Annotated in this window: 55 protein-coding genes and 1 pseudogene (1 of these 56 cut by a window edge); 26 read left to right on the top strand and 30 right to left on the bottom strand. The window is 63.4% G+C overall.

Annotated features, from left to right (window positions below; all coding sequences use genetic code 11):
• Together K288_RS54915 and K288_RS54910 are read left to right on the top strand one after the other, a co-directional pair.
• Nucleotides 1-153: pseudogene (locus K288_RS54915) on the top strand (SDR family NAD(P)-dependent oxidoreductase); its annotated part reaches 249 nt to the left of the window's first position; the annotation flags it as partial.
• The gene (locus K288_RS54910; RefSeq protein WP_343208742.1) at nt 62-490 is read left to right on the top strand and encodes an SDR family oxidoreductase; all 429 of its coding nucleotides are present in this window, start codon (nt 62-64) and stop codon (nt 488-490) included. The pseudogene K288_RS54915 and the gene K288_RS54910, both read left to right, overlap by 92 nt.
• 36 nt (nt 491-526) lie before the next feature.
• Here K288_RS54910 and K288_RS0129260 read toward each other — a convergent pair whose 3' ends face one another.
• On the bottom strand, nt 527-1,609 hold the full coding sequence (locus K288_RS0129260; protein ID WP_027582759.1) for a dienelactone hydrolase family protein: 1,083 nt from the start codon (nt 1,607-1,609) through the stop codon (nt 527-529).
• A gap of 96 nt (nt 1,610-1,705) precedes the next feature.
• On the bottom strand, nt 1,706-2,677 hold the full coding sequence (locus tag K288_RS0129255) for a S1C family serine protease (RefSeq protein WP_027582758.1): 972 nt from the start codon (nt 2,675-2,677) through the stop codon (nt 1,706-1,708).
• A gap of 330 nt (nt 2,678-3,007) precedes the next feature.
• Here K288_RS0129255 and K288_RS0129250 point away from each other — a divergent pair, with 330 nt between their 5' ends.
• Together K288_RS0129250 and K288_RS0129245 are read left to right on the top strand one after the other, a co-directional pair.
• Nucleotides 3,008-3,481 (top strand): NUDIX domain-containing protein, encoded by a 474-nt coding sequence (locus tag K288_RS0129250; protein WP_027582757.1) that lies wholly within the window; start codon nt 3,008-3,010, stop codon nt 3,479-3,481.
• Complete coding sequence (locus tag K288_RS0129245; protein ID WP_027582756.1) at nt 3,478-3,900, top strand: DUF1810 domain-containing protein; 423 nt, start codon at nt 3,478-3,480, stop codon at nt 3,898-3,900. The genes K288_RS0129250 and K288_RS0129245 overlap by 4 nt, the downstream gene beginning before the upstream one ends.
• 10 nt (nt 3,901-3,910) lie before the next feature.
• Here K288_RS0129245 and K288_RS0129240 read toward each other — a convergent pair whose 3' ends face one another.
• The 3 genes from K288_RS0129240 to K288_RS0129230 all read right to left on the bottom strand — a co-directional run bounded on the left by K288_RS0129240 (nt 3,911) and on the right by K288_RS0129230 (nt 7,901).
• Nucleotides 3,911-5,428, bottom strand: a complete 1,518-nt coding sequence (locus K288_RS0129240; protein ID WP_027582755.1) for an AMP-binding protein — start codon at nt 5,426-5,428, stop codon at nt 3,911-3,913.
• A gap of 276 nt (nt 5,429-5,704) precedes the next feature.
• Nucleotides 5,705-7,513, bottom strand: a complete 1,809-nt coding sequence (locus tag K288_RS0129235) for an AMP-dependent synthetase/ligase (protein ID WP_051334801.1) — start codon at nt 7,511-7,513, stop codon at nt 5,705-5,707.
• 163 nt (nt 7,514-7,676) lie between these two features.
• On the bottom strand, nt 7,677-7,901 hold the full coding sequence (locus K288_RS0129230; protein ID WP_027582753.1) for a dodecin: 225 nt from the start codon (nt 7,899-7,901) through the stop codon (nt 7,677-7,679).
• A gap of 379 nt (nt 7,902-8,280) precedes the next feature.
• On the opposite strand from K288_RS0129230, the gene K288_RS0129220 reads away from it, so the two are divergent.
• Nucleotides 8,281-10,128 (top strand): PQQ-binding-like beta-propeller repeat protein, encoded by a 1,848-nt coding sequence (locus tag K288_RS0129220; RefSeq protein WP_027582751.1) that lies wholly within the window; start codon nt 8,281-8,283, stop codon nt 10,126-10,128.
• A gap of 330 nt (nt 10,129-10,458) precedes the next feature.
• Entirely contained in the window at nt 10,459-11,538 is a 1,080-nt protein-coding gene (locus tag K288_RS0129215; RefSeq protein ID WP_244443294.1) for a cytochrome P450, read from the top strand.
• Nucleotides 11,539-11,663: 125 nt separating this feature from the next.
• Here the strand turns inward: K288_RS0129215 and K288_RS0129210 are convergent, their stop codons facing one another.
• The 3 genes from K288_RS0129210 to K288_RS0129205 form a co-directional block, all read right to left on the bottom strand.
• On the bottom strand, nt 11,664-11,969 hold the full coding sequence (locus tag K288_RS0129210) for a hypothetical protein (RefSeq protein ID WP_027582749.1): 306 nt from the start codon (nt 11,967-11,969) through the stop codon (nt 11,664-11,666).
• 454 nt (nt 11,970-12,423) lie between these two features.
• A complete protein-coding gene (locus K288_RS50925; protein WP_084799775.1) occupies nt 12,424-12,669 on the bottom strand; it encodes a DUF3551 domain-containing protein in 246 nt (81 codons plus the stop codon).
• Between the two features lie 267 nt (nt 12,670-12,936).
• Nucleotides 12,937-14,619: a Na/Pi symporter gene (locus tag K288_RS0129205; RefSeq protein WP_027582748.1), complete on the bottom strand. Its 1,683-nt coding sequence runs from the start codon at nt 14,617-14,619 to the stop codon at nt 12,937-12,939.
• A gap of 63 nt (nt 14,620-14,682) precedes the next feature.
• Here K288_RS0129205 and K288_RS53730 point away from each other — a divergent pair, with 63 nt between their 5' ends.
• A complete protein-coding gene (locus K288_RS53730) occupies nt 14,683-14,844 on the top strand; it encodes a hypothetical protein (protein WP_160169017.1) in 162 nt (53 codons plus the stop codon).
• On the opposite strand, the gene K288_RS0129200 is transcribed toward K288_RS53730, so the two are convergent.
• The 6 genes from K288_RS0129200 to K288_RS0129170 form a co-directional block, all read right to left on the bottom strand.
• The gene (locus tag K288_RS0129200) at nt 14,839-15,780 is read right to left on the bottom strand and encodes a PDR/VanB family oxidoreductase (protein WP_027582747.1); all 942 of its coding nucleotides are present in this window, start codon (nt 15,778-15,780) and stop codon (nt 14,839-14,841) included. The two genes, K288_RS53730 and K288_RS0129200, sit on opposite strands and share 6 nt — an antisense overlap.
• Nucleotides 15,777-16,361 (bottom strand): MOSC domain-containing protein, encoded by a 585-nt coding sequence (locus K288_RS0129195; RefSeq protein WP_084799774.1) that lies wholly within the window; start codon nt 16,359-16,361, stop codon nt 15,777-15,779. Before K288_RS0129195 ends, K288_RS0129200 begins: the two co-directional genes overlap by 4 nt.
• 3 nt (nt 16,362-16,364) lie before the next feature.
• Nucleotides 16,365-16,754 (bottom strand): RidA family protein, encoded by a 390-nt coding sequence (locus tag K288_RS0129190; protein WP_027582745.1) that lies wholly within the window; start codon nt 16,752-16,754, stop codon nt 16,365-16,367.
• Nucleotides 16,755-16,791: 37 nt separating this feature from the next.
• On the bottom strand, nt 16,792-17,412 hold the full coding sequence (locus K288_RS0129185) for a DJ-1/PfpI family protein (protein WP_027582744.1): 621 nt from the start codon (nt 17,410-17,412) through the stop codon (nt 16,792-16,794).
• A 13-nt stretch (nt 17,413-17,425) separates the two neighbouring features.
• The gene (locus K288_RS0129180) at nt 17,426-18,730 is read right to left on the bottom strand and encodes an MFS transporter (RefSeq protein ID WP_027582743.1); all 1,305 of its coding nucleotides are present in this window, start codon (nt 18,728-18,730) and stop codon (nt 17,426-17,428) included.
• 324 nt (nt 18,731-19,054) lie between these two features.
• On the bottom strand, nt 19,055-19,645 hold the full coding sequence (locus K288_RS0129170; RefSeq protein WP_027582741.1) for an XRE family transcriptional regulator: 591 nt from the start codon (nt 19,643-19,645) through the stop codon (nt 19,055-19,057).
• 246 nt (nt 19,646-19,891) lie between these two features.
• On the opposite strand from K288_RS0129170, the gene K288_RS52720 reads away from it, so the two are divergent.
• Entirely contained in the window at nt 19,892-20,185 is a 294-nt protein-coding gene (locus K288_RS52720) for a hypothetical protein (RefSeq protein WP_152535731.1), read from the top strand.
• A gap of 127 nt (nt 20,186-20,312) precedes the next feature.
• On the opposite strand, the gene K288_RS0129160 is transcribed toward K288_RS52720, so the two are convergent.
• Complete coding sequence (locus tag K288_RS0129160) at nt 20,313-22,292, bottom strand: hypothetical protein (protein ID WP_027582739.1); 1,980 nt, start codon at nt 22,290-22,292, stop codon at nt 20,313-20,315.
• Between the two features lie 580 nt (nt 22,293-22,872).
• On the opposite strand from K288_RS0129160, the gene K288_RS0129155 reads away from it, so the two are divergent.
• On the top strand, nt 22,873-24,054 hold the full coding sequence (locus K288_RS0129155) for a cytochrome P450 (RefSeq protein WP_027582738.1): 1,182 nt from the start codon (nt 22,873-22,875) through the stop codon (nt 24,052-24,054).
• 89 nt (nt 24,055-24,143) lie between these two features.
• Here the strand turns inward: K288_RS0129155 and K288_RS0129150 are convergent, their stop codons facing one another.
• Entirely contained in the window at nt 24,144-24,701 is a 558-nt protein-coding gene (locus K288_RS0129150; protein ID WP_027582737.1) for an HNH endonuclease, read from the bottom strand.
• A 193-nt stretch (nt 24,702-24,894) separates the two neighbouring features.
• Between K288_RS0129150 and K288_RS0129145 the strand changes: the two genes are divergently transcribed.
• Both K288_RS0129145 and K288_RS0129140 read left to right on the top strand, forming a co-directional pair.
• Nucleotides 24,895-26,655: a chloride channel protein gene (locus K288_RS0129145; RefSeq protein WP_027582736.1), complete on the top strand. Its 1,761-nt coding sequence runs from the start codon at nt 24,895-24,897 to the stop codon at nt 26,653-26,655.
• Between the two features lie 231 nt (nt 26,656-26,886).
• Nucleotides 26,887-27,678, top strand: a complete 792-nt coding sequence (locus tag K288_RS0129140) for a hypothetical protein (protein ID WP_027582735.1) — start codon at nt 26,887-26,889, stop codon at nt 27,676-27,678.
• Nucleotides 27,679-27,738: 60 nt separating this feature from the next.
• Here K288_RS0129140 and K288_RS0129135 read toward each other — a convergent pair whose 3' ends face one another.
• The 8 genes from K288_RS0129135 to K288_RS0129100 form a co-directional block, all read right to left on the bottom strand.
• Nucleotides 27,739-28,716: a peptidyl-alpha-hydroxyglycine alpha-amidating lyase family protein gene (locus K288_RS0129135; RefSeq protein ID WP_027582734.1), complete on the bottom strand. Its 978-nt coding sequence runs from the start codon at nt 28,714-28,716 to the stop codon at nt 27,739-27,741.
• A gap of 67 nt (nt 28,717-28,783) precedes the next feature.
• Nucleotides 28,784-30,571, bottom strand: a complete 1,788-nt coding sequence (locus K288_RS0129130) for an NAD(P)/FAD-dependent oxidoreductase (RefSeq protein WP_027582733.1) — start codon at nt 30,569-30,571, stop codon at nt 28,784-28,786.
• A gap of 217 nt (nt 30,572-30,788) precedes the next feature.
• The gene (locus K288_RS0129125) at nt 30,789-31,874 is read right to left on the bottom strand and encodes a DUF2855 family protein (protein ID WP_027582732.1); all 1,086 of its coding nucleotides are present in this window, start codon (nt 31,872-31,874) and stop codon (nt 30,789-30,791) included.
• Nucleotides 31,875-32,125: 251 nt separating this feature from the next.
• A complete protein-coding gene (locus tag K288_RS0129120) occupies nt 32,126-33,487 on the bottom strand; it encodes an FAD-binding oxidoreductase (RefSeq protein WP_027582731.1) in 1,362 nt (453 codons plus the stop codon).
• 108 nt (nt 33,488-33,595) lie between these two features.
• Entirely contained in the window at nt 33,596-34,402 is an 807-nt protein-coding gene (locus K288_RS49765) for an AraC family transcriptional regulator (protein WP_152535730.1), read from the bottom strand.
• A gap of 271 nt (nt 34,403-34,673) precedes the next feature.
• Nucleotides 34,674-36,242: an acyl-CoA synthetase gene (locus tag K288_RS0129110; RefSeq protein WP_343208725.1), complete on the bottom strand. Its 1,569-nt coding sequence runs from the start codon at nt 36,240-36,242 to the stop codon at nt 34,674-34,676.
• Nucleotides 36,232-37,413, bottom strand: coding sequence for an ABC transporter substrate-binding protein (locus K288_RS0129105; protein ID WP_027582728.1), 1,182 nt, complete (start codon nt 37,411-37,413; stop codon nt 36,232-36,234). Before K288_RS0129105 ends, K288_RS0129110 begins: the two co-directional genes overlap by 11 nt.
• Before the next feature lie 94 nt (nt 37,414-37,507).
• The gene (locus K288_RS0129100; protein WP_027582727.1) at nt 37,508-38,482 is read right to left on the bottom strand and encodes a nitronate monooxygenase family protein; all 975 of its coding nucleotides are present in this window, start codon (nt 38,480-38,482) and stop codon (nt 37,508-37,510) included.
• A 132-nt stretch (nt 38,483-38,614) separates the two neighbouring features.
• Between K288_RS0129100 and K288_RS0129095 the strand changes: the two genes are divergently transcribed.
• Both K288_RS0129095 and K288_RS0129090 read left to right on the top strand, forming a co-directional pair.
• Nucleotides 38,615-39,502, top strand: a complete 888-nt coding sequence (locus K288_RS0129095; protein WP_027582726.1) for a LysR family transcriptional regulator — start codon at nt 38,615-38,617, stop codon at nt 39,500-39,502.
• A gap of 119 nt (nt 39,503-39,621) precedes the next feature.
• Nucleotides 39,622-40,137 (top strand): hypothetical protein, encoded by a 516-nt coding sequence (locus tag K288_RS0129090; protein ID WP_027582725.1) that lies wholly within the window; start codon nt 39,622-39,624, stop codon nt 40,135-40,137.
• A 96-nt stretch (nt 40,138-40,233) separates the two neighbouring features.
• Here K288_RS0129090 and K288_RS0129085 read toward each other — a convergent pair whose 3' ends face one another.
• Entirely contained in the window at nt 40,234-40,902 is a 669-nt protein-coding gene (locus tag K288_RS0129085) for a DNA-3-methyladenine glycosylase (protein WP_027582724.1), read from the bottom strand.
• A gap of 141 nt (nt 40,903-41,043) precedes the next feature.
• Here K288_RS0129085 and gluQRS point away from each other — a divergent pair, with 141 nt between their 5' ends.
• Together gluQRS and K288_RS0129075 are read left to right on the top strand one after the other, a co-directional pair.
• A complete protein-coding gene (gene gluQRS, locus K288_RS0129080; RefSeq protein ID WP_027582723.1) occupies nt 41,044-41,916 on the top strand; it encodes a tRNA glutamyl-Q(34) synthetase GluQRS in 873 nt (290 codons plus the stop codon).
• A 91-nt stretch (nt 41,917-42,007) separates the two neighbouring features.
• Nucleotides 42,008-43,258 (top strand): ATP-binding protein, encoded by a 1,251-nt coding sequence (locus K288_RS0129075; protein ID WP_027582722.1) that lies wholly within the window; start codon nt 42,008-42,010, stop codon nt 43,256-43,258.
• Here K288_RS0129075 and K288_RS0129070 read toward each other — a convergent pair.
• Nucleotides 43,185-44,078 carry a YihY/virulence factor BrkB family protein gene (locus K288_RS0129070; RefSeq protein ID WP_027582721.1) on the bottom strand — a complete coding sequence of 298 codons (894 nt, stop codon included), beginning with the start codon at nt 44,076-44,078 and terminating at the stop codon, nt 43,185-43,187. The two genes, K288_RS0129075 and K288_RS0129070, sit on opposite strands and share 74 nt — an antisense overlap.
• Nucleotides 44,079-44,199: 121 nt before the next feature.
• Here K288_RS0129070 and K288_RS0129065 point away from each other — a divergent pair, with 121 nt between their 5' ends.
• The 6 genes from K288_RS0129065 (at nt 44,200) to K288_RS0129040 (ending at nt 48,542) form a co-directional block, all read left to right on the top strand.
• The gene (locus tag K288_RS0129065; RefSeq protein ID WP_027582720.1) at nt 44,200-44,394 is read left to right on the top strand and encodes a twin transmembrane helix small protein; all 195 of its coding nucleotides are present in this window, start codon (nt 44,200-44,202) and stop codon (nt 44,392-44,394) included.
• 164 nt (nt 44,395-44,558) lie between these two features.
• On the top strand, nt 44,559-45,131 hold the full coding sequence (locus K288_RS0129060) for a cob(I)yrinic acid a,c-diamide adenosyltransferase (protein ID WP_027582719.1): 573 nt from the start codon (nt 44,559-44,561) through the stop codon (nt 45,129-45,131).
• Between the two features lie 209 nt (nt 45,132-45,340).
• The gene (locus tag K288_RS0129055) at nt 45,341-46,090 is read left to right on the top strand and encodes an electron transfer flavoprotein subunit beta/FixA family protein (RefSeq protein ID WP_027582718.1); all 750 of its coding nucleotides are present in this window, start codon (nt 45,341-45,343) and stop codon (nt 46,088-46,090) included.
• The gene (locus K288_RS0129050; protein WP_027582717.1) at nt 46,091-47,041 is read left to right on the top strand and encodes an FAD-binding protein; all 951 of its coding nucleotides are present in this window, start codon (nt 46,091-46,093) and stop codon (nt 47,039-47,041) included. It abuts the gene before it with no gap.
• A gap of 241 nt (nt 47,042-47,282) precedes the next feature.
• Nucleotides 47,283-48,164 (top strand): 3-hydroxybutyryl-CoA dehydrogenase, encoded by an 882-nt coding sequence (locus K288_RS0129045; RefSeq protein ID WP_027582716.1) that lies wholly within the window; start codon nt 47,283-47,285, stop codon nt 48,162-48,164.
• A gap of 189 nt (nt 48,165-48,353) precedes the next feature.
• Entirely contained in the window at nt 48,354-48,542 is a 189-nt protein-coding gene (locus K288_RS0129040; RefSeq protein WP_027582715.1) for a putative motility protein, read from the top strand.
• On the opposite strand, the gene K288_RS0129035 is transcribed toward K288_RS0129040, so the two are convergent.
• Nucleotides 48,539-49,216, bottom strand: coding sequence for a TlpA disulfide reductase family protein (locus K288_RS0129035; protein ID WP_027582714.1), 678 nt, complete (start codon nt 49,214-49,216; stop codon nt 48,539-48,541). The two genes, K288_RS0129040 and K288_RS0129035, sit on opposite strands and share 4 nt — an antisense overlap.
• Nucleotides 49,217-49,336: 120 nt before the next feature.
• Between K288_RS0129035 and argH the strand changes: the two genes are divergently transcribed.
• The 3 genes from argH to lysA all read left to right on the top strand — a co-directional run bounded on the left by argH (nt 49,337) and on the right by lysA (nt 52,372).
• A complete protein-coding gene (gene argH / locus K288_RS0129030) occupies nt 49,337-50,734 on the top strand; it encodes an argininosuccinate lyase (RefSeq protein ID WP_027582713.1) in 1,398 nt (465 codons plus the stop codon).
• A 92-nt stretch (nt 50,735-50,826) separates the two neighbouring features.
• A complete protein-coding gene (locus K288_RS0129025) occupies nt 50,827-51,099 on the top strand; it encodes a lipoprotein (RefSeq protein WP_027582712.1) in 273 nt (90 codons plus the stop codon).
• A 7-nt stretch (nt 51,100-51,106) separates the two neighbouring features.
• Nucleotides 51,107-52,372: a diaminopimelate decarboxylase gene (lysA, locus tag K288_RS0129020; protein WP_027582711.1), complete on the top strand. Its 1,266-nt coding sequence runs from the start codon at nt 51,107-51,109 to the stop codon at nt 52,370-52,372.
• Between the two features lie 4 nt (nt 52,373-52,376).
• On the opposite strand, the gene K288_RS0129015 is transcribed toward lysA, so the two are convergent.
• Complete coding sequence (locus K288_RS0129015; RefSeq protein ID WP_152535727.1) at nt 52,377-52,859, bottom strand: hypothetical protein; 483 nt, start codon at nt 52,857-52,859, stop codon at nt 52,377-52,379.
• Nucleotides 52,837-53,691, bottom strand: coding sequence for a hypothetical protein (locus K288_RS0129010; protein WP_027582709.1), 855 nt, complete (start codon nt 53,689-53,691; stop codon nt 52,837-52,839). Before K288_RS0129010 ends, K288_RS0129015 begins: the two co-directional genes overlap by 23 nt.
• 373 nt (nt 53,692-54,064) lie before the next feature.
• Between K288_RS0129010 and K288_RS0129005 the strand changes: the two genes are divergently transcribed.
• Entirely contained in the window at nt 54,065-54,292 is a 228-nt protein-coding gene (locus K288_RS0129005; RefSeq protein WP_027582708.1) for a hypothetical protein, read from the top strand.
• Nucleotides 54,293-54,492: 200 nt separating this feature from the next.
• Here K288_RS0129005 and K288_RS0129000 read toward each other — a convergent pair whose 3' ends face one another.
• Entirely contained in the window at nt 54,493-55,401 is a 909-nt protein-coding gene (locus tag K288_RS0129000) for an NAD(P)-dependent oxidoreductase (RefSeq protein WP_027582707.1), read from the bottom strand.
• Nucleotides 55,402-55,584: 183 nt separating this feature from the next.
• On the opposite strand from K288_RS0129000, the gene K288_RS0128995 reads away from it, so the two are divergent.
• Nucleotides 55,585-55,858: IS5 family transposase (locus K288_RS0128995; RefSeq protein ID WP_027582706.1), on the top strand; the 274-nt coding region annotated here is incomplete at its 3' end.

Here is a 55,858-nt window from a genome sequence, read left to right as displayed (position 1 = left end):
GGCGTCGACGTGCTTGTCAACAATGCCGGCGTGATGAAGCTCGCCAAGATCGCCGACACCGATGACGCGCTGTTCGATCAGCACGTCGCCATCAACCTCAAGGGCAGCTTCAATGCGATGCGCGAGGCCGCGCGCCGGCTGCGCGACGGTGGACGCATCATCAATTTCTCGACCAGCGTCGTCGGCACCAAGTTCGAGACCTACGGCGCCTACCGCGACCAAGGCGGCGATCGAGGTCCTGACCGGGATCCTGTCCAAGGAATTGCGCGGACGCTCGATCACGGTGAACGCAGTCGCCCCCGGTCCGACGGCAACCGATCTGTTCCTGCACGGCAAGTCGCCGGAATTGATCGACCGCCTTGCCAAGGCGAATCCGCTGGAGCGGCTCGGCAAGCCCGAGGACATCGCCTCGGTCGTGTCCTTCCTCGCCGGTCCGGACGGTTCCTGGATCAACGGCCAGACGCTGCGCGCCAATGGCGGCCTGGTATGAATCAGCGCCGACGCAGGCGGCGGAATGACCCCGGACTCACGTCGCCGCCGGCGTTGCATTCAGCCAGTCGAGGATCGCCGCGTTCATCTCGCGCGGGTAGGTATGGCTGAGATCGTCGAGCTCGCGATAGGTAACGGCAGCACCGGCCGCGCTCAGAGCCTGCTGCGTCTGGCGCGCGACCTGTACCGGGAACATCCAGTCGAGCTTTCCATGCACGATATGGATCGGCAATCCGCGTAGCCGTTCTGCATCCGCCATCTCGGCCATCAGCGGATGAAAGGTCGCGGCCACCGGGGCAAGGTGGGTGAAGGGCGAGGCGCTGTTCAAGCCTGAAACGTAGCAGAACGTGCCGCCGTCGCTCATTCCCGTCATCAGCATCCGCTTCTCGTCGACATTCCAGCGCGCCCGCACGAAATCGAGGATGCGGACAAGATTCGGCGTGTCGATATCGTCGCCCATCAACGCCCAGGTGCTTCCGCGCGCGGTCGGCGAGACCAGGATGGCGCCGCGGCTGCGGGCGTCGCGCAGCCAACTCCACAAGAAGCCGCGACCATTGCCGCTGCCGCCATGCAGCGCCATCACCAGAGGCCAGGCGCGGTCGGGCGCGTAATATTCCGGCACGTATAGCGAAAAGCCGCCGCGGCTGCCGGGCTCGTCGCTGTCGTGCAGGATGCCGGTGGTTGCACCGGCGGGTTCGGCCAGCCGCGTCAGCAGTTCGGTATCCCCGCGCAAGGCGGGATCGGTGAAGAACTCGTTCACCGGCGGCAATCGCGCGGCCAGCGGGTAGAGCGCTTCCAGCGCGCGCGGCGTGTAGCGCAGCGCGCGAAACACGCTCATGAGATCACCATTACCGTCTTGCACCGTTCGCAGGCCCTGATAGGCGGCGAGCGCCGCGTCGCTTGCGGTTTCGAGCTGCGCCCTGATCGCGGCAAATTGCTCCGGCCACTCGGCGAGCCGCGGGCGAACGGCGCGCAGCGCCTCGTCCGGCTCGCCCGCGATCTGCATGACGTGGCCGAACTCCGGCGGATGCAGGTGGCGCGCGATGAAGCCGAGCGATTCCAGCGTCTGCAACAGCGGCGGCAGCACGGCCACGATGTCGTCCACCACAGCCTCGCTCATTGCACGGCTCTTCTTTTTTGTTTGAACATGATCTCCGCGCAAACGCTACGCGTTTGTCGCGAGGGAAAACCGGTCTCCACTTTTCCGGATCATGCTTTAATGCAGCCGCGGCCCCTTCAATAATTTCGTGCGATCAATCGAGGCCAGCGTGACGTCGAAAGTGACGCCTTCGTGATAGACGGTGAGCGGCACGTCAACGCCGGCGGTTCCGAGCGACCAGAGCTTGCGGTAGAAGCTCGCCTGGCTCATCACCTTTTCGCCGTCCACGGCGAGAATGACGTCGCCGGTCTTCAGCTCGGCGCGCGCCGCCGGGCCCTTGCCGGCGATGCCGACCACAACGATGCGGTTGTCGATCTCGGTGGTGTACATGCCGAGCCAGGGTCGCGACGGCCGGTTGACGCGGCCATACTTGCGCAGGTCGTCGAACACCGGCGTCAAGAGGTCAATCGGCACCATCATGTTGACATGCTCGGCGCGACCGCCGCGCTCGCGTTCGAGTTGCAGCGAGCCGATGCCGACCAGTTCGCCCCTGCCGGAGATCAGCGCGGTGCCGCCCCAATTGGGATGCGCGGGATAGGTGAAGATCGCTTCATCGAGCAGATATTCCCAATAGCCTGCGAATTCCTGCTTCGCCACGATCTGGCTCGCCAGCGAGCGCGTGCGGCCGCCGGCGCCGCCGACCACGACATTGTCGCCGACCTTCGTCGCGGCGGACGAGCCGATCGGCAGCGGCTCGATGCCCGGCCGTCCCAGCGCCTGCACCAGGCCGAATCCGGATTCGAAATCGAAGCCGAGCGGGTGGCCCTCGATCACGCGGCCGTCGCCAAGATGCAGCCACACGGATTCGGCTTCGGTGATGAGATAGCCGATCGTCAACACGAGCCCGTCATCGATCAGGACGCCATTGCCGGCGCGCTCCGTGCCCAGCGTCTCCGCGCTGAACGCATCGGGCGGGATGATGGAGTGCAGGCCCACCACGGTGGTAAGCGCGCGATCGAGATCAAACTTGTAGTTGCCGGAACTGGGCTGGTGTGCCGGCGGCACTCGCCATTCGGTCAAGGAAGGCATGAAGCATCTCCGTAAGAATCGCTTTTCCTTCGACTCACGCCGCACCCGATAGTCAATGTCCGGTCGATCGTCCCGCACCCAATATAACAACGAAATGGGCCCAACGCGAGCCGGCTTCACGGTTTGGAACGACTACAAATGCATGAGCCCCGCCATTGCTGATAATCTTGGGCGTAGTCTTGGGCATAGTCTTGGGCGCCTTCGCAGGCCGGCTTCTATGTCCGTCTTGAGCCGATACGAAACGCCGCATAGATGCCCACCAACTCGGTCCTTTCCGACGGAGCCGAAAATGCATTGCAGGAGCAAAGATCGTTGAAGGTTGTACGTCGCGTGCCTACCAGTGCGGGCATCCTGATGTACCGCCGTTCGGGGCCTCGGCTGGAAGTTTTGCTCGTGCATCCCGGCGGGCCTTACTGGAGCCGCAAGGACGAGGGCGCCTGGTCGATCCCGAAGGGAGAAATGGACGGCGAGGAGGACGCAATCGCCGTGGCGCGCCGCGAATTTGCCGAGGAGACGGGCGTCGTCCTTGATGTGCCGCTCGAACCGCTGGGCCATATCCGCCAGCGCGCCGGAAAGCGGGTGATCGCTTTCGCCGCCGAAGGCGATCTCGATGTGCACGCCATCAGGAGTAATACGTTCGAGATCGAGTGGCCGCCGAGAAGTGGCAAGACGCAGGCATTTCCGGAGATCGATCGGGCCGAATGGTTTGATCTCGCCGCCGCGCATGCGAAGATACTCGAAGCTCAGCGGCCGCTGCTCGATCGCCTCGCCGAGCTTGTCGGCCCGCCAGGGAGGAGCCTATGAGCGACCGCTTTGATCTCGCGCGCTTTGTCGATGCGCAGGCTCCCGTCTACCGGCAGGTCGTCGCGGAACTCAGCGCCGGCCGCAAGCAAAGCCACTGGATGTGGTTCATCTTTCCGCAGCTTGCCGGTCTCGGCTTCAGCGCGATGGCGCAGCGCTTTGCCATCGCCTCCCGCGACGAGGCGGTCGCCTATCTGAAGCATGAGATCCTGGGGCCGCGGCTGCTCGAGTGCACGCGTCTCGTGAGTGCCGTCGAAGGCAAGACCATCCGGGAAATTCTCGGCAGCCCCGACGATCTGAAGTTCCGCTCCTCTATGACCTTGTTCGCCGCGGCGTCGTCCGCCCGCGAATTTCCCGCCGCGCTGAAGAAATATTACGGCGGCGAAGCCGACCCACGAACGATCGAGTTGCTTGGCGACTAGCGGTTCGCCATCATTCCGCTTTCGCGTGCAACCGCGATGGCATGATCCGGAATGCACGATTCTCCTTCAGCCATGCCGCGCGCTCGTCGCGCAATAGCGTGCGGCGAACCTTGCCGGAATCGTCGCGGACCTGCGCGTCCACGATTTCAAAGCTCTCCGGATGTTTGTAGCGGCTCAGCCGGTCGGCGAGGAAATCGCCCATGCCATCGGCGATCGCCTGCGCGTTGGCCTCCGAACCGCACTCGATGATCGCGTGCACGCGCTGGCCGAATTCAGCGTCGGGCAGGCCGACCACGACGCAGGAGCGCACGTCGGGATGCGCGCACACTGCGGCCTCGACCTCCGCCGGATAGATGTTGGCGCCGCCGCGCAGGATCATGTCGGCGAGCCGGTCGCCGAGATAGAGATAGCCGTCTTCATCCAGCCGACCGATATCGCCGAGCGACTCCCAGCCGTCGGCGCGGCGTTTCGGCTCGGCGCCGAGATAGTGGTAGGTGGTGCCGGCGCCGTCATTGGGCAGGAAATAAATCTCGCCGGTCTCGCCGGGAGCGACGTCGTTGCCGTCCTCGCCGATGACGCGCAGGCGCGCGGTCTCGCCGATCTTGCCGACCGAGCCCTTGTGCGCGAGCCATTCCACTCCCGAGATGATGCAGGCGCCCTGCCGCTCGGTGCCGCCATAGAGCTCCCAGATCCGCTCCGGCCCCAGCCACTCGATCCATTTCTCCTTCAGCCATGGCGGCATCGGCGCGGCCATGTGGAATACGACCTGCAGGCTCGAGAGATCGTAGCGGTTGCGCACCTCGTCCGGCAGCGACCAGATCCGGTGCATCATGGTCGGCACGAAATTGATCCACTGCACGCGCTCGGCCTCGATCTGGCGCAGCGTCTCCTCCGCGTCGAACTTGGTCAGGCCGGTCAGGCGTCCGCCGCCGAACAGCGCGAAATGCGAAACGATGAATGGCGCGTTGTGATACAGCGGCCCCGGATTGAGTAGGGAGGCACCGAGTGGCATGCTGAGCGGTAGCGCCATGGTGGTATCGACCACGGCCGGCATATGATCGAGGATCACTTTCGGCCGCCCGGTCGAGCCGCCGCTCGTCATTGCCTTCCAATAGCGTGAGATGGGCGCCGCGAGCGGCTCGTCGGAATAGCCTTCAGGTACAAAGCCGATCGGCAGCGAGTTCGGCGCATTCCAATCGGGCTCGCCGCCGACCACCAGTGCGGGCTTGAGGATATCGAGTACCGCGGCCGCCTCGCCACGCGGCAACCGCCAGGACAGCGAGGTCGGCGTTGCGCCGCACTTCCATACCGCAAAGGTGGTCTCGAAGAATGCGTTGCTGTTGGGCAGCCCGATCGCGACGAAGTCGCCGGGCTTGACGCCCTTGGCCGCAAACGCCCGCGCGCGGGCATTGGCACCGCGTTCGAGCTGTTCCCATGTCAGCGTGTCCTGTCCATGACGGATGGCGATCGTGTCCGCCGGCTGGCGTTCAGCATACCAGCGCGGCACGTCGGCGATCGGGATCAACATGAGGCGTTTCCATTTAGTGGGCTGCTCGCAGCCGCTCTTTGTGTCTTGGATGGTGTGGCTTGGCTCACTTCATCAACAGGAGCCGAGGCGAGTCAAGCCACGGCTGAGGGTGCCGAGATGACAAGGCGCAAGCGTGGCCACGCCGCTCAATTTGCCTGACGATCGAATCGGAATCGTAGGGTGGGTAGAGCGAAGCGAAACCCACCATTTGTGCCCATTTGCTCCGACGCTGATGGGTTTCGCTTCGCTCTACCCATCCTACGGGATATCGGCCTGTCACACCGCTCGTCCTTGCGGTGGCCTACGCACGTAGATCTGTTCGATCTCGGCGGCAAAGCGATGTTCGAGCGCCGGGCGCTTGTTCTTCAGCGTCGGTGTCAGCAGGCCAGCGGCAATGGTCCATGGCTCTAGCGTCCACCATACCGCGCGCGGTGTCGCATAGGCAGGGTAGGCTTTGACGGCCTCTGCGATCCGTTTGACGAGGAATGCGGTTTCCGCCTCCGCACTGCTGCCCGCCAGCCTGGCCTTCTCCCGCTCCCAGGCCTTCGCATTCAGCACCACGAGCGCGGCGAGAAAGGGACGGTTCTCGCCGATCACCATGGCCTGCTCGAACAAGGGATCGGCGAGGATTGCGGTTTCGAGATCGACGGGCGCGATCTTCTCGCCGGTCGAAGTCACCAGGATGTCCTTGATGCGGCCAGTGATGCTGATGCGGCCATTTTCGATCCGCGCTTGATCGCCAGTGTGAAGCCATCCGTCGGCTTCCTTGACCCGATGCGTCTCTTCCGGCCGGTGCCAATAGCCGAGCATCACGCTTGGCCCCCGCACCTGCAGCTCCTGATCCTCACTGATCCTGACTTCGATACCGTCGAGTGGCCGGCCGACCGAGCGAGGGTCGTTATCATCTGCGGTATTGACGGAGACGACGGGTGACGTCTCGGTCATGCCATAGCCCTGCAGGATGTCCAGTCCGAGTGCCAGGAACAGCCGGATCACCCGCTCGCCGATCGCCGCGCCACCACTGACGGCCACGCGCAACCGCCCGCCGAACTGAGCCAGCACCTTGTCGGCGACCAGACGCTTGAGAAGCGGCCAGACCATCCGGTCGGACAGCGACGGGTTGCGGCCTTCTTGCTTCGCATCAAAGCGTCGTCCGCCGACGGCTACCGTCAGGTCGAGCAGTTCGCGTTCGAACCGACCGGCCGCCTCGCTGTGCTGCATGATCAGTGCATAGATGCGCTCATAGATCCGCGGCACGGAGATCAGTACTGTCGGCCGCACCTGCTTCAGATCGTCCGGAAGCTGCTGCACCGATCGCGCATAGGCGACACAGGCGCCGGCCGCGATCGGATAGTAGTAGCCGCCGGTGCGCTCGAAGGTATGCGACAGCGGCAGGAACGACAGGAAGATATCATTCGGACTGGCGGCGATGCGCGCGTGGATCGCCTTGACGTTCGCCACGATGTTGCCCTGCGAGAGCATGACGCCCTTGGGACGCCCGGTCGTGCCGGAGGTGAAGACGATCGCGGCAAGATCATCCTGCGCCAGCGCCACGTCGTTGATGATGGCCTCGGCCACTTGTCCGCGCTCCAGCCAGGATTTCAGCGCCACGACGCGATGGTCCGTCGCTGCCGGGTTTTCGGTGCCTTGCAGATATGCGCAGACGACACGCTTGAGCGCATCCGTCGGCGCGCCGGCGCTGGCGAGGATCCGCCAGCGGTCGATGGTGTCGACCAGCAACAGCGACGCCGCGGAATCCTTCAGAATGTAGACGATGCTTTCGGGATTATCGATCGCGTGCATCGGCACCGGCACGAGGCCGCGCGACAATGCGGCCTGGTCCATCGCGATATGCTCGATGCCATTGGGCATCAGGATGGCGACGCGCTCGCCGGCCGCAAACGCCTCGGCGGCGAGGGCGCGCCGCCAGCGGTCGAGTTCGAGATCGATCTCGTGCCAGGAATGGCTGACCCAGCGCCCGGCTGCCGCATCGAAATGCCGGTATGCTTCCGTATCAGGCGTCACCCGGACGCGCCAACGCAGCAATTCGGGCAGCGTGCGGACCTGCGCAAGCGTGTCCGGCATGCTTGTTGGCGCGATCAAAGCGGCGCCGGATCGTTCCTCGACCTGCACGTAGCCTCCCGACGAGGTTAAGCATCAACAAAAGCATAGACCTGTCGCATGGGGGCTACTTCAAGGATTTGACCTAGCGCAAGAACGGGTATGTCGCGCGCCGGCAATGCCGGGCTCACTCCTCCAATGTGAATCCAACCCGCAGCGTGACCTGGTAATGGCGGACGGTGCCATTCTCGATGTGGCCTCGCGTCTGCACGACTTCGAACCACTTCATCTCGCGAATGGTCTTCGCGGCGCGGGCGATGGCGTTCTGGATCGCATCCTCGATGCTCTTCTCGGACGATCCGACGAGGTCCAGGATCTTGTAGACGTGGTCTTTCTCGGCTGTCGTCGGCATGGCAAGCTCCCTTGCAAGTGGTTTCAGGTCATTCGCGGCGCATCCGGATTGCTGCTCCGTCCGCCCAGGATCGGTCGGCCTCGATCATGATCCGATTGGACGGAATCGGATCATGATCGCATTTTTTTGTTCGAGCATGATCTTTTCGGAAAACCGGTTTCCACTTTTCCCGATCATGCTCTAGGCGTGGCGTCCAGTCTGAACGAGCTGACGGCTATTGAAGTTCCTCCCGTATCACTGCTTGCCCCGCAACATGAGCTGGTGGTCATGGTCGCGACGTCCGTTGTAACTGTTCGAGGTTTCCCGATCACGCTATCATCCCAGGTTGCGGACCTTCCGAGACGACAGGTTCGGATCGTCGCGCCCAGGGGGGAGCCTCATGAGATTGAGCGCTGCGGCCGTCGGCCTGCTGATCTGGTCCTGCCTTCCCGCCACCGCCGAGCAGACGGGTGCCGAGCTTTACGCGCGGCACTGCGCCCAGTGCCACGACGCCGGCGACCCGCAAAGCCGCATCCCCAACCGCGCCGCATTGCAATCGATGGCGTTCGAGCATGTGCTCAGGGCAATTACGGCGGGGAGCATGGCTCCCATGGTCAAGGATCGAACAGACGACGAGCGCAAAGCGATCGCCTCCTTCGTGACCGGAAAACTCGCTGGCGACAGCGCTCCCGCCATAAAGGCGGATGCGGCGGGACACTGCGTGGACGAAGCCCGCGGCTTCGATGGGGCGCTCGACCGGCCGCGATGGATCGGCTGGGGCGCAGACCTCAACAACAGCCGGTTTCAAGCCGCCGAGATGGCGGGGCTGAGGGCGGACCAGGTGCCACGGTTGCGCCTGAAATGGGCGTTCGGCTTTCCGGGCGTCTCCAGCGCCAATGCCCAGCCGGCCGTGATCGGCGGCATGCTGTTTGTCGGCGGCGCCGATAGCAAGGTGCGCGCGCTCGACGCCAGGAGCGGCTGCACGTTCTGGACGCTGGCGACGGACGCGCCGGTGCGCACCGCAATCAGCTTCGGTCCGCTCCCGGGCAAGAATGAGTTCGCGATTTTCTTCGGCGACGTCCGCGCCAATGCCTACGCCGTGGATGCAACAGCGGGCGCGCTGATCTGGAAGCAGAAGGTGGAAGACCATCCGGCCGCCCGGATTACCGGCACGCCGGCTCTGTTTTCCGGCGTCCTCTACGTTCCGGTCTCCTCCATCGAGGAAGCAACCGGCTCGCGAGCCTCCTACGAATGCTGCACGTTTCGCGGCAGCGTGGTGGCCCTTGACGCGGCGACCGGCGGGCCGATCTGGAAGTCGTACACGATCCCCGAGACGCCACGTCCGACGACCAGGAATGCCATGGGGGTGCAGCTTTACGGTCCGTCCGGCGCCTCGGTCTGGTCGGCGCCAACGATCGACGTGAAGCGCCAGGCGCTATACATCGCGACCAGCAACTCCTATTCGAACCCGCCCGCGGATACGAGCGACTCCATCATTGCGTTCGACCTGAAGACCGGTCGGATGTTGTGGCATCGGCAGGCGACGCCCAAGGACAGCTATGTCGTCGCCTGCTACGGCTACGACAAGACCAACTGTCCGGAAGATCCCGGTCCGGACCACGATTTCGGCCAATCGCCGATCCTGGTGAGCTTGTCGGATGGACGCCGCATGCTGGTCATCGGGCAGAAGTCAGGGGTCGTCCACGCTTTCGATCCTGATGATGAGGGCAAGATCCTCTGGCAAACGCGGGTCGGCAAGGGAGGACCGCTGGGCGGCATGGAATGGGGCTCTGCCGCGGATCAGGAGCGGGTCTATGTCGCGAACTCCGACGTGCGGTTTCTGCGCGACGGCACAAGGCGTCTCGATCCGAATGCAGGCGGCGGTCTGTTCGGGCTGAATCTGGCTGACGGCAAGGTCACCATGCAAGTGGCGCCGGTCCCCTGTGATGACCGCGAGCGATGCAGTCCAGCCCTCTCTGCGGCCGTCAGCGCCATTCCTGGTGTTGTCTTCTCCGGCAGCGTGAGCGGCTATCTGCGCGCCTATGCGTCCGACGATGCGCGGCTGCTCTGGGAATTCGACACCGCGCGCGACTACAAAACGGTGAACGGCATCGCGGCGCACGGCGGTGCGATGGACGGGCCGGGCCCGGTCATCGTGGACGGCATGCTCTATGTCAATTCAGGCTACGCGCAATGGGGCGGCATTCCCGGTAACGCGCTGCTCGCGTTCGAGGTGAGCCAGCCCTGATGTGGGACGGACCGAGAAGAGCCAATGCGGAAAGCCTCGCGCGCCCGCCGGAGATCGGGCGCGTTACGAACGTAACGGACTGATAGTTTCTGCGAAACCGAGCTGTAACTCCGCGCGATCAAGATTCCCCCTTCATGAACCGGGCATGTTGAAAGCGGAGACTGTACGATGAGGGCAGAGATCAGCGCCAAGAATTCTTCCGTTAGCCGCGCGAGCCACGAAATCCCAACGGTTACCCTGAAGGAACTTGAGGCGGACCCTCACGCTGTGTTCCGTGCCTACCGCAAGCAATTCCCGGTGGTGCTGTTGCAAGAGACCGGTGGATATTTCGTGCTGCGCTTTTCCGATGTTGATTGTGTGAGCAAGGATCCGCGCTTGCACGCCGTCGGAACGGTCTTTGCCGAGACGCAGGGCTTCAACAGCGGAACGATATTCGATGCATTCGACTATGGCATGCTGACGGCTGACGGCGATGCACATCGGCGGCGCCGTGCGCCGTTTTCACGATTATTTGCTGCCCGCGCGATTAATGAGATGCGTCCGAGTATTCGCCGTGCGGCCGAGGACCTCATCGAGGAATGGTACGGGATAGGCGAGGTCAATTTCTTCGATGAGTTCGCGGCCAAAATGCCCGCCCGCGTCATTGCCGATCTTTTGGGACTCCCGCGCGAGGACATCCCTGAGTTTACGCTGCTGGTCTATGTGGTGACCAAGGCCTTCTTTCTCGGGCTGGGTCCGGACGAAGTCGTCGAGGTCGAGAAGGCAGGGCAGCGGCTACGCGAGTATGTCGACAAAGTCCTTGACGAACGTCGCCGCAGGCCGCGCGGGGATTTCCTGTCTGCGTTCCTGGCTGCAGCTACCGAAGCCGGTGAAATGTCCCCTGCGGAGATGCTTTACCAGATCTTTGCACTGATCGTCGGTGGCACCGATACCACCAGGGTTGCGATCGCAATACAGGTCGCTCTTCTGCTTCAGCATCGCGAGCAATGGGAGCAGGTGTGTCGCGATCCGGATCTGCTTTCAGGCGCGGTCGCCGAAGCGATGCGCTTCGAACCGAGCGTCGGGGGGACCGCAAGGGTCACCAGCGAGGATGTCGATGTTGGCGGGACCGTCATCCCGGCCGGCCAGCTTGTCATGTTATCAACCATGTCGGCCACGCGTGACGAGATGGCCTACGATCGCCCGGATGTCTTCGATATCCATCGCACCAACCAGCCACGGCTGCATCCGATCTTTGGCTATGGTGCGCATCGGTGCATCGGCGAGGCGATCGCCCGCGCCGAATTGGAGGAAAGCCTCGGCGCGATCGCCGCCCGCATACCGCAACTCAACCTGGATGTGCCGCCGAAAATCAGCGGTCATTTCGGAATCCGCCGCGCGGACGTCATGCGCGTCTCCTGGAAGCCGTAAAACGGTCCGGAAAATTTCCGCGCTGGAGCATTTTCGGTTCTGACTGAATCAGAACCGAAGCTCTCGATTCCTGTTTTGACGCGTTTTCTTCACGCGAAGCGGTGTCCACTTCGCTCGAAAACGCTCTAGGAACGCCGGCGCGTCCGCAACCGGCTGGATATCCGGCGGCTGCGGTCCGCCAGCTCGTCGACCTCGAGGTCGACGGCGGCGGAGGCCAGGCGATAGCGGCCGATCCTGCCAATGACCTCGGCGGCCGAGACCTGCGGCCTGGCACCGTCGGAATCGCGCGGGAGGGATGGGCTTCCGATAGTCCGCCTGGTCGCAGCGTCGACGCAGACGGCCTGGTAAGCCTCCCTCTGGGGCTTGATTATGATCACACAGTCCCGGTTGGCAGAGTAGGGCACGCGGAAGCTCAAGTGTGAGACGGTCATCGTCGGTCCTGTTCACGGGCAAAGTTCCGCCGTTCGCAGACGAGGACGCCTGCGGCCATCGCTTTCGTGGGATTGGGAAGGGTTTACGTGTCGGTTTCGCTAGCCCGCAGAGCTAAGTCGCGCGAGCAGAGTGTGTATCGGTGCTCATGACGCAACACGTAACGCAAACTTTTGAAAAGTCGCTTCGAGATATTCCTAAAATTCGATGCAACCGCCAGATTGTTGCGGCCGAGGATGGCTCTCGCGATCAGACGACGCTTGGCTGCACGGCCTCTGTGAGCAGAGGAAAGAGCATGAAGGCGAGCGTCGACGGCTCCTGTACGGTGTATTCGGAACCAAGGCGCCCGCCAGTCGAGGGCCAATATCAGACCTGGCCGCTGCCATCACATGATCGATCTCGCCTTACAATGCACAGCGGACCAGGCCATCTGATTGTCTCACGACGCGCGCGGCGTCAGTGATGGCGCGGTTTGACGCGATTCGTCGTCGGGATAGCAGCAAGGCCAAGATTGGCGCCGCAGAAGGCCGTGCGGCCTGATGCGGCAGCCTGACATTGCTGGTAGCTGGTGAATCCACAATCGCCTCCGCCAGCAAACTCTTCGCCTTGGAGGCAAAACCGATACTCGCTAGCTGCGACCGGGGTTACAGCAGTTGCGAAGACGGTCGCGGACGTCGCGAGGGCAAGAAGCAAGGTGCGCATTTCTCTCTCCCGCGTTGAAGTGCCCCGCTTGACGCTGGGACCAAATTTGCGGGGTCGATGTGAGTTGGCTCACATCGGTGATTCAAATTTTTGAGATCACACGGTGCAGATGCGTAGCGAAGCCTGTCGATGTCTGATTGGTGCGAAAGGTTGACGTTATCCAAAGCCAGAGCGTTTTCGAGCGAAGTGGATAGCGGTTCGCGTGAAGAAAACGTCAGAACAAGAATCTAGAGCTTCGGTTCTGATTCAATCAGAACCGAATAGGCTCTAGCCGCGTCCGAGGAGATGGGCCGCAGAGCGCCAGGCGTGACGCGACAGCGCTTCGAGGCTTCGAACCGTTTCGACGCGAACCAGCGCCGCGTCGGCGGTAAGCGTTCCATTGGCGACCGCGCCAAGCGTCGCGCTGCGGTGGGTGTGCAGCATCTCGCCAAGTTGCGTCGCACAACGTTCGAGCTCGGCGATGGCCTCGTCAGTTGCGCGCGGACCGGCCATGACGTCGGCGCCAGGCGAGGCCGGCATGACCTGCGGCGATCCGGCGGCGCGGGCCGGCGCTGCCACCTCGCGTGCAATCGCGGCGGCGCTTCGCATTGCTTCTGCGCATAGCTCTCCGGCGCGAATGTCCTCCGGTCCGCCACCCACCGAGCCGAAATTGATTCCGCCATTTGCCATTTCCGTCAGTCGGGACGCATGGTCGAGTGCGTGCAATGTGCTCGTGAGACGCTGTTGCTCGTCGTCGTTCTCAGGCGGTCCGGTTACGTCCGACAGGAATATTTGTGCCTGGCGCAAGGCATCGGCGGCGTCCTGCACCGACGCGGTGTCCTTCCCCAGTCGGATCGGTTCAGCCCGGCCGGCCAGCGCCGCCTCGATCGAAGCGCATACCGTTGCGAGCGCGCGCGCGATCGTTCGCCGCACCGCTTCCACCGCCACGATCGGGGTCTCAAGCGCCGAGGGATCGAGGCACCGCGTGAGCGGCGAGCCGCGCTCGGGCAGGATACGCTCGACCAGCCGCGTGAACCAGTTGACCAGCGGCAGCAGGACCACCACGCCGACAACATTGTACGCCGTGTGATACCCGGCCAGCAGCGTGACGCCATCGACGGTGTTCGAGGCACGCACAAGCAGGGGGATGACGACGGGAAAGAGCGCCAGCGCGATAACGGCAGCGATAAGCTTGAAAAGCACATAGGCGATCGCCAGCCGCTTGGCGGTGGTGCTCGCGCCGATCGCGGCCAGGGCGGAACTCGTCGCAGTTCCGATGTTCTGGCCGATGATCAGCGCACAGCCCTGGTCGAGCCCGACCGCACCGGCGAAGTAGGCGGACAACGTGACCGCGACGGCGGCGGTCGACGACTGCATCAGCGCGGTCATTACCAGCCCGACCACGACCAGCGCCAGCACGCCGAACAGGCCCGACCACCACCGCGCGTCGGGACCGGCGAGGACGGCAGGCAGATCCGCCGGGTGCAACCGTTCGGCCAGCCCGCCCATGCCCTGCTGCAGGGTCGTCAGCCCAAAAAGCACAAGCCCGAACCCGGCGAGAGCGGCGCCCATCCCGGATATCCGCCCGCGGGCCAGAAGCTTGGTCAGCGCGCCAACAAAGATCATCGGCAGTGCCGCGGCCGTGAGCGAGACACGGACGCCGATCAGCGCGACCAGCCAGCCGGTCCCCGTGGTGCCGACGTTTGCGCCGAAGACGAGGCCCAATCCTTGCTGGAACGTCAACAGGCCCGCGCTGACGAGACCGATCGTCGTCATGGTCGTTGCACTGGAGGATTGCACCAGAAGCGTGATGATGGCGCCCCAGAAGGAGCCATGCAGCGGCGTCGCAGCCGCCTTGGCAAGCACCGTGCGCAGGGCGGAGCCGGCCAGGGCCTTCAGGCCTTCCGTCATCACGGTCATCCCAAGCAGGAAGAGACCTACGCCGCCAAGTGTTGAGATAGCCATAGACATGCGGGTCTCCTGACGATCAGGACGGTTCCCGCACTGTAGCGCAGTTGTCGAGCGAGGCCAGCGGTGGCTGAGACGAAAAAAGCGCGGCACGATCATAGCGGCGACCGTCAAGGCGGCATGGTTGAAGCCACAAAGGCGGCCGCCGGCGAGGATGAGGTTGCGAAAGCTGCGCTGGCAGTCACGATGGGAAAAATGCGCGATTCGCAACGAGGGCCATTACTATAGCTCCAATGTCACGCTCACCCGAGCGCGCGAGACGCACAGCATCAGCCGGTCCTGCCGCTTCGACGTCGGCAACACCTTGTCGCGATGCAGGACAATGCCGTCGCGATAGCCGCATTCGCAAGAGCCGCAGACGCCCATCTCGCAGGACGACGGCAGCGGGAAATCATGCTCGCGCAGCACGTCGAGCAACGACTTGTCCGCTGGCACCAGAATCCGCTGCCCGGTGGATGCCACGGTGGCCTCGAACGGCTCGGGCTTGAAGTTCTCGTCCACTGTCATCTGGAAATGTTCGCAGTGAATCTGCTCCTCGGACCATTCCGACAGCGACGACTGCACAGCATCAAGCAGCCGCTGCGGCCCACAGATGTAGACATGGGTGCTGGGACTGTGCGGGCCGATCACCGCCGGATCGAACCGTTCGCCTCGTTTCGAGAACCAGCACTGCAGGTCATCGCCGCAGACCTGCGCCACTTCAGCGAGCAGTGGCGCCTCGGACGGCGACCTCGCACAATAGTGCAGCGTAAACGCCTTGCCCCGCCGCTTCAGGCTGCGCGCCATCGCGAGCAGCGGCGTGATGCCGATCCCGCCCGCGATCAGGACATAGCGCACGCCGTCCGACGTGAGAGGAAGATTGTTGCGCGGCGCCGAGACGTGGACCTCGCAGCCCTCCCTCAGCGTCTGGTGCGCCCACACCGAGCCGCCACGGCCGTTTGCCTCGCGTTTGATGGCGATTTCGTAGCGCGCGGTGTCGGCCGGATCGCCGCACAGCGAGTATTGCCGCACGCGCCCGTCGGGCAGGCGGATGTCCACATGGGCACCCGCGCTCCATTCGGGCAGAACAGGCCGCAGGGGATGAACGAGCTTCAGATGAATAACGTCCGGTGTCGAGTAGCTCAGCTTCTCGACACGCAGCTTCATGATCAAGCGTGCTGTCATGGGCTCAACAACTCGATTTCGTCGCCCCGGCGAATGATGCCGCCGCGTTCGATGCCGCAGTTTAGTCCGGAGCGATTGTAGAGCGGGAGGAACACCGGCAGACCCAAGAGTTCTTCCAGGTACTTGCACGGAAAGTTCAGCCGCCCACCGCGCAGGATCACGTCGCCGACGCGAAAGCGCCGCCCGACGAGATGGTTCAGCGGCACGCCCTTCACCGTCAGGTTGCGGCGGTGGTCGCGCGGCTCCAGCGTGATCGGTCCCTGCTGCAAGGGGGGATCGTTGCGGGAGAGCGCATCCAGCGCTTCCTGCTCGATCAGCGTGACCTCGCGCACATCGGGCTTCGGCGAATAGGTGCCGAGACCGTTATAGTAACGGTCGCCGACGATCCCCCGCCCGACCACGCATTCGGCCTCGGCAAGTTCCTCCATCTCGTAGCTGGCGCTTGGCGCGATGTGGATGTGCAGCAGGACGCCGCACCACTGCGTGGCGCCGCCGTCTTTGGTGACGGCGACTGAGCCTGCGGGATGCGCGAACGCCTCGATCATCTTCGGCGGCGGCCGCCTTGGCGAGTGCACGTTCATGGCTTATCCCTTCGTGCGTAGCGCAACGGCTTCGACTTCCACCAGCGCATCCTTCGGTAGCCGCGCGACCTCGATGGTCGAGCGGGCCGGCGGCGCATTGCTGAAGAACTCGGCGTAGATCCCGTTCATCACGGCGAAGTCGTCCATGTTCTTCAGGAACACGGTGGTCTTGACGACGCTCTCGAAGGATGCGCCGCCTGCTTCCAGCACCGCGGACAAATTGGCCAGCGACTGGCGCGTCTGCTGTTCGATGCCTTCCGGAATCGTCCCGCTTGCGGGATCGATCGGAAGCTGCCCGGACGCAAACACGAACTGCTCGGTGCGCACGGCCTGCGAGTACGGACCCGCAGCGGGCGCGGCCTTGTCGGTGCTGACGAGGAATTTGGTAGTCATGTGGTCTTCTTTCTTTTTCTGACGTTCGAGTCGGGGGCTATCCCGCGAGAAATTCCTCGCGGTTCATGTTGGCTTTGCGTGCGCGCTGATATTCGATGATGCGCGCGGTTTCGCTGGCGACGCCCTCACCCAGCATGCGCTGGATGATGTGGAGCGTGGTGTCGATGCAGAGCGACACGCCTCCACCCGTCACGACCGCACCGCTGTCGACGATGGGGGCCTCCTGCGCGTCGATCTGCGGATACGCACTACGCATCCGCGCGAGCGGCGACACTTCCGGCGGCGCGACCGCGCGTTTCGTGGTGGCGGCGATGCCGTCGAGCACGCCGCTGGCCGCGAGGATCATGCCGCCCGTACACACGGACGCGACCTGCGTCGAGGCATGGACGCGCCTGACATAGTCGAGTGTTGTCTCCGACGCGGCCTGCTGCTCCCATCCCGGACCGCCAGTCACGATGACGACATCGCATACCGGCGCATCGTCGATGCCGTACTGCGCGATGACATCGAGACCGTTGGACAGGCTGACGATCCCTGCCTTCGGCGCAATGGTGCAGATGCGGATGCCAGGAGCGATCCGGCGTGCCATGGACAGCACGCCGAAGGTTGCGAGATCAATCGGCTCGACACCGTCATATATGAAGATTCCAAACAGCATGAGCTTTTCCGCTTCAGCCGATAATCTCATCCTTGGTTTCCCGCGCGGCAAAGGCCGCCCACAGCGTCAGGATGGCGATGCCGATCATCATCACCGAGACGCCCGTGGTGCCGCCGAAGTAACCGACCAGCGCTGTCGCGATGATCGGCGAGAATCCGCCGCCGATGGCGGCTGCCGCCTGGAATCCGAACGATGCGCCACTGTAGCGAACGCGCGGCCCGAACAGTTCGGGGAAATAGCTGGATTCCAGTCCGAACATCATGCCGTGCCCGAAATTCATGGCGATGATGATGGCCAGGGTCACCATGGCGACGCTCTTGGTTTCCAGCATCCAGAACAGCGGGAACGCGAAGGCGATGGTGAACAGTGCGCCCAGGATGAAGAACACGCGGCGACCGATCCTGTCCGACAGCCAGCCGAACAGAGGCAGCGTGATCAGTTCGAACAGCGCGGCATACATCACCGCATCGAGCATCATCTGCTTGGGCAGCGCCAGCGTCGCCGTGGCGTACACCACCACGAACACCGTGAGCATATAGACCCAGGACACCTCGGACAGCTTCAGGCCGACGGCGATAAGGAACGTCTTGAAGTTCTTGCCGACGGCCTCGCCGAACGGATTCTTCGAGAACGAGTCGGTGGCCTTCATCTTCTCGAAGACCGGTGTCTCTGGAACCCGTGAGCGGATGAACGTACCGAGCGCGAGCAGAACGGCGCTGGCCAGGAACGGAATGCGCCAGCCCCACGCCTGGAAGTCGGCCTCGGGAAGTTTCGTCGCCAGCGCAAACACCAGTGTCGCCAGCACCAGGCCGATAGGAAAACCGATCTGCACGAAGCTGCCGTAGAAGCCGCGCTTGTCGGCGGGCGAATGCTCGATGACCATCAGCGAGGCGCCGCCCCACTCGCCGCCAAGGCCGATGCCTTGAATGACACGCAGCAGGATCAGGAGGATGGGTGCGAGCACGCCGATGGAGGCGTAGTTCGGCAGTAGCCCGATGCAGAACGTGCTCAGGCCCATGATGAACATCGTCAGCACCAGCATCGACTTGCGTCCCATCCGGTCGCCGAAATGGCCGAACAGCGCGCCGCCGAGCGGGCGCGCCACGAAGCCGACGGCGTAAGTGCCGAGCGCGGCAAGCGTTCCGGTCAGCGGATCAATGGTCGGAAAGAACGCCTTGTTGAAAACGAGCGCCGCAGCGGTCGCATAGATCAGGAAGTCATACCACTCGATGATGGTTCCGACGCTGCTCGCAATCACGATCGATCGCATCTTGGAGCCAGCCGTTCGGGTGTCAGACATGGTCGCAGCAATGCTCATTTCCAACTCCTCATAAAAGCCCCGAGGAACACATTTCCCCTTTATGAGAGACTTTTCTCAAAGAGTGGATGCAAGCGGTGTGCCGGAATTCCCCCGCTGAAAACGCTGGGCTTTTTCGCAAGCTCGAATGCCTTGATGAATTTGAAAGCTGCGGACGCACAAAGGAGCCTGCAAATTGGCCGCTGCAGGCAATTGTGCAAAGGTGCCTGCGACAGCGCGCCGACGCCCATCAATTGACCGAACTGACTGAAAAAGCGGCTCTGGCCGCGGCACAGCCGCGGCGGATCAAGGTGCGAATAGAAGATTAATTTCCACTATAGTGGATTACGATCGTGCCTTCGCAGTGTCGATCACAAGGAAATACTCGCACGGCGTCTTGCCGAGATTGAGGAACGAATGGTCGGCATCCGCCTGGAAATACAGCGAATCCCCCTGATTGAGATTGACGCGCTGATCGCCGATCGAGACCCGCATCCGTCCGCGCAGCACGAAGATGTATTCCTCCACGCCCCGGCGATGAGCCACGAAGTTTCCGGTTTCCGCTTCCGGCGGCAGCGTGTTGAGCACCCAGTCGATCCCGCGTCCGGGAAGCACGGGAGAAATACACCGCCGCAGGAAGCCGGATTCCTCGTCCCTCAGGATCGGCTGGCGGGCGGCCGGGATATGAACGATCTCGCGTTCGACTGCCGGCGCCATCAGTTGCGAGAACGTGACGCCCAGCGCTTCCGCCAGCTTGGACAGGATCACCGTCGAGGGAACCGTCTCGCAGCGCTCGATCTTGGAGATCATGGAGCGGCTGACACCGGACGCCTCGGCGAGCTGTTCGAGCGAGAAGTTGTTCTTCTTCCGGAAATGACGAATCTCTTCGGCGAGAACCGAAAGCTGAGAACTGTCAGTAGGATCTAGAGCGCTCAAACCGGTAAGTCCTTCTTGATGCGCGCTACTCTTAACGGATTCAGAGCGGAAAGGGCAATCTGGAGGTTGTGCGGTTAACCTCTCCGGCCTTTAGGATGCCGCCAGGGCTGACCGGTACAGTCTTTTATGGACCGGCGGCCAAAGTGATTGCAGACTGGTCCAACGCAGCGGCCACGACATCTCGGCAGACGTTCATGAAAGACCGACGCAATCCTGTGCGTTGTCATCCCCACGAGGAGCAGTCAAATGAAGGCCAAGTTAGCCCTCACAGCATTGGTGCTTTCGCTTGCCCCGGCTTGCGGCGCACAGGCATCCACGTTTGCTCATTGGTGTGAGCAGGCTGCGAAACAGCGGATGCTGACGCCCTCGGCGTATCGCCGGGTCAATCTCGTCGAATGGCAGCAGCCGATCTACTTCGCCCCCTATTGGCCTCCGCGGCAGCCCAGCCGCCTTGAGGCGTTCGTAGAGTATGACATTCACAACAGGTTCGGCGTTCCGCTGCGGACCATGGCCAAGTGCGTCTATGGTCGGGATTATTGAAGGTGGGAAACGTGACGCTGTTTTGCGTGCTTTGACACTGTCATGAGTCCCGGCACGACATGTGCTCGGACTCATGAAGCTGTCAAATCAGCCAAGAAGCCTTCTTCGGCTTAGGGACTACCGCGATTCAGGTGTGCGTCGGCCAGTGCCTCTCGCGGAACCAGGTGCGGTACTCCGACGACATCTTCGTGCGCTGCGCCTGCGGTGCATGCCGCTTGCACGTGGAAGCCTCCTCGCTGTTGTCAGGCGCGCCCCACCTCACCTCGACGCAGTCGTTCGGGTTATAGGCCATCTCGAAGCTCGCGGCCCGGTCGAGGACCTCCTTGAGCGACAGCGTCCACTGCGAGCCATCGCTGCGGGTGTAGGATATTTTTCGCGAGGCGAGTTCGGACGCAAGCACCCCTTGCAGCTCGCTTTTCACGTCCGCGATGCTCCTGCCGTTCGGCATTGCATAGCGCGCGCCCCGCCGCACGACGCGATCAGGATAACCCCGCACGACGTCCATCGCGATCAACAGGCGGAAATCGCGCGCCGGTGTGGAGTAATCCTCCCAGGCTCCCGACGTCTCGAAGATCGAGGGGCCGTTGGGCATGGCCACGTCGCCAGCCTGCTTCTCCTGATACTTTCGTCCGTTTTCGACCGAGGTCACACGCGTCTTCACCTGCTCGTTCAGACTTGCGATGGCGTCCGTCATCGCTTTCACGGGATCGAGAGGGTCGGGCGACATCACGTCATCCATGCGATCGTAAAAATCCTCGGCACTCATCTTTGACTGATCGAGTGAAAAGTCGGCGTACTGCGGATTGCTGGTGATTTCGGCGTTGGCCAACCGCCGCAGCGAACCGCCTTTGTCGCGCACGACCGGCCGGAAGTGCTTGAAGCCCGGGCTGCCGAGCGCAGGATCGTGCACGAACAGGAAATTACCGCGCCAGAAGCGCTTTCGCGTGATCGACCCGTCCGGCTCGGCATCGACGGCGAGGAAGACGCCCGGCTTGCCGTCCATCTCCGGCACGCGATGAACGAGCATCAACACGTGTCCATAGGGGTCAGCGTACACCGTGCCGGGGCGGAGCGTATCTTGCGCCAGCGGAACGGTGTAGAAATCGGTGTTTTCGTCGCTCGCGGCGACCCGCACGGCGCCCGTATGCACGACGTCGCCGACGTCCCGCAGATATTCGCTGAACGTTGTCGGTGGCTTTGGCTGCGGCTTCTGCGGAGCCGCTGCCGGCGCCGGTGTCCCGGCCGACGGGGGCCGGCCGAACATGTTCAGGATCCCCGGCGTTTGCCCAGGCAACGTGGCGTCGGCGATGGTCGCCGGCGCGATCTCCTGTTCGGGCGGCGCCGGCGGACGTGTCATCTCCGGATGCTCCATGTCGAACCACTGGTAGCATTTGGGCGCCCTGCCGCCGGCGCCGCGCGAGCAGTTGGAATAGCCGAACGGCAGCCCGATCTTGTAGGCAAAATAGGCGCGCAGGAAGTACACGAAGTCGGCGCAGTCGGGGCGAAGGCCGGTCTTCACATTGTCTTCGCCGCGACCAAGATAGTTGAACAGGAAATTGCGCGACCGGTCGCGCAGGACTTCATGCCAGGCTTTCCAGGACAGATCCTGATCGACAGGCGCGTCGAACAGTTTCTCGATCCACGCCGAGAACAAGGTTTCCGTTTCGTGATTCCAGCTGTTGCGCACCTTCCAGAAGCGGCCGGCGGGAATAGCCACAGGGGCCGGCTTGCGTGCGCTCACGGGGATATCGTGAGTGATCGTGCTGCAATCCGCCGTCGGGTGGTCGAGAGCGAGCGTGGCATGCCACGTCCCCGCCGCCGGCACGGCGACCTCGGCGAACCAGGAGTACGGCGCACCGCCGTGCCGATCGGACGATTTGGCCGCGACGCTTCCATCGGGCGCGACCAGCGACATCACGCCCTCGAGCGGCTTTTCACTGACGATCATGACGCGCAGCGGCTCCCCCTTCCAGGGAGCGAGCGGCGAGGGCAAGACCGAGACCTCAGCCATCTCCCCGCACGGGCCCGCCGCCGCGTGGACCGGCGAATTCATTGTTGCGAAAATGAACGCAGCTGTTGCGGCAGCAAACCGGCTGGCGAGATGCATTTTGACAACCTTTCTGGAGGAAGCCGGAACCGCACTCGGCCCTGCTGATCCCACCCCGGACGTCCACGGCTCGCCCGCTGCTACCTTCACGTGCCGTCGCTGTCCCGGCTGAGGTCAGTTGCCACCCCAAGCCGGCGAAACTCGCAAGGCAGAAGCCAAGCATGCGAATAACCGAGGCCACGATTGTCAGGCGAAACGCCGTAGATATGGCGAAAACCGGCGCAGCGCGATTTTGTGATTTGGCTGTTGCCGCGCTGCCACGGAGAGGTCAGTGATGCTGACCTAGGCAGAGCGTCCCTTTCCCCGCGTTGCAATCATCGCAAGGACGCTCTCCCGTTGTCGTGGCGCGGATGTAACGCTGGCTTTGTGCGGTTGTTTTCAAGCGTAGCCAATTGGAGTGACGCCACTACTTTCGTAATGCGAATTCACGTGGCCAGGTGGAGTCGATCCTCTAGCGTTGAGCTTCAAGGTTGCGGTGAAGAGGCGTGGGACCGGGCGATCCATAGCCGCGCTCTTGCCAAGCACTTCGCCAGTGCCCGCTATCGGGGATTTGGCCGAACCAGCGAGTGAGATCATGGACATGCCCGAGCGCGCCCAGGTTGTCGATTGGGCAAGCGACTTCGATCATCTTCATCCACGCTGGGCTGACGATCCCTATTCGATCTGGCGCGGGTTGCGGGACACATGCCCGGTTGCTCATACCAATCGTTTCGCAGGCGTCTACTTTCCGCTGCGCTATGAAGACATCCGCGCCGTGGCCTACGATACCAAGCACTTTTCGTCGCGTCGTGTCGTCATTCGCGAGGGTAGGCCGGACAGTGTGCTCCCGCCTATCACGTCCGATCCGCCCTTGCATCGCGACCATCGCAAGATATTGCTGCCGTCATTCACGCCGGAGGCGGTTGCGGCGCTTGAGCCGAGAACGCGCTCAATCTGCAGTGATACGTTGCACCGCCTGTCTGGAAGAACCGAGTGCGATATCGCTGTGGATTACGCGCAGGAGATCCCGACGCGAGTGATAGCGTTTATGCTTGGTCTCCCCGAGCAGCAGGGCGACACGTTCCGACGGTGGATCCACGAGATTACACTTGGCTTTGCCGACCCCGAGATCGGTCGTCGCGTCGGTTCCGAGATGAACGCCTTTTTCGCCGAGCACGTGGCCAACCGCCGAGATACGCCGAGGGCTGACATGGTTGGGCAGCTGATCGAAACCCGGCTGAACGGGCAACCATTGAGCGATGAGCACATTCTCGGTACGTTACGTCTCCTTCTGGTTGCCGGGATCAATACGACCTGGAGTATGATTGGCGCCAGCTTGTGGCATCTGGCCATCCACGAGGACGATCGAGAGCGCCTCGTCGCCGAACCGCAGCTCATTCCAACGGCGATCGAGGAGTTTCTTCGGGCTTATTCGCCCGCCGTGGTTGGCCGCGTCATCGATAAGGAGACGGCCATCGGAGGCTGTCCGGTCAAGGCGGGCGAAATGGTCATGCTCGCTTACGGCGCCGCCGATCGTGATCCGGCGGTGTTCGCCGACCCGGATCAGGTCATCATCGATCGTGCCGAGAACCGCCATGCAGCGTTCGGCCTCGGCATCCATCGTTGCATCGGCGCCAATTTGGCGCGCATGGAAATCCGTGTCGCCATCGAGGAATGGCTCAGGACATTCCCTGATTTCACGCTGACACCGGGAGCGGTCGTGAAATGGTCGCCAGGCTCCGTTCGAGGGCCGCTGCAGATCCCGGTCACAATGCGACTCTGACGGATTGAGAGACGGAGACACGGCGGACGCTCTTATGCGTCCTGTGGCACTCTTGTGAGTCCCGGCGCAGCGGCACTCCCGACAATCCCTTACGGATCCAGCTCGGTGTCCCAGTACAGGTAGTCGAGCCAGCTGTCGTGCAAATAGTTTGGCGGAAACAGGCGGCCGTTGCGGTGGAGCTGATGCACAGTCGGTGCGAACGGCGTCTGCTTCGGAAACATCTTGGCCTGCTGCGGCGTCAGGTTGCCCTTCCTGAGGTTACAAGGCGAGCAGGCCGCGACCACGTTCTCCCAGGTGGTCTGGCCGCCTTTGCTGCGCGGGATGATGTGGTCGAAGGTGAGATCGTCAGGCGAATTGCAATATTGGCAGGCGAAACGATCGCGCAGGAAAACGTTGAAACGCGTGAAGGCAGGATGCGTGGTCGGCTTGACGAAGGACTTCAGCGAGACGACGCTTGGGAGCTGGATTTCGAAGGAGGGGCTGCGTACCGCCCGGTCGTAATATTCAACGATATTTACGCGGTCGAGGAACACTGCCTTGATCGCGTCCTGCCACGACCATAGCGACAGGGGGTAATAACTCAGCGGCCGAAAGTCCGCGTTCAGGACCAGTACCGGCCAACCGCCTTGCGAGACATGTGCGTTCAAGTAACGCTCCTGGCCTCCATATCGCTGCGAAGCAGCATGTACTGACATACTACATGCAGCGTGACGGGATTGTGAAGAGCGTTGAGCCGTTTATCGTATTCCACGCTGCCATGATCCCGCCGTGATTGCCACCTGTCTGCAAGGCCCGTAAACGAGGCCGCAGATATATCCTCCTGCGTCGGCGGCCTCCGCAATGCTCACCAAGTCCCGCTATCTCGAGGCACCACGTCGGCTGCGCGCCTTCGTCCGCGCGCATGAAACGAGCCTGGTGTTCCTGGCGGCGCTGACCGGAACCATCGGCGGGCTGGTGGTCGCGGCCATGAGCGGCGTGGTCTCGGTCCTGCATGTGGCGCTGTTCGACCTGCCGTTCGGCGAGCGGCTCTCCAGCCAGATCAGCCTCGATCCGCTGCGCGCCGTGCTGGTTCCGAGCCTGGGCGGGCTGCTCCTCGGCCTCGCCTTCCTGGCGCTGGCGCGCTGGCGGCCGGGGCGCGAGATCGACCCGATCGAGGCCAATGCCCTTTATGGCGGGCGGATGTCGTTCCGCGGCAGCGTGATCGTCGCGTTGCAGACGATCTGGTCTTCTGGCGTCGGCGCCTCGGTCGGGCTCGAGGCGGGCTATACGCAGCTCTCCAGCGGCATCGCAGCTTCGCTCGGCCGCGCCTTCCACCTGCGCCGCATCGATCAGCGCATCATGGTCGGCTGCGGAGCGGCGGCGGCGATCGCCGGTGCCTTCGGCGCGCCGCTGGCCGGCGCCTTCTATGCTTTCGAACTTGTGATCGGCGGCTATACGCCCGCGAGCCTCGCGCCGGTCGGGGTTGCCGCCGTCGCCGGCTATTTTGTCGCACATTCCTTCAGCGTGCTGACGCTGGGGATCGGCGTCGATACCGTCGGCGATGTGCTTGGCCGCGACCTCGCCATCGCCGCGCTGCTCGGCGTGCTGGCGGCGCTGTTCGGCATCGCAATCATGCGCGGCGTCACGCTGTGCGAAACGCTGCTCGGAAAGACCGGGCTCTGGCCGCCGCTGCGCACAGCGTTTGGCGGTTTCGCGGTCGGGCTGATGGCGCTGCTGACGCCGCAGGTGATGTCCTCGGGGCATGGCGCGCTGCATCTCGGCGGCATCGTGTCGATGCCGTTCGCCTTCATGGCCGGCGTGCTGATCCTGAAAGCGATGGCCTCGATCGTCTCGCTCGGCAGCGGGTTTCGCGGCGGCCTGTTCTTCGCCGCGCTGTTCATGGGCGCGCTGGGCGGCCGGCTGTTCGCCGCCGGTTGCGACATGCTGTGGCCCGGCCTTAACCTCGATCCCGACGTCTATGCGGTGATCGGCATGAGTGCGTTGTCGGCGTCGGTGATCGGCGGACCGCTGACGATGTCGTTTATCGCGCTGGAATCGACCGGCAATCTCTGGCTCACCACGGCGGTGCTGGTTTCTGTCATCATCTCCACCATGATCACCCGGGAACTGTTCGGCTATTCATTCGCGACCTGGCGCTTGCATCTGCGCGGCGAGACCATCCGCAGCGCCGCCGATGTCGGCTGGATCCGCGACCTCACGGTGGACAAATTGATGCGCCGGGATATGACGACAGTGAATGCGGACATGCCGATCGTGCAGTTCCGCAAGCAATTCCCGCTCGGCTCCAAGACGCAGGTGGTCGCGGTCGATAGCGACGGGCGTTACGCCGGGCTGGCCATGATCGCGGAAGCGCATGCGCCCGATGTCGACATGCACAACGGCCTCGCCGGCATCCTGCGCCACAGCGACGTGGTGCTGCATCCGTCCATGAACATCCAGGAAGCGATTGCGGTATTCGATGCAGCGGAAGCGGAATCGCTCGCCGTGGTCGAGGAGGGCGAGGAGCGCTGTCCGATCGGCCTCCTCACCGAAGCGCACGCGATGCGGCGTTATGCCGAGGAATCCGAGCAGCGCCGGCGCGAGGTGATCGGCGAGGTCTGATCGCGGCAGCACGAGCATGGTCCGGAAAAAATTGGAGACGATGCCCGTTCGGGGAAGCTCGCTGTCCTGCGTCGCTTGATTCCACCCTGCGTCCCGCTATACGTTCACGGCATGATGTTCATGTCCACATTCTTCCCGCTGATCTGAACGACCCAAGTCGTTCCGGCGCACCCGCGCCGATATCAGATCAAAACGGCTCCGCCGACGCGGTGGCCGAACGGAGAATGTGTAATGCAGAACACCGATTGCATCGGCCTGACCCCTCATCAAGTCCAGGCCTTCATCACCGACGGTTTCGTCAAAATCGAAAATGCCTTCAGCGCCGACCTTGCAAGGCAATGCAGGGACGAGCTGTGGGCGGATATTGGTCTGTCGCCGGATGAACCCCGGAACTGGATTCAACCAGTCGTTCGGGTGGGGCACAAGGCTTCACCCCCCTTCATTGAAGCCGCCAACACGCCATCTCTGCACAGGGCCTACGATCAACTCGTCGGTGAGGATCGCTGGCTTGCGCCCAAAGCGCTCGGGACCTTCCCGATCCGCTTTCCCTCACCAGAACCCCCCGGTGATGATGGCTGGCATGTGGACATGAGTTTTGACGATCACGATCCGGATTTCATGGAGTGGCGTGCCAACGTCAAGAGCAGCGGACGGGCATTGCTAATGCTGTTCCTGTTCTCGGATGTTGGTCCCGACGATGCGCCGACCAGGATCCGGAAAGCTTCGCATGCCACCATTGCGCGGGAGTTGCTGCCCTGTGGCGAAGCTGGTGTGACGCTCAGGCAGCTTTCTGCCCACGGCTACGCCTCCACGGAAGATTGCGAAGTTGAACTGGCGACTGGCGCGGCAGGCACGGTCTATCTGTGCCATCCGTTCCTGGTTCATGCCGCGCAACCTCACCGAGGCGAACGTCCACGCTTCATGGCACAACCGCCGCTGCTGCCGAGGCGTGAGTTTGATCCGGCCTTGCCGCCGTCGCCGGTTCAGGTCGCCATCCGTCAGGCTTGTGGGTTAACGTTCTAATCAGCTAATCAGACAACACCCGGGATCGCCAGACGGTCCCGGGTACTCAAGTCGTCACGTCTAGGCGGAAGGAATCTTCTCCAGCTTCTGCAAGCAGCGCGCCACCCTTACCTCGGCCGGCATCTCGGCATCGGGAAAGCTGGTCTTCCAGTCGGTGACGCCGACCTCGCCGACATAGATGTCGCCCCTGGAATCGAGCGCGATGCCGTGCGGCGCCAGGAACTTGCCGGTCTCGATACCGGGACCGTTTTCGCCGCCGAGCCGCGCGATGCGGTTGCCCTTGGCATCGACGATGCTCAACCGGGGCCCGAGATTTGGCACCTTGCGGTTGACCGCCATGCCCGGACCGAGTTCGCCGATCACGAAATTCGGCTGCCGGCCGCCGCAACAGCAGAGCGCGCAGGGACGGTGCAGGTTGTTCCACTGCGTCTCATATTTGCCGTTGCCGTCAAACACCTGCACACGATGGTTCTCGCGGTCGGCGACATAGACAAAGCCATCCGCATCGGTTGCGATGTTGTGAACGATGTTGAACTGCCCGGGATCGGTGCCGGGCTCGCCCCAGCTCTGCATCAGCTTGCCGTCAGGCGTGAATTTGTGGACACGGGCGTTGCCGTAGCCGTCGGAGACATAGATATCGCCCTTCGGCGACAGCGCGGTGTGAGTGCAGCGGTTGAACGGCTCCCCGCTCATGAACGCCGCGGGCTTGCTAGGGATGCCGATCGTCAGCAGCACCTTGCCCTCGGCCGAGCATTTGCGCACGGTGTGGTCGCCGTCGTCGGTGCAATAGAGATTGTCGTCGGCATCGATATGCAGGCCGTGGGCGCGGGAGAACAGGCCTTCGCCCCAGCTGCGCAGGAAATTGCCCTCGCGGTCGAACACGATCATCGGGTGCCTGCCGCGGTTGAAGACATAGATCCGGTCCTTGCTGTCGACCGCGACGGAAGCGACGTCGGTGAGCTGCCAGCCGTCGGGCAGCCTGGCCCAGTTCTGCACCACACGGTAGCGATGCTCGCCGGAGCCGAGAATGGTCGACATGTGATTTCCTCTCCCCAAGGTCGCCGTCATTCCGGGGCGCGAAGCGAACCTGGAATGACGGTGCAAGCTATACGAACGCCGCCCGCGGCCCGACGTCGCGCGGCAGCAGGCCTTCTTCGATCGCCTTGATCTGCAGCGCCAGGTGCTTTGAGCCGATCCGGCATTGCGCCAGCCCGCCGGCGATCAGCCAGAGGCCCGCCTGGTGCGTGCGGGTGTACATGTTCCGGAGCTCCTGCTCCTCGCCGAAGCCCCAGATGGTGCCGACGCGATCGGCGACATCGGCGCCGAACAGCTTCTTCACCAACTCCTCCTGTCGCTTGTAGCCGGTCGCGAGCACCACGAGATCGGCGGCAAGCTGTTCGCCTTTCTTCATCCTGGCGCCGTTGGCTTCGAACGTCTCGATGTCGGAAAACTGTTTCAGCGCGATCTCGCCCTTCACGATCAGGTCGGAGCAGCCGACGTTGAAATAATAACCGCCGCCGCGGGTCAGATATTTGAACTGCCAGCCGGTATTGTCCTCGCCGTAGTCGAGCTTGAAGCCGACGCGCGTCAGGCCCTCGAGCAGGTCCTTGTCGAGCGCTTTTGATTTCTCCGTCACCATCGCGTGGCTTTTGCGCCCCAGCTTGAGCGGCATCGACATCGTGATCAGGTCGTTGTCGTCGAGCGTCCCGTCATTATAGGGCGCGTAAACGAGCTGCGCCGACGGCTCGATGCTGACCACCAGCGTCGGGCTGCGCTGCACCAGCGTCACATTGGCGCCGCTGGAATAGAGGTCCTGGGCGATGTCGTGGCCGCTATTGCCGGTGCCGATGACGATGGCGCGCTTGCCCTTCCAGTTCTCTCCGTCGTCATAGCGGCTGGAATGCATGACCTTACCGGAAAAATCCGTCAGGCCGGGAATATCAGGCACGTTCGGAATGCCGCTGACGCCGGTCGCGAGCACCACATGGCGCGGATGCATCTCGCGCCTCGAGCCATCGGCGCAACGCAGCGTCACCGTCCAGCGGCCTTCATTCTCGTTGTAGTGGCCGCCCTCGAACTCGGTTTTGGTCCAGAAGTTCAGCTCCATGGCATCGACATAGGCTTCGAACCAGTTGGCGAGCTTGTCCTTCGGGATATAAGTCGGCCAGTTCGGCGGGAAGTGCATATAGGGCAGGTGGTTGACCTGCACCTGGTTGTGCAAGGTCAGCGCGTGATAGCGCTTGCGCCAGTTGTCACCGATGCGCTCCTCGCGATCTACGATCAGCGTATCGACCTGCAACTGCTTCAGCCGTGCGGCGATGCAGAGCCCGCTCTGGCCGCCGCCGACGACGAGCACGGTCGGATCGTGGTCGGCATAGTCGGTCGACGCCTTGCGGAGGTCGAGCCAGTTCGGGCCGCGGAAGTCGCGCGAATAGGCATTGCCTCGCGGGCGGTTGACGCCGAGCTGCTCCTCAAAACCCTTGAGCTCGCCGAGCTCGGTCAGCAGCGTCCACGCCTTCAGCGTATTGCCGTCGGTCGCATCGGGGATCAGGCGGACGATGCCGCTGCCGCGTCCATCCGCGGTCTCGAACTTGAACATCGCCTCGATCGCATTGGTGCCGGCCCGCATCACCTTGCGCGGCGAGCGGCGGTCGGGATCGATCGCCAGGCGGCGTGGCCCCGCACGGTCCGCATGCCGCTTCAACTCGGCAATGATGGCGTCCGCGCCGTCGATGGTTTGGATGTTCCAGCTCAGCGCCAGTATGTCGCGCCAGGAACTATCGGGGAGAAAAAGGAAATTGAGCGCGCCGTCGCCGGGTTTGCGAAGTGCGTCCTCGAATCGCGCGAGCCAAGTGTCGGCGGCCACCGAGATGTCGTCGGTCTTGTCGAGCATGAGCGTTTCCCATCACGGCCGTCTCCGCGGCGTGTTCCATCGCAGCCTATACCTATTTGGCAGGCCGCAGAAAGGCCGTGACGGGATGTCGGCTATTCGCTGAGATCGTGGTTCGATTGAATTCAATCGAAGCACGATCTCATCTCTTGTTCAGCATGATCTCCGCGCAAACGCTTCGCGTTTGTCGCGAGGGAAAGCCGGTTCCCACTTTTCCGGATCATGCATGGAGCGACAGGATGTGTCCTAGATCCGGTGGCACACGGCCGTTGAGGGTATCAAAATAGGCTGCCTGCACGGCGGCAGGCCCGCGACCCTCGGTCACGTTGAGCCATTGTTCGAGCTTTGGCGCGAAGCCGGACCAGGCTGGGCCGAAACGGGTCTCGATTCCGCCCGGTCCCCACTCCTTGGCGCGCTTGCGGATCTGCTCGGGCGCGGAGAACCAGCTCGGCCTGGCGCCCGGCAGCTCCGGCTCGTTTTCCGACGAGCGACGATGCGTCAGTCCGACGCGCCCCGAATATTTCATCTGCGCGCCGAAATGTCGGTGCAGCGTTTCACGCAGGCCGCTGTTGCCGGCCATGTCCACGAACGCCGCCGGTCGATCGGCGGCCAGGGACGCGACGCGATCATAGGTGACGACGTCGTCATAGCAGCCGAGCGAATTCACGAAGCCCGTATTGGCCGCTGATGTCAGGCCGATCACCCTGATGCCTCTGGCGTGCAGGAGATGCGCGAGCCCAAAGGCGGTCTTGCTGGAGGCGGAGGAGAGCATCACGCTCTCCGCGCCGAAAAATCCGTTCTCGGCGAGGAAGTCATCAACCAGGAACGACAGCATGAACAACGGCCGCAGCAAGGCCTGGTAGTCGCCCTGCCGCCCGGCAAAGGCGGAATTGCCGCTCACGCGCGCATAGGCATTGTAGACCGGCGCCACGCCTTGCCGATGTGCGGCGCCGTCGCGCAGACCGCGCTTGCTGACATCGGCGGCTTCGATCACAAGGTGCGTCGCCATCGGGAAATAGCCGAACAATCGTTCGCCTTCGGCAACGTTCGGATGGCGGGAGGCGAGCACCTCGCCAAATCCCCACACCGGGATGTTGCCAAACCCATCCGGTGCGGGGAAGAGCTGCCAGTACTTCAACTCGTCGCCGAGCACCGCATAGGTGATGTTGTTGGCGGTCAGCGCAAAGCTCGTCACTTTGACCAGCAGCGTCTCGCTCGGAAGCGCGGCGGCATCAGGCACCGTCTGCTCGATGAACTTGTATTGCTTGAGATCATTGCGGGCGACGACGAAGTCGGTCGATTTCATGGCGGCGGCTCCGGCTCGTGACGTGCCGCCATCTTTGCGTCGGGCGATGGAGGTTTTGCAACAGCAACATAGTTTAAAACGCTGTTCGCTTCCGGCTGCTCGGATGAGGCGGGTGTCGGCCTGACCAGCCGCTTGAAATTGTGGGCGCGAGGCCGAGGCAGACGCGGAGCTGCCCTCTTCACCCCGAGAGCAGTCAGCATGAACACGACCGCAGTACTAACAACATGAATCAGCATGCGTATCCTCAATGCTCAAGCGGAACGCGGCAGCGGAATGGCGGAAGAGAAAACGTTGTCGGGATCGTAGCGGTGCTTGATCTCCATCAGCCGCCCGGCGTTGCCGCCGTAGCTCTGTCTTGCGCGATCGAGCTCATCCTTGCCGAGAAAGTTCGGGTAACCGCCGGGCAGTGCGGCGGCGAAGGCCTCGCGCGTGGCGTGCATCCAGTTCCGGTGCCGTGGCATGTCGCCGGCGTCGGATTGATCCGGGAAGCTTGCCAGGATTTCGACCAGCAGATGATCGCGGCGCAGTCCGAAGGCCGTCGCGGCCTCGGTGACACTTGACGCAGCGCCGCGGAATTCGTGGGTGATGATCGCGCAGCCCGGCGAGACGGTGTTTTCCATCGCATAGACGAACGCGTCGATGGCGTTGCGGTCGAGCGACGGCAGCCAGCAACTATCCATCACTGTCTGCAATCCGTTGGCGATGTAGGGATCGAACATGCCGAGCAGAGCCCCATAGGATTTCCGTTCGATTCCGCCCGCGAGCAGCGTTCCCAGTCGGGTAAATGGCCGAAGCCTTGCTTCGCCCTCTTCGGGCCGGCCACTCCAGGTTGGAACGACCAGGACCAGCATCGCGCCGCTTGGATCGGCCATAAGCGTGTGCTGCACCGTCAATTCGTCCGCTGCCTCCGCCATCAGTGCGCTGCACCGCTCCAGCACGCCGTGGGCCTCGGAAAAGGGGTAGACGAGCATGCCGGAATGAACGCTCGGCAGTTCATGGACGCGATGTCGCATCGCCGTCACCACGCCGAAATTACCGCCGCCGCCGCACAGCGCCCAGAACAGATCGGGGTTGGTCTCGCTGTCGGCATGCACGATGCGGCCATCGGCCAGCACGACTTCGGCGGCGAGCATGTTGTCGATCGCCAGTCCGAAGCGTCCGATCAGCGGACCATAGCCGCCGCCGAGCGTGAGCCCCGCGATGCCGACGCTCGAAACCGATCCTGCCACCACCGCCAGCCCGTGCGGATCGGTGACAGCAACGACATCGGCGGCGCGGGCTCCGCCTCCAATCGTGGCGCTGCTGCGGTCGGGGCTCAGCACGACGCTGCGCATGCCGCTCAAGTCGATCACGAGTCCGTCGCAGAGCGCACGGCCCGCCCAGTCATGGCCGCCGCCGCGAACCGACAATGGCAGCTCGCGCTCGCGCGCGGCGCGAATCGCATCCTGAACGTCCCTGGCGGTTCGGCAATGCACGACCGCGCCGGGCGTGACGCCGACCTGCTTGGCCCAGATGCTGGTCGCCGCCGCATAGCGACCATCGCCAGGCAATGACACCAGTCCAAGCAAGTCCTCGCTCAGGCCGCGACAGGCGGCATCGATCGTGTCAGACATGGCTTCACTCTCCTGTGATCGACGCGAGCGAGATGCTCGGCGTTGTCTGTCGATTTACGGAGAAGCGGGCCCTGCGTTCGTGAAGATTCCTGCGGTTTTGCTCCGTACTTAGGCGAATTCGGAGGGCGCGACGCCGTAGACGCGTCGGACCCATCGCGACAAATGGCTCTGATCCGCAAATCCAGTGTCGGCTGCGATCTCGGCGAGGCCCATTCGTCCCTCGCGCATATGCCGTGCCGCCGCCTGCAGGCGGAGATGGACGACGTAGCGATACGGCGTCACGCCGACCGACCGGGTGAATACGCGCGTAAAATGGAACGAGCTGCGGCCGTCGAGTGCGGCCAGATCGGCGACCTCGATCGGCTCGGCGAGGTTGGTGAGCACATAGTCTCTGATCCGCTGCAGCGCGCCTCGACCGAGCCGGCCGCGAAGGGGGCTTCGGGGCGTCGACGTATAGTTGGACACCAGGCGGCCGATGAAGCGGCTGGCGGCTTCGCTCCAGAACAGCGGGCCATTCGGATAGCCTTGGGCGCTCTCAGCGGCCAGTGACTGCGCGACCTGCTGAAGCGTCTGATCATATCCCGACAGCCGCTCCGGAAGCTCCGCTTCGAGCGCAGAATCTTCCGCGGCGGCAAGCACAAGCTGGGTCGGCTTGACGGCGATCAGCAGCATATCGGCCGTGCCCTCGGCATCGGCGGAAGAGTCCACGCCGGCCGGACAGATCGCGAGCGCGCCCTGGGCCGTCTCGTGCTGCAGCCGCCGTCCGGCCATTCGGCAATCGAGCCACAAATGAGGTGACATCTGAAAGAAGACGAAATGCTGCTCCGTGGTGGCGCTGAAATGCGCTCCACCGTCGAATAGCGCTCGGAATACACGGATACCGCTTTCGCCCGCCGGACCGTCCGCTTGGGACATCGTCGGCGGCCTGCCATCCCTCTGAGCCCAACGCACCTGACCGAACTTCGTCACCCCGATCACGCTCCGTCTTGCTTATTTGGGCATGATCTCCGCGCAAACGCTTCGCGTTTGTCGCGGGGGAAAACCGGTATCCACTTTTCCGGATCTTGCCCAGCAATGCAGTAAACAATGCCGCAAAGTTGGGCGCAGACCGAGGCCGCGAAAGGGCGACGAAGCCGTTCCTAACGCACACGTGAAAAGGCGTGAGAGCGCCTTTGTCCCGGCCGTGTCACACGGCTGCGCGCAGCGTGCCTTCGCGATGCAGATCGCGCAGCTTGCGCTTGAATATCTTGCCGGTGGCCTCGCGCGGCAGCGCGTCCACGAACTGGATGTCCTTGGGCACCTTGAAGTTAGCAAGCTTGCTGCGCAGAAAATCCTGCACGGCGGCGACCGACAGCGTCGCGCCCGGCTCAGGCTCGATGCAGGCGAACAGCCGCTCGCCATATTCGTCGTCAGCGACGCCGAACACCGCGCAGTCGCGCACGCCTTCCATGCCGATCAGCGCGTTCTCGATCTCGGCGGGATAGATGTTGACGCCGCCCGAGATCACCATGTCGCGCTTGCGGTCGCACAGGAACAGATAGCCGTCCGCATCGAGATAGCCGACGTCGCCGACGCTGACGAGGCCCTCACGCCCGGCCTCGGCGCGCGCCTTGGCATTGCCCTGATAGTCGAAATCCGGGATCGTCGTCTGCCGCATGAAGATCTCGCCGGGCTCGTTGACGTCGCATTCCGTCCCGTCGGGGCGGAAGATCTTCACGATGCCGCCCTCGATCACGCGGCCGACGGTGCCGGGCTTTGCGAGCGCCTCCGCCGCCGAATGCCAGACCGGAATCCCGGTCTCGGTGGAGCCCAGGTATTCGTTTATCACCAGTCCCCACCAGTCGATCATCGCGCGCTTCACATCCTGCGGACAGGGTGCGGCGCCATGAATGATGAAGCGCAGCGAGGAGACGTCGTAGCGCCGTCTCGTTTCCTCCGGCAGCCGCAGCAGCCGCACGAACATCGTCGGCACCATGTGCATGTGGGTGACGCGGTAGCGCTCGGTAAGCTGCAGCAGATCCTCGGGATCGAAGCGCGGCTCGAGCACAATGGTGCAGCCGCAGCGGAACGCCAGCATGCCGTAGCTGTGCGGCGCCGAATGATACATCGGCCCATTCATCAGGACGACCTGGTTGTCGTTCGGCTTGATGCCGTAGGCGATCGTGGCGACGCGGACTGCCGCGGCCTGCAGTTCGGGCGGCATCGGCTTGCGCCGCACGCCCTTGGGCTGGCCCGTGGTGCCCGAGGTGTAGAACATCGCCGCAGCGCCGATCGGGGCATCGGTCAAGGGCGCATGCGTGTCGCGCCAGAGGTCCCAGTCGGTCAGGCCGTCGGGCACCTGCGTCAGTTCAGGCGGCACACCGTAGGCCGCGGCGATCTCGGGTGGCGTCGCCACGACCAGAAGCTTGAGCCCGGCGGGCAGCCCATCGCGTATCTGCGGCAACAGATCGGCGTGACAGATCAGGACATCAGCACCGCTGTCGGCGAGGATGTAGGTGACTTCCTCGGCCTTGAGGTGCCAGTTGATCGGTACGGTCGGGCTGCCGAGCGCGGCGGAGGCGGCCACCGCCTCGAACAGCGCGAAGTCGTTGCGCAGCATCATCGCGACCGGCTGGCGATCGCGCACGCCAAGCGCACGCAACCCGGATGCCGCGCGGGCGATGCGCTCGTTGATCTCGCCATAGCCGATCCGGCGTTCACCGCTGACGATCATCTCGCGCTCCCGATCGTTTCCGTCATCATGCTCAGCGGTCATCCAGGATCTCGCCGAAGCTTACCCAGCTTTTGCCGTTGAAGCGCCGCAACTGCAACTGCTGGAACGGCAGATAATCATCCGGACCGGTCGATACCGTCACGCCCGGCAACAATAGCGGCAGCTTGACCTCGCGGAGCGAGGTCGCCTGGCGCAGGACGTTCTCGCGGCTGAAATCATCCTTGCATGCCCTGAGCGCAGTCATCAGAAGCGTCGCATAGTGATAGCCGGCGGCGTAGTTCGAATTGTTCAGGTCGGCATTCGGCAGATATTGCTTCATGAACGCAAGATATTCTTTCACGCCTGCGTCATCGGCCCACTGCACGTCCATCGTATCCTTTTGATTGCTCGAAGAGATCAGGCCGACCGCATTCTCCAGTCCCGCCGGCTCCAGGAACGAGATCGAGGAAGCCGAGGTCGGCACGAAGAACAGCTCGGGCTTCCAGCCCAGCTCTGCTACGCCCTTGATCGACTGCGAGGTGAATTTCCCGAGCACCACGGCGAACAGCACGTTGGCGCCTGAGGCCTTCAATGTTGCCAATTGCGAGCTGATGGTCGGCGCGCTGGTCTCGTAGCTCGCTTCCGCGACGATCATGCTGGCGGCCTTGGGGCCGAGCGCGCGCTTGAAGCCGGCGACATAGTCGCGGCCGAAATCGTCGTTCTGGGAGAGGATCGCGATCCTGGCGTCGGGCTTGGCCTGCAGCACATATTTGGCATAGACCACGCCCTCGGATTCGTAGGCGGCCATGCCGGGCATGGTCCAGGGGAAGTTCTTCGGGTCGGCCCATTTGGTCGCGCCGCTCAAAAGGAACAGTTGCGGGACCTTCTTGCCGTTGAGATAGCGGTGCACGGCGCTGTTGGTCGCAGTGCCGAGCGAGCCGAACATCATCTGCACCTCTTCCTGCTCGACCAGCTTGCGGGTCTGCTCGACCGTCTTGGGCGGCGAATAGGCGTCGTCCAGCGTGATGAACTTCACCTTGTGGCCATCGATGCCGCCTTCGGCATTGACCTTGGCAAAAAAGGCTTCCTGCGTCCGTCCGATGGTACCGAAGCCCGACAGCGGTCCGCTATAGGGCAGGGTCTGGCCGATGCGGATATCTTCCTTGTCATCGGCGAAGGCCGTCGTGATCGCACCCAGCGTAAACAGGACGGCGAGTGTGTGCCGCAGCTTCATGGTCTCTCTCCCGATGATCAATAGAGTGTCTTGTTGATTTTGGAGCGGCTGGTGCCACTTCTCCCTCTCCCCGTTCTTACGGGGAGAGGTGAAATCACGCGCTCGCGCGTCTCAGGAAATCACCGCTCGCTTCGCCGAATTCCGCCTTGAGCCGCGCCACCAGTTCGGCGACCGGCGGCGCATCCGCGATCTGGCCGATGCCCTGGCCCGAACCCCAGATGTCGCGCCACGCCTTGGCTTTCATGTTGCCGCCGGAGCCGAAGTTCATCTTCGACTTGTCGGCGACAGGCAGATTGTTTGGATCGAGACCGGCCGCCGCGATCGACGGTCCGAGGTAGTTGCCGTGCACGCCGGTGAAGAGGTTCGAATAGACGATGTCGTGGGCGGCATGCTCGGTCAGCGCCTGCTTGTAGCGCGGATCGGCGTTGGCCTCTTGGGTGGCGATGAAACGGGTGCCCATGTAGGCGAGGTCGGCGCCGAGTGCGAGCGCGGAGGCGATGCTCCAGCCGTCGGAGATGGCGCCCGACAGCAGGATGGTGCCCTTGAACCATTGCTTGACCTCGCGCACCAGCGCGAACGGCGACAGCGTGCCGGCATGCCCGCCGGCTCCGGCGCAGACCAGGATCAGGCCGTCGACGCCCTGCTCGGCGGCTTTCCGTGCATGCTTGACGTTGATGACGTCGTGAAACACCACGCCGCCATAGGAATGCGCGGCTTCGACGATTTCCGACGGCGGCCGCAGCGAGGTGATGATGACAGGCACCTTGTGCTTTACGCAGGTTTCCATGTCCCGCATCAGCCGGTCGTTGGAGGCGTGGCAGATCTGGTTGACCGCGTAAGGCGCGACCTTCTTGTCCGGATGTTGCGCCTTGTATTCACCGAGCTCGTCCTCGATCTGCGTCAGCCATTCGTCGAGCTTCCCGGCGGGTCTGGCGTTCAGCGCCGGAAACGAGCCGACGATGCCGGCCTTGCACTGGGCGATCACGAGATCGGGCCCTGACACGATGAACAGTGGCGAGCCGACCACCGGCAATTCGAGACTGTTGGCGAGAAAAGCGGGCAGCGTCATTTCCTGGGTCCTCCGGTGCCTGCGGCATCTTGATCTTGACGCTGTCAATATAGGGCTGGACGAAGCGATGGTGCCGTTCAATATTGAACAGTCATTTCAGCAGGAATGAACAGGCTATCGCGAGGCCGCCGGATGGATTGGGACCTGTGCAAGACCTTTGTCGCCGTGGCGGAGACCAGGAGTTTCGCCGCTGCCGGGCGCCGCCTGCGCGCGAGCCATCCGACCGTCGGCCGCAAGATCGCAGCGCTGGAGAAGCAGCTCGGCACCCGCCTGTTCGCGCGATCCAATGATGGATTGTCGCTGACCTCCCAGGGGCGCAAGTTTCGCGAGCATGCCGAAGCCATGGCGGCCGCGGCGCTGCGCGCCGAGGCCGCGGCTTCCGCAACCGGCGAGCAGGCCAGAGGCGTCGTGAAGCTGTCGATCGGCGCGACGCTGGCGGCGCACTGGCTGATGCCGCGGCTCGGGCCGTTCCTGCGCGATCACGACCATATCCAGCTCGAGGTCATCACCCATCCGTTTCCGGCGAGCGTGCGCCGCCGCGAGGCCGATGTCGTGCTGCGGCCGGTCGACGCCGGCGAGGAGAACCTGATCGGCCGCAGAATAGGCCGGCTCGGCACCGGGTTCTACGCCTCGCGCGACTATGCCGCGCAGCGCAAGCTGCCAGAGCGGCGCGACGAATGGCGCGGGCACAGCGTCATCGGTTTTGCCGACCAGGCGTCGAACGCGCACCTGGCACGCTGGAGCGATGTCATCACGCGGCAGGGAACGGTCGTGATGCGCTGCTCGTCGCAAGGCGACATGCTGGCCGCCGCGCGCGCCGGGCTCGGCATCTCGGCGCTATCGTGCTTTGTCGCGGAAAGCTACCCGGATCTGGTGCGGGTCGCGCCGCAGAAGCTCGCCAGCGTCTCCGATCTCTGGCTGCTCGCGCATCCCGACCTGGTCGAGCTGCCCGCCGTGCGCGCCGTGATCGCCTTCGTCACCGCCAGTGCCCGCGAAGACCGCACCAAGCTCCGCGGCTAGCCCTCGTAGCCCGGGTTACGGGCCCGTCCAGTGAACTTTCGCCGTCCGCCGCGCTTGTCGAGTACGGCACCCTCGCAAGCGCTCTTCCCAAGGCCGCAAAGGACATCAGGCTTACAATCATGCGCCGACGCCCTGTAAAGGTTGCAGTCAACGACAAGATGCAGCGTGGGTACCGCTACGTCCTCACCGAGCCTGTCGGTCGCAATTTCGATCCGGAATTTCGTCCCGAACTTACCCCGAAGCAGATGCTGGCACTCGGCATATTCTGCGGCAAGTACATGACGGACTGCCGCAAGGAATTTCCGGCCAGCTGGTTTGCGGGCGCCCGGCTTTCACGCTCGGCGCGCGACTGCTCGCTGAATTACTTTGGCGTCAACGCGAGTCAGCCTCTTTCGGTCTGGCGAAAGAAAGGATGGATCCATCCCGACGATCCGCGCGGATGGTTTCAGTGGTATTGCCGCTATTACATGGGCCGTCGAATACCACCGGAGGATGCGCGGCAGATCAGGCGCTGGAAGGCGATCCGGCGACATATCGCTCAGATCAAGCGCAGTTGCGAGCCCGGCGATCTGACGTGCAGGCCGCGGCAACGCCAGGCGTTGCTCCATTGGGCCTACGACAGCCGCAAACTTTGATACATAGACCGTAGCCCGGGTGGAGCGCAGCGCAACCCGGGACACCTGCGTCCACGTTGACGAGCGGTCCCGGGTTACGCTGGCGCTTCACCCGGGCTACGGCTCTGCACTCCCTTTCGAAGCTGCAATGACGCCTTCGCGCTTCTTCAGCACACGGTAATAGGCCCACCACAGATGCGCAGCGGCGCCGCGCAAGGGGCGCCATGGCTCGGCCAGCGGCGCCATTTGCTTGGCGGTCGGTCGCTCCTTCAGCCCCAATCCGATCTTCACCGCTTCCTGCACGGCGAGGTCGCCTGCCGGCCAGGCGTCGCCATGGCCGAGGCAGAACAACAGGTAGATGTCCGCGGTCCATGGACCGATGCCGGGCAGCGCGGTCAGCGTGTTGTGGGCGATGTCGGCCTCTTCGCTCGCGAGCACGTCGAGGTTCAGCCGTTCGGCGGCGAGCTCGCGCGCGATGTGCTTCAGCGTCTTGATCTTCGCCGCCGACAGGCCGAGCCGGCCAAGGCGGTCGGCGCGCGCTTTGCTGATCGCATCATGATGAAAGGGATCGAACGCCTTGCTGACCCGGCCCCAGATCGCCGCGGCGCTCGCGGTCGAAAGCTGCTGGCCGCAGACGATCGCGGCAAGCCCGGCAAAGCCCGGCTCGCGCTGCCGCAGCGCCGGCATGCCGGTGAGTTGCAGGACCGGCTTCAGCCGCTTGTCCTGCTTTACAAGAGTTTCGATTGCGTCTTCGAGGTCTGACTGGGTTTCGAAGTGGATGAGCATGGAAAGAACAGTCTCGTCGCGTCATGCGCGGGCGCCTGTCCCCGACCTGATCGGGGATGACCCCGCGCATTCATCTGCTATCGTAAGAGTCCTAGAGGATGGATTGCCGGGTCAAGCCCGGCAATGACGAATTCCAATACAATGTCGCCACCCGTTTTCCGATTCGCGCCGAGCCCGAACGGCTATCTTCATCTCGGCCACGCTTTTTCGGCGTTGTTGAATTTTGACCTCGCGCGCGAGGCCAAGGGACGATTCCTGCTGCGGATCGAGGACATCGATCCGACGCGCTGCCGCCCGAAGTTCGAGAGTGCGATCTACGAGGACCTCGCCTGGCTCGGCATCTCCTGGGAGACGCCGGTGCGGCGGCAGTCGGAGCATTTCGACGCCTATCGCAAGGCGGTCGAGCAATTTGCGGCTCAGGGCCTGCTCTATCCGAGCTTCGAGAGCCGCGCCGAAATCGCGCTCCTGGTCGCCGAGCGCGAGGCGGTTGGACCGTGGCCGCGCGATCCCGACGGCGCGCCGCTTTATCCGGGTGCCGCGAAATCGCTGCCTGAGCCGGAGCGGCAGCGACTGATCGAGGCGGGCGCGCCTTACGCGCTGCGGCTGGACATGGCGGCCGCCCGTGAGCGGGCGAAACATCTGAGCTGGACTGAACAGGGCGAGGGGCCCGGCGGCGAGCACGGAACCGTACCCGCCCGGCCGGAAGCGTGGGGCGACGTTGTCCTGGCGCGCAAGGAGACGCCGACCAGTTATCACCTCTCGGTCGTGATCGACGACGACCTGCAGGGGGTGACTGACGTTGTCAGGGGGCAGGACCTGTTCTGGTCGACCAGCGTGCACCGGCTGCTGCAGGCGCTGCTCGGCATCGCGCCGCCGACCTACCGGCACCACCGGCTGATCTGTGATTCGGCCGGGCAGAAACTGTCGAAATCGACCACGGCGACCGCATTGCGGGAACTGCGCGCCGGTGGCGCGACGCCCGTTGATATCCGCCGTCTCGTCGGTCTGTCCTGATTTACCGAACGGCCAAGTCGGCCAAAGGTCTCCGTGACTCGGATGGCCCTGGCATGCCATTCTGCCGGCCGGGGCAGGGTTTACGGTAATCATGGCGGCAAGATCGCGCGTTGGGCGCACCATTCGGCATCCCAAGAAGACGCCGTCGCGGAAGCGTGTCTTGAAGGCGGCAAAAGCACGCCGCGGGCGCGCGTCTGCCAAGGCGGGGCCCGGCGTGGTCGAAACCGCGCTGGCGGCTTTCGCGCATGAGGTGCGCACCCCGCTCACCGGCATTCTCGCGATCAGCAACCTGCTTGCGACCTCCGACCTCGACGAGCGCGAGCGGCGCTGGGTCGATACCATCCAGGCCGGCGCCGAGCATCTGGCTAGCCTTGCGACCCTGTTCGTCGATGCGGCGCGAAGCCGCGGCCCGGGTCTCGAGGTCCGGCAGGATTTCTTCGACCTGCGCACGCTTGCCCGCAATGCCGGGAATTCGCTGACGGGGCGAGCGGCGGCCAAGGGCCTGCAGGCCTCGGTCGATATCTCCGAGAAGCTGCCCGCGTTCGCCGTCGGCGATGCCATTCGGCTGCGCGCGGCGCTGGAGAACCTGATCGACAATGCGATCAAGTTCACCGAACGGGGGTCGGTCGCGTTCGAGGTCGCGCCGATGCGCGCCGGGAAGGGCAAGATCGGGGTCGCCTTTGCGGTCTCCGACAGCGGCATCGGGCTTTCGCTCGCCGAGATCAAGCGCCTGTTCCGTCCGTTTTCGCAGGCCAATGTCTCGATCGCCTCGCGCTTCGGTGGCGCCGGTCTCGGCCTGTCCTCGGTCAAGCAGCTTGCGCGGGCGATGGGTGGCGACATCGTCGCCAGGCAGCGGCGGGGCGGCGGCACCACCTTTACGCTGACGATCGTGCTGGCATCCGCCGGCGAACCCGCGGTAACCAAAGGCGATGCCGAAAGTGACGTTCCAGCGGGGTCGCCGCGTGCGCTGCGGCTGCTGAGCGTCGAGGACAATCCGTTCGGCCGCGTCGTGCTCAACACCATCCTCACCGAGCTCGGTCATCAGGCGGAGTTCATCGGCGAGGGGGAAGCAGCGCCGGAGCGGCTTCAGCAGGGCGCCTTCGACGCCGTGCTGATGGACATGGTGCTGCCCGGCATCGACGGGGTCGAGGCGATCAGGCATATCCGTGCGCTTCAGCTGCCGCTCGGCCGCATTCCGATCATCGGGATTTCCGGCCGCAGCGAGGACGAGGCAGCCTCGCGCGCGGCCGGTGCCGACGCGTTCCTGGTCAAGCCTGTGAGTCCACGTGCTTTAGCGACTGCGCTGCTTGAAGCGACACGCCGTTCGGCAGGCGCGACTTGATGATCGCTGCGTTCAATTCGCCGCCATAGACGAAGATCGCGGCGATGAAATACAGGAACACCAGCGCGATGATCACCGACGCGAGCCCCGCATACATCGTCACGTAATTGTTGGCGAAGCGCGCCAGGTATTGACCGAACACGATACCTGATATCAGCGAGGCCACCATCGTGAAGATGATGCCGGGCAGGATCTGCAGGAAGCTGCGGCGCCCCGCGGGCAGCCAGGCGTGCAGGATGAACAGCGCGACGGTCAGCGCCGTGATCGTGATGCCGTAGCGCGCAATGTTGACGATGCGCTCGTTGCTCTCGACGAAGAATGGAATGTACAGCCGGGCCGTCTCGAGCATGAGCGGACCGAGCACGATCAGGAACGCCATTGCGAGCGAGGTGATGGCGGCGACCAGGGTGTAGCCGATCGATTCGAGTCGGAGCCAGTACCAGCGCCGCAACTCGACCACGGCATAGGCGCGGTTCAACGCCACCCGCAGCGCCTCGACGCCGTTGGAGGCGAAATACACCGCGAGCGCCGCGCCGACGGTCAGGATGTCACCGCGCGTGGTCGTCAGGACGTCGTGGACCTGGCTCGACAGCGTGTCGGCGACTTGTTTGGGCCAGGTCTGCAGCAGCAGGCTGGCGGCCTGGTCGGCCAGTTCCTTGGAGCCGAAAAAGCCGGCGAGGGAGGTCAGCACGATCAGGAACGGGAACAGCGCCATCAACGTCGACAGCGCGATATGGCTCGCAATCGCCCAGCCGTCGTCGGCGAGGAACGTGTAGAACGCATCCATCACGACGCGGTAGACGTAGTGAACCTGCTTCACTTCCCACCCTGATCCGGCCAGCCGAGGCCGCACACCAGCTTCCGATATAATCGCGCCAAACGCCAGATCGTTGCATTTGCCCGATGTGGCGCTTCGGATATCGCGGTGTTATGTAGGGTTGATGGCATCCCTCTTAAGTACGTTCATCCTCCCCATCGCGGTCGGCGCTGTCGGTCTGGTCCTGTTGCTCGGTCTTGCCAACATGATGCGCGGCGGCTCGCCGAACACCTCGCAGAAATTGATGCGACTGCGCGTCTTGCTGCAATTCGTCGCCATCGTGATCGCGATGCTCGCGGTCTGGGCGATGGGCCGCTAGTTCTTACCTCTCCCAAGGGGAGAGGTCGGATCGCGCAAGCGATCCGGGTGAGGGGTTGAGGTCCCTCGCTTTACCGTAATCCCTCACCCGGCGCTTCGCGCCGACCTCTCCCTACGGGAGAGGTGGTCACGAAGGCCGGAGCTGAACATTCGACGGAGCTGAACATGGTCGTGCTCAACAAGATCTATACGCGCACGGGCGATGACGGCACCACCGCGCTTGGAAGCGGCGAGCGCCGGCCGAAATATGATCTGCGCGTCAGCGCCTATGGCACGGTGGACGAGACCAATGCGGCGATCGGCGTGGTTCGGCTTCATCTTGCGGATAGCCCCGCGCTCGACCGCATGCTCGGCCTGATCCAGAACGATCTGTTCGATCTTGGCGCCGATCTCGCCGTGCCCCAGCGCGAGGGCAAGGCGGAGCGCTTGCGGATGCTGGCGAGCCAGGTCGAGCGGCTCGAGCGCGACATCGACACGCTCAATGCCGAGCTCGCGCCGTTAACCTCATTCGTACTTCCTGGCGGCACCCCGGCGGCGGCCTATCTGCACCTCGCCCGCACGATTTGCCGCCGGGCGGAACGGGTCATGGTGGAACTTGCTGCGCGACCGGACGAGCCGGTTAGCGAGGCTGGCATCCAGTATATGAACCGCCTGTCGGATTTCCTGTTTGTCGCCAGCCGCTTCCAGAACGACAAGGGCGCCGGCGACGTGTTGTGGGTGCCCGGCCAGAACCGCTAGAGCCGTTTTGAAGCGGTGTGGAGAAAGCGCGTCAAAAACAAGAACCTGGGGCTTCGGTTCTGATGCAATCAGAACCGGATATGCTCTAGAATGGGTCTGAAATCCCCGGGGCCGATTTTTGGCTTTCGCGCGTTGACCGCCGATAACGGGACCTTTAGGTTCCGCGCCCAAGCCAACCAACCCCCTAATTTCAAAGCGAAAGAGGATCGATGAAGGTTCTTGTGCCGGTAAAGCGGGTCGTCGACTACAACGTCAAGGTCCGCGTCAAGGGTGACGGATCGGGCGTGGAACTCGCCAACGTCAAGATGTCGATGAACCCGTTCGACGAGATCGCGGTCGAGGAAGCGTTGCGGCTCAAGGAGGCCGGCAAGGCGACCGAAGTCGTGGTGGTGTCGATCGGCCCGGCGCAGGCCTCCGAGACCATCCGCACCGGCCTTGCGATGGGCGCCGACCGCGGCATCCTGGTCAAGGCCGAGGGCACGGTGGAGCCGCTCGCGGTCGCCAAGCTCCTGAAGTCGGTGGTCGAGGCGGAGAAGCCCGGTCTCGTCATTCTCGGCAAGCAGGCGATCGACGACGACAGCAATCAGACCGGCCAGATGCTGGCCGCGCTGCTCGGCTGGTCGCAGGCGACGTTCGCGTCCAAGCTCGAAGTCGAAGGTTCTGACTTCAAGGTGACGCGCGAGGTCGACGGCGGCCTGCAGACGGTCAAGCTGAAGGGCCCGGCGATCGTTACCACCGACCTTCGCCTGAATGAGCCGCGCTACGCGTCGCTGCCAAACATCATGAAGGCGAAGAAGAAGCCGATCGACGAGAAGAACGCCGCGGATTACGGCGTCGATCTCACGCCGCATCTCGAAATCCTCAAGACTTCGGAACCGGCAGGCCGCAAGGCGGGCGTCAAGGTCAAGGACGTCGCCGAACTGGTGTCGAAGCTCAAGACCGAAGCCGGGGTTCTCTAAATGACGACATTGCTGATTGCCGAACACGAACACGAGAAGCTCAAGGACGTCACCAACAAGGCGCTGACCGCCGCCAGCCAGTTGGGCGGCGACGTGCATGTGCTGGTCGCCGGCGGCGGCCAGGGCACCAAGGCGGCGGCCGAAGCGGCGGCGAAGCTCGCCGGAGTCAACAAGGTGCTGGTGGCCGAAGGCGAAGCCTATGCGCACGATCTCGCCGAGCCACTTGCCGCGCTCATCGTCTCGCTGGCGCCGTCCTATGATGCGATCGTCGCGCCCGCGACCTCGCGTTTCAAGAACGTGATGCCGCGCGTTGCGGCCCTGCTCGACGTCATGCAGGTCTCCGAGATCATCAAGGTGGTCGCGCCCGACACGTACGAGCGTCCGATCTACGCCGGTAACGCGATCCAGACGGTGAAGTCCAAGGACGCCAAGAAGGTGATCACGGTCCGTACCTCGACCTTCGCGGCGGCGGGCGAGGGCGGCAGCGCGCCGGTCGAGACGGTAGCGGCTGCGGCCGATCCCGGCCTCTCCAGCTTCCTCGGCGAAGAGGTCGCCAAGAGCGACCGTCCGGAGCTCGCCTCGGCCAAGATCATCGTCTCCGGTGGCCGCGCCATGCAGAGCCGGGAAAATTTCGCCAAGTACATCGAGCCGCTCGCCGACAAGCTCGGCGCGGGCGTCGGCGCCTCGCGCGCCGCCGTCGATGCCGGCTATGCGCCGAACGACTGGCAGGTTGGCCAGACCGGCAAGGTGGTGGCGCCGGAACTTTATGTCGCAATCGGCATCTCCGGCGCAATCCAGCATCTGGCCGGCATGAAGGACTCCAAGGTGATCGTCGCGATCAACAAGGACGAGGACGCGCCGATCTTCCAAGTCGCCGACTACGGCCTGGTCGCCGACCTCTACCAGGCGGTTCCGGAGCTGACCGAGGCGCTCGGCAAGCTCGGAAAATAAGCAAAGCGAACACCGGCCGGACGATTCAGTCCCGGCCGGTGTTCGTGTTTTTGAATGGCGTTTTTCGGCGAAGCAGGTACCTTCGCCCGAAGCATGATCAGGACCTAAGGCGCCGCCTCGGCGCTAAGTGGGCTCGGTTTATGAAAAAGATCATGCGCAAACGTAAGACTTGTCGGATATAGGGGACATTGTAGGGACTTGGGCGAAGCGCGATGGACGCGCCGTCCCGGTGGATGAGAACATGACGGTCGCAATCAAGAAGGTCGGCGTGATCGGCTCGGGTCAGATGGGTAACGGTATTGCCCATGTGGCGGCGCTTGCGGGCTTCGACGTGCTGCTCAACGATATTTCCGCCGATCGCGTGAAATCGGCGCTCGCAACCATCAACGGCAACCTGTCGCGCCAGGTGGCCAAGAAAACCATCACCGAGGAGCAGCGCAAGCAGGCGCTGTCCCGGATCGTTGCGACTGACAGCCTCGACGATCTGGCGGATTGCGATCTTGTGATCGAGACCGCGGTCGAGAAGGAAGAGACCAAGCGCAAGATCTTCCACGATCTCTGCGCGGTCCTGAAGCCGGAAGCGATCGTCGCCTCCAACTCCTCATCGATCTCGATTACGCGGCTTGCCGCCTCTACCGACCGCCCCGAGCGCTTCATCGGCATTCATTTCATGAATCCGGTGCCGCTGATGGAATTGGTCGAACTGATCCGCGGCATCGCCACCGACGATGCGACCTTCGAGGCCTCCAAGGAGTTTGTCGGCAAGCTCGGCAAGCAGGTCGCGGTGTCGGAGGATTTCCCGGCCTTCATCGTCAATCGCATCCTGCTGCCGATGATCAACGAGGCGATCTACACGCTCTATGAGGGCGTCGGGAACGTCGAGGCGATCGACGCGGCGATGAAGTTAGGCGCCCACCATCCGATGGGCCCGCTCGAACTTGCCGATTTCATCGGGCTGGACACCTGCCTGTCGATCATGCAGGTGCTGCATGAGGGGCTCGCCGATTCAAAATACCGGCCGTGCCCGCTGCTGGTGAAATACGTGGAGGCCGGCTGGCTTGGCCGCAAAACCCAGCGCGGCTTCTACGACTACCGCGGCGAAAAACCGGTCCCGACACGCTAGAGCTTCGGTTCTGATTGAATCAGAACCGAAGCTCTAGATTCTTGTTTTGACGCGTTTTCTTCACGCGAACCGGTATCCACTTCGCTCGAAAACGCTCTACCCATCCTACGCACCACGTCGCGGGCGCGCCGGGAAACATTCGTTAACCCCCCGCCGCCTATGGTGCGCCCGAAATCGGGAGTACCGCGTATGGAGATGATGAGCATGGTCTCGGGCATTCTGGCCATGCAGGCCGGCGGCCTGCAGTCGCAGGTCCAGACCTCGATCATCAAATCCAATGCGGATGCCGAGAAATTCGCGGTCCAGACCCTGCTCGGCGCGCCATCCACGGCCAATCTGGCGCCGGGCGTCGGCGGCAATCTCAATCTGGTAGCCTAAATCCCGGCCGCCGCCGGCTGCAGGGCGGCCGTGATCAGCTTGACGGCGTCATTGCTCGCCCATTCGGCCGGACCCGCAATGGTCGCGATCTCGCAGCCCTTGCCGTCGACCAGCATCGAGGTGGGCATCCCAAGCGCCTTGCCTATGCTCTTAAGGTCCTGGAAAACCTTGGCTTTCGTGTCGCTGAAATAGCTGAGCCGGGTCAGATTGGCGTCCTTGAGGAAGTTCTTCGGCTTGTCGAAGTCGCGGGTGTCGATGTTGATCGCCACCACCTCGAAATCCTTGCCGCCAAGCTTGGCCTGCAGCTCGTCCAGCGCCGGCATCTCCTTGCGACAGGGCACGCACCAGGTGGCCCAGAGGTTCACCAGCACGGTCTTGCCGCGCCAGTCGGACAACTTCCTTGGCTTGCCCTCGCCGTCCTCGAAGGCGAGATCCGGGACCCGCAAGGGCTTCGTCGCCATCGTCAGCGCGGCGAGTTCGCCCTGCGCCAGCGGGCTCAGCCGCTTCGCCAGATCGACTGCGCTGCTGCAGGTCGGATCGCCGGACGGGCCGCGCCCCATCAGCCCGCCAAATCCGGAGACGCCGGCATAGCCGATCAGCGCGCCGACCAGCACTGCGCCGATCACGAGCGGGATCCGGCGCGTGGCGCCACGGGACGGGGGAGTTTCGGGCATATCGTTTGTCATTCCGCGTCAGATATGGCTAAGCAGGGCCCGCGCCGGCGGCAGGTCGGTTGTGACGGTCGGCGATCAAGGGCTGGGCCTGAAATCTTAAGAAGTCGTGAGCGAGCAATCATGAGCAACAAGATGTGGGGCGGGCGGTTCTCCGAACGTCCCGACGCGATCATGGAGGAAATCAACGTCTCCATCGACGTCGATCGTCACCTTTATGCCCAGGACATTGCCGCGTCCAAGGCCCACGCTGCGATGCTCGCCGCGCAAGGCATTATCACTGCGTCTGATGCGAAAAATATAGGCAAAGGTCTAGACACGATTTTGTCAGAAATCGACAAGGGATCGTTCGATTTCAAGCGCGCGCTCGAAGATATCCATATGAACGTCGAGAGCCGGCTGTCGGACTTGATCGGCCCTGCCGCCGGCCGGCTGCACACCGCGCGCTCCCGCAACGACCAGGTTGCGACCGACTTCCGTCTCTATATCCGCGACACGATCGACGAGCTGGACGCGGGGCTGGCCGCGTTCCAGCAGGCGCTGGTCGCGCGCGCGCTGGAACACGCCGGAACGGTGATGCCGGGCTTCACCCACCTGCAGACCGCCCAGCCCGTTACCTTCGGGCATCATCTGCTGGCCTATGTCGAGATGGCGGCGCGCGACCGCGGCCGCTTCACTGACGCCCGCAAGCGGCTGAACGAATCGCCGCTCGGCGCCGCCGCGCTCGCCGGCACCTCGTTTCCGATCAATCGGGCCGCAACGGCAAAATCGCTCGGCTTCGACCGTCCGATGGCCAATTCGCTCGACGCGGTCTCCGACCGCGATTTTGTCCTGGAAACCCTGTCGGCCGCCGCGATCACGGCCGTGCACCTGTCGCGATTCGCCGAGGAAATCGTGATCTGGACCTCGCCGCTGGTCGGCCTGGTCCTGCTCAGCGACAAGTTCACCACCGGCTCCTCGATCATGCCGCAGAAGCGCAACCCTGATGCTGCGGAACTGGTGCGCGCCAAGACCGGCCGCGTGATCGGCGCGCTCACCGCGCTCCTGATCGTGATGAAGGGCCTGCCGCTCGCCTATCAAAAGGACATGCAGGAGGACAAGCAGGGCGCGATGGAAGCCTTCGCCGCGCTCTCGCTCGCGATTCGCGCCATGACCGGCATGGTCGCCGATCTCGTGCCGGATGAGGCGCGGATGAAAGCTGCGGCCGGCGAGGGCTATGCTACCGCCACGGATCTGGCCGACTGGCTGGTGCGGAGCCTGAAAATGCCGTTCCGCGAGGCCCACCATGTCACCGGCCGCATCGTGGCGTTGGCCTCCCAGCAAGGCGTCGGCTTGCACGAATTGCCGCTGCAAGCGATGCAGGAGGTCGAGCCGAAGATCACCGCCGATGCGCTGAAAGTGCTGTCGGTCGAATCATCGGTGAAAAGCCGCACCAGCTTTGGCGGCACCGCGCCGAGGAACGTGCTTTCCCAGGCAAAGGCCTGGGTAAAGCGGCTGGAAAAACAGCGAAAATTGGGCTGAACGACAAATTTCGCTGTAATCTCATGGTTGTCCGGGGGCTCGCCAGAGCAAATCAATGTTTGTATGGTGCGGCCCGCATTGGGGATTTCGTCGTGACCAGTAACCACCGCCTGACCCGGTCGGGATGGGCTCTTATCCTTGTCGGCGTTGCCGCGCTGACGCTTGGCGGCTGCGGACGCAGGGGACCGCTCGACCTGCCGCCGACCGCGAGTTCGGCGCAGACGCCGGTCGCGCCGCAAGGCGATACCGAGACCCAGCGGGCAGCCCAGCCCAGCCTGTTCAATCCGAACTACGGAACAGATGCGCCGCCGGCCGCGGCCAAGGGTCGCCAGCGATCCTTCGTCCTCGACCCGCTTCTCGACTGAGCGCGCCATGAATCATTTCGACTATCGCGACGGCGTGCTGCACGCCGAAGCCGTTGACCTGTCCAGGCTCGCGGAAATCGTGGGCACGCCGTTCTATTGCTATTCGACCGCGACGCTGGAGCGCCATTACCGCGTCTTCACCGAAGCCTTCGCCGGCGAGAAGGTGCTCGTCTGCTACGCCATGAAGGCCAATTCCAACCAGTCGGTGCTGCGCACCCTGGCAAAGCTCGGCGCCGGCGCCGACGTGGTCTCGGGCGGCGAATTGAAGCGGGCGCTCGCTGCCAGCATTCCGCCGTCGAAAATCGTGTTCTCCGGCGTCGGCAAGACCGAGGCCGAGCTGCGCGCCGCGCTTGCCGCCGACATCCTCTGCATCAACATCGAATCCGAGCCCGAACTTGAATTGCTGTCGCGGCTCGCGGCCGAGATGGGCAAAACCGCGCGCATCTCGGTGCGCGTCAATCCCGACGTCGATGCCGGCACGCATGCCAAGATCTCGACCGGCAAGTCCGAGAACAAGTTCGGCATCCCGATCACGCGGGCGCGCGAGGTCTATGCCCGTGCGGCGAAGCTGCCGGGCATCGAGGTGCGAGGGGCCGACATGCATATCGGTAGCCAGATCACCGATCTCTCCAAGATGGAGACCGCGTTCCGGATCCTGGCCGAATTCGTCCAAACGCTGCGCGCCGACGGCCACAACATCTCGCACATCGATTTCGGCGGCGGCCTCGGCATCCCCTATTACATGGACCGCGAGGCGCCGCCGGCGCCGGACGCCTATGCCGCGATGGTCAAGCGCGTGACGCATAACCTCGGCTGCACCTTGATGTTCGAGCCGGGCCGGATGATCGTCGGCAATGCCGGCATCCTCGTCACCCGCGTGATCTATGTGAAGCATGGCGAGGCGAAGAACTTCGTCATCATCGACGCCGCGATGAACGACCTGATCCGGCCGACGCTTTACGAAGCGCATCACGACATCCTGCCGGTGCGGCAGGCCAAGAAGGGCGCGCCCACGATCATCGCCGACGTGGTCGGCCCGGTCTGCGAAAGCGGCGACTATCTCGCGCTCGACCGTTCGCTGCCCGAGCCCAAGCCCGGCGATCTCCTGGCGATCATGACCGCCGGCGCCTACGGCGCCGTGCAGTCCGGCAGCTACAACACCAGGCCCCTGGTGCCGGAAGTGCTGGTCAAGGACGATCAGTATGCAGTCGTGCGGCCGCGCATCGACGTCGAGGCGCTGATCGCGATGGACAAGTCCGCGCCGTGGCTGTGATTGGCTAGCTGGTTCTGGCTGGACCCTGGAGTTCACCCCACGGGAGCCGCTCTGCGTCGCAGGATGTACTCTCGGCTACGCTGATGACAGGCGAAATGTACCTGACCAGGCCAAGCTCGCGAAGGAATCTGGACCAAAGATAATCCAGCACGGTCCAGAACACGGGTTGTCGCGGATACACCTGGCCGCGAAACACCACGAACGAGCGCTTCGCGCCGGCACTAAGATGCCGAATGAGATTCGCGTTCGATCCGTCAGGGGTCAGCCTGGCGACGTGCAGTTGGCATGACTCGGTGGTGGCCCGGACGATCGGCGCGTCATTCACAAACTGGTCGGTTACGACCACCTTGAAGTGCCTGGCCTCGAGAAATCCGACCAAGTCATCTTTTACATGGCTCTTGTCATCGGCTGGGATTGCGACCTTCCATCCGATAGCCAGCAGGAGCACGATGGCGATCAACGCCCTAAATGCGCTGGAAGAGTTCACGCCTCACCCCTATCACGCAGAAGCCGACGATCAGGCCAAGTATGGTCATGTTGGCGACCGCGGCGCCCAATGGGGAATGGAACGCCTCGTAATGCCACTGGCTCCATCCCATGAAACTCATGCGCGTCACGTTCACCGCGATTACCGACACGCAGGCCATCAGGCACCACAATGGATCGTAAACTGACCTCTTGTGGCCGACGGATTGGCTGACGGTGACCCAGCAGAGAAGTGCAAGCGATACGTTGGCGATCGAAGAGCAGGCGGGCAGGATCACGAGAATTCCGGACCCGTCGGCGAAATCGACGATGTCGCCCCTCCGATGCGTGTGCAACAGCCAGCTCACGAGTGAGGCGTCGATCTGCAATATCAGGTCGGCGAAGAACTGAAACAGCAGCCGGCTCCAGAGCATGGGCACGCAGGTCGCCACCATGATCAGGGCGCCGCGCCGGGTTGAGGGGACGTCGGTGGAGAGGACCAGGTAGAGGCCGAGCGCGGTTATCCCAAACCAGCTCAGGGGACCGATGGGCAGAATGACCAATACGAGAAACGCTGCGCCGATCGCGAGTTCCGACCGGCGAATCCCGGTCGTTCGATCCTGAAGGATGAGAGCGATCCCGGCGACACACGAGACCCAGACGATGATGCTGATCTCAAACGTACTGAAGAAGGCATCTGCCCATCCAAGCCGGTCGATCGATTGGATGATGCGTGATGTGAGGCCGCTGATACAGCCGAGTGCGAAGAGCCCCGCAAAGAATTCGCCGCGCGGGAGGTCCCTCGCTATTTGCGATGCGGGACGAACGGCGATTAATTCATTTAAAATGGCCATTGCGATTTAATAACTTGTACAATTCATTTTAACCACCGGAAAATCGGTGCGACAGCCGAAGTTTTCAATGGTCGGACGAATTTCTCGGCAAAGCGCAGAAGTTTGCGGGGCCGTTTGAGCCGGAAACGGCGCGTGCTTGCGAGCAACTTTGACTTAACAGAACTGTGATCACACCATCTCACAGTCATGGAATACCGCCGGCCGACGCTCGATGTGTGGATAAGCCTCGGATAACCTGCGGTATTTCCAGCTTATCCCGTCCTCATCCATGTCATTTTCGCAGATCAGAAATTTAAATATTAAATCCCCGTTGACAGTTATTTAAATCGGAGTGAGATTAATATTATCAAATGTGGCTGAGCGGAGTGCAACAATGTCGTTACCGGGCTGGGTTCTCGCGATTTTCCTCACGATGGCTGCGGCGATCCCCGCCGGAGTGTACTTCTCGGCCTGGTTGTTCTTCCCTCCCGACCAGGTCTACCACTATGAGGGTCAGGGAACGTATCGTGGCGCTCCCGGCCCCGCCGCCGGCGCAGGACTTCCCTTCCTCGTCGCTGCGGGCGTCTATTGGTACGTCAGGCGCCGTCGCCAGCCGAAATAGCGCCCGCGATCGGCGCAGCGAAAGCTGCCGACACAGAACACGTTCGTGGAAATGCAGAAGGACCGCCGCAAGGCGGTCTTTCTTTTTGATTCAAGCATCATCTTGTTCGCGGTCGTCCCGCGACGGCGCGGACCCATAACCACAGGGGGGCGTCGTAGCGCGAGCAAGCGGTTGCAGCTCCCGCATCACTAACCCTGCGCTCACTTCGCCGCGTGGCTGCCCTTTGCCCCGCCGACCACGACGCCCGCCGCCTTCTCGATCGGCTTGATCGCGGAGGTGAAATCGGATTCCGGTCCCGCCTCGCGGATCACGGTCTCCCACAGGCGGCCGACGGCTTCGGCGACTTCCACCGACAGGCCGAGCGACTTCATCTCTTCCAGGCACAGCCGCACGTCCTTCACCATCAGGCCGGTGGCGAAGCCGAAATCGAACGTGCGCGGCAGCACCGAGCGTGGGAATTTGTCGCGGCTCGCCGTATTCATGCCCGAGCCCGCATTGATGACATCGATCATCACGGCCGGATCGAGCCCGGACTTCACGCCCATCACCACGGCTTCCGAGGTCGCGACCATCGCGGTCGCCGACAGGAAGTTGTTGGCGAGTTTCATCGTCTGGCCCGAGCCCGGCTTCTCGCCGATGAAGAACACCTTGCCGATCACGTCGAGCGCGGGCTTCAGCGTCTCGTAGTCCGCGCGCGGACCGGAGACCATCACCGCCAGCGTTCCTTTTTCGGCGCCGCCGACGCCGCCGCTGACGGGGCTGTCGATCTGCACGATGTTGCGCTTCGCCAGCAGGTCATGGATGCGCACCGCCATTTGCGAGCCGACGGTGGAGAGATCGACGAAGCGTTTGACGCGCTTGCCCTCGATCACGCCGCCGGCGCCGGTCGCGACCTCGAGCGAGGCCTGCAGTGAAGGCAGGCTCGCCATCACCGTCTCGACCCGGTCGGCGACCTCCTTCGGCGAAGACGCGGCCTGCGCGCCGCGCGCGGTCAGCCGCTCGACGGCCTCCTTGCGCGTATCGAACACGGTAAGTTGATGCCCGGCCTCGACCAGCCGGCGCGCCATCGGAAAACCCATGTTCCCGAGGCCGATGAATCCGATTTCCATGGTGTTTTTCCTCCCACCGTCATTGCGAGGCGCGAAGCGACGAAGCAATCCATCTCTCCGCACATACCGTGTGGCGATATGGATTGCGTCGCCTCGCTCGCAATGGCGATCTAGGCTGTGTGGACTCTTGGGATTCTCAAATCAGATGGAACGTGATTCAAGGCTTTCTTTTAGGAGGAAGCCTTGGGCGTTACGGATCGGCTCGTTCTGAGCGACAGGCAATGGGACCGTATCTCCGGCTTGATCATCGGTCGGCCGGACCAGCGTGGTTCGACAGGCCGCGACAACCGGATGTTTGTCGAGGGCGTGTTATGGATCGTGCGAACCGGTTCGCCGTGGCGTGATCTGCCCGAAGCGTTCGGCGAATGGAACAGCGTCTTCCGACGTTTCAGCCGGTGGAGCGCCAAGGGGGTCTGGCTAGGTATGTTCGAAGCGCTGGCGGATGATCCGGACTTCG

The sequence above is a fragment of the Bradyrhizobium sp. Ai1a-2 genome (assembly GCF_000426245.1).
GTDB lineage: Bacteria > Pseudomonadota > Alphaproteobacteria > Rhizobiales > Xanthobacteraceae > Bradyrhizobium.
This window is presented reverse-complemented; position numbering and strand designations above follow the sequence as displayed.

Excerpts from the sequence above, each read along its gene's own strand:
- K288_RS54910 (WP_343208742.1), top strand. The coding sequence starts at position 62 with ATGACGCGCTGTTCGATCAGCACGTCGCCATCAACCTCAAGGGCAGCT.
- K288_RS0129260 (WP_027582759.1), bottom strand. The coding sequence starts at position 1,609 with ATGAGCGAGGCTGTGGTGGACGACATCGTGGCCGTGCTGCCGCCGCTG.
- K288_RS0129255 (WP_027582758.1), bottom strand. The coding sequence starts at position 2,677 with ATGCCTTCCTTGACCGAATGGCGAGTGCCGCCGGCACACCAGCCCAGT.
- K288_RS0129245 (WP_027582756.1), top strand. The coding sequence starts at position 3,478 with ATGAGCGACCGCTTTGATCTCGCGCGCTTTGTCGATGCGCAGGCTCCC.
- K288_RS0129240 (WP_027582755.1), bottom strand. The coding sequence starts at position 5,428 with ATGTTGATCCCGATCGCCGACGTGCCGCGCTGGTATGCTGAACGCCAG.
- K288_RS0129235 (WP_051334801.1), bottom strand. The coding sequence starts at position 7,513 with ATGCCGGACACGCTTGCGCAGGTCCGCACGCTGCCCGAATTGCTGCGT.
- K288_RS0129230 (WP_027582753.1), bottom strand. The coding sequence starts at position 7,901 with ATGCCGACGACAGCCGAGAAAGACCACGTCTACAAGATCCTGGACCTC.
- K288_RS0129220 (WP_027582751.1), top strand. The coding sequence starts at position 8,281 with ATGAGATTGAGCGCTGCGGCCGTCGGCCTGCTGATCTGGTCCTGCCTT.
- K288_RS0129210 (WP_027582749.1), bottom strand. The coding sequence starts at position 11,969 with ATGACCGTCTCACACTTGAGCTTCCGCGTGCCCTACTCTGCCAACCGG.
- K288_RS50925 (WP_084799775.1), bottom strand. The coding sequence starts at position 12,669 with ATGCGCACCTTGCTTCTTGCCCTCGCGACGTCCGCGACCGTCTTCGCA.
- K288_RS0129205 (WP_027582748.1), bottom strand. The coding sequence starts at position 14,619 with ATGTCTATGGCTATCTCAACACTTGGCGGCGTAGGTCTCTTCCTGCTT.
- K288_RS0129200 (WP_027582747.1), bottom strand. The coding sequence starts at position 15,780 with ATGACAGCACGCTTGATCATGAAGCTGCGTGTCGAGAAGCTGAGCTAC.
- K288_RS0129195 (WP_084799774.1), bottom strand. The coding sequence starts at position 16,361 with ATGAACGTGCACTCGCCAAGGCGGCCGCCGCCGAAGATGATCGAGGCG.
- K288_RS0129190 (WP_027582745.1), bottom strand. The coding sequence starts at position 16,754 with ATGACTACCAAATTCCTCGTCAGCACCGACAAGGCCGCGCCCGCTGCG.
- K288_RS0129185 (WP_027582744.1), bottom strand. The coding sequence starts at position 17,412 with ATGCTGTTTGGAATCTTCATATATGACGGTGTCGAGCCGATTGATCTC.
- K288_RS0129180 (WP_027582743.1), bottom strand. The coding sequence starts at position 18,730 with ATGAGCATTGCTGCGACCATGTCTGACACCCGAACGGCTGGCTCCAAG.
- K288_RS52720 (WP_152535731.1), top strand. The coding sequence starts at position 19,892 with ATGAAGGCCAAGTTAGCCCTCACAGCATTGGTGCTTTCGCTTGCCCCG.
- K288_RS0129160 (WP_027582739.1), bottom strand. The coding sequence starts at position 22,292 with ATGCATCTCGCCAGCCGGTTTGCTGCCGCAACAGCTGCGTTCATTTTC.
- K288_RS0129155 (WP_027582738.1), top strand. The coding sequence starts at position 22,873 with ATGCCCGAGCGCGCCCAGGTTGTCGATTGGGCAAGCGACTTCGATCAT.
- K288_RS0129145 (WP_027582736.1), top strand. The coding sequence starts at position 24,895 with ATGCTCACCAAGTCCCGCTATCTCGAGGCACCACGTCGGCTGCGCGCC.
- K288_RS0129140 (WP_027582735.1), top strand. The coding sequence starts at position 26,887 with ATGCAGAACACCGATTGCATCGGCCTGACCCCTCATCAAGTCCAGGCC.
- K288_RS0129135 (WP_027582734.1), bottom strand. The coding sequence starts at position 28,716 with ATGTCGACCATTCTCGGCTCCGGCGAGCATCGCTACCGTGTGGTGCAG.
- K288_RS0129130 (WP_027582733.1), bottom strand. The coding sequence starts at position 30,571 with ATGCTCGACAAGACCGACGACATCTCGGTGGCCGCCGACACTTGGCTC.
- K288_RS0129125 (WP_027582732.1), bottom strand. The coding sequence starts at position 31,874 with ATGAAATCGACCGACTTCGTCGTCGCCCGCAATGATCTCAAGCAATAC.
- K288_RS0129120 (WP_027582731.1), bottom strand. The coding sequence starts at position 33,487 with ATGTCTGACACGATCGATGCCGCCTGTCGCGGCCTGAGCGAGGACTTG.
- K288_RS49765 (WP_152535730.1), bottom strand. The coding sequence starts at position 34,402 with ATGTCCCAAGCGGACGGTCCGGCGGGCGAAAGCGGTATCCGTGTATTC.
- K288_RS0129110 (WP_343208725.1), bottom strand. The coding sequence starts at position 36,242 with ATGACCGCTGAGCATGATGACGGAAACGATCGGGAGCGCGAGATGATC.
- K288_RS0129105 (WP_027582728.1), bottom strand. The coding sequence starts at position 37,413 with ATGAAGCTGCGGCACACACTCGCCGTCCTGTTTACGCTGGGTGCGATC.
- K288_RS0129100 (WP_027582727.1), bottom strand. The coding sequence starts at position 38,482 with ATGACGCTGCCCGCTTTTCTCGCCAACAGTCTCGAATTGCCGGTGGTC.
- K288_RS0129095 (WP_027582726.1), top strand. The coding sequence starts at position 38,615 with ATGGATTGGGACCTGTGCAAGACCTTTGTCGCCGTGGCGGAGACCAGG.
- K288_RS0129090 (WP_027582725.1), top strand. The coding sequence starts at position 39,622 with ATGCGCCGACGCCCTGTAAAGGTTGCAGTCAACGACAAGATGCAGCGT.
- K288_RS0129085 (WP_027582724.1), bottom strand. The coding sequence starts at position 40,902 with ATGCTCATCCACTTCGAAACCCAGTCAGACCTCGAAGACGCAATCGAA.
- gluQRS (WP_027582723.1), top strand. The coding sequence starts at position 41,044 with ATGTCGCCACCCGTTTTCCGATTCGCGCCGAGCCCGAACGGCTATCTT.
- K288_RS0129075 (WP_027582722.1), top strand. The coding sequence starts at position 42,008 with ATGGCGGCAAGATCGCGCGTTGGGCGCACCATTCGGCATCCCAAGAAG.
- K288_RS0129065 (WP_027582720.1), top strand. The coding sequence starts at position 44,200 with ATGGCATCCCTCTTAAGTACGTTCATCCTCCCCATCGCGGTCGGCGCT.
- K288_RS0129060 (WP_027582719.1), top strand. The coding sequence starts at position 44,559 with ATGGTCGTGCTCAACAAGATCTATACGCGCACGGGCGATGACGGCACC.
- K288_RS0129055 (WP_027582718.1), top strand. The coding sequence starts at position 45,341 with ATGAAGGTTCTTGTGCCGGTAAAGCGGGTCGTCGACTACAACGTCAAG.
- K288_RS0129050 (WP_027582717.1), top strand. The coding sequence starts at position 46,091 with ATGACGACATTGCTGATTGCCGAACACGAACACGAGAAGCTCAAGGAC.
- K288_RS0129045 (WP_027582716.1), top strand. The coding sequence starts at position 47,283 with ATGACGGTCGCAATCAAGAAGGTCGGCGTGATCGGCTCGGGTCAGATG.
- K288_RS0129040 (WP_027582715.1), top strand. The coding sequence starts at position 48,354 with ATGGAGATGATGAGCATGGTCTCGGGCATTCTGGCCATGCAGGCCGGC.
- K288_RS0129035 (WP_027582714.1), bottom strand. The coding sequence starts at position 49,216 with ATGCCCGAAACTCCCCCGTCCCGTGGCGCCACGCGCCGGATCCCGCTC.
- argH (WP_027582713.1), top strand. The coding sequence starts at position 49,337 with ATGAGCAACAAGATGTGGGGCGGGCGGTTCTCCGAACGTCCCGACGCG.
- lysA (WP_027582711.1), top strand. The coding sequence starts at position 51,107 with ATGAATCATTTCGACTATCGCGACGGCGTGCTGCACGCCGAAGCCGTT.
- K288_RS0129010 (WP_027582709.1), bottom strand. The coding sequence starts at position 53,691 with ATGGCCATTTTAAATGAATTAATCGCCGTTCGTCCCGCATCGCAAATA.
- K288_RS0129005 (WP_027582708.1), top strand. The coding sequence starts at position 54,065 with ATGTCGTTACCGGGCTGGGTTCTCGCGATTTTCCTCACGATGGCTGCG.
- K288_RS0129000 (WP_027582707.1), bottom strand. The coding sequence starts at position 55,401 with ATGGAAATCGGATTCATCGGCCTCGGGAACATGGGTTTTCCGATGGCG.